We start from the raw sequence: 57,671 nt of genomic DNA, 5'->3' as shown, positions 1-57,671 counted from the left end.
TTGTATTTTAAAAAGGATATCTCGAAACGCTACGATGCATCGAATTTGGTTGAACCGGCCTCGGTCATCAAAGACCATAAAATGTTCCGCTTGTCGTGGGTCGTGCTCGCACTTCTCGTCATCGGATACTTCACAAGCGATATCGTCGGCATCCCGGTCTCTCTCGTCGCGGGGATTATCTCGTTGTTCTTCCTGATCATGGCGAACCGTTCACCGGCCGTGCCGACCCGGTCCGTTCTACGCGGGGCGCCTTGGGCAATCGTCTTCTTCTCGCTCGGGATGTATATCGTTGTCTACGGTCTGCAAAACGCGGGACTGACGCAAGTGCTCGCCAACTTCATCGACTGGTTCGCCGTGAACGCCTTCAGCGCTACGTTCGGGATGGGCTTCTTGGCCGCCATCTTATCATCGGTGATGAACAATATGCCGACCGTCATGATTGACGCGCTCGCCATCGATTTGACGAATACGACCGGTCAGATTCGGGAAGCACTCATCTATGCGAACGTCATCGGGTCCGATCTCGGTCCGAAAATCACACCGATTGGGTCACTCGCGACGTTGCTATGGCTCCACGTGCTCCGTACGAAAGGGCTTAAAATCGGTTGGGGTCAATACTTTAAAGTCGGGATCATCTTGACGATTCCAACGCTCGCCATTACCTTGCTTGGACTATACATCAGCCTACTACTTTACTAAGGAGTATTTAATATGAAATTGATCATCATCGGTTCAGTCGCCGCCGGTACATCGGTCGCGGCAAAAGCACGTCGTAACAACGAAGACGCACAGATTACGATTTACGACCGCGACTACGATATCTCGTACTCGGGTTGCGGCATTCCGTACTATGTCGGCGGTGAAGTCGAGTCGCGCGACGATTTGACGCCTCGCGATGCGGCATTCTTCAAGAAACGCTACAACATCGACGTCATGACACGTCATAACGTGACGGCAGTCGATGCCGACGCAAAGACGGTCACGGTCGAGAACCTTGAGACGGGTGAATCGTTCACGGACAGCTATGATTCGTTGGTCCTCGCGACAGGTGCCTCGAGCATCATCCCGCCGATTCCGGGTGTCGATTCGGACAACGTGTTCCCAATCCGTAACATTCAGAATGCGGAAGCGACACGTAACTTCGTCGATGCGACGAACCCGAAACATGCAACGATCATCGGCGCCGGATTCATCGGTCTTGAGATGGCCGAGCAGCTCAAACTACGTGGCGTCGATGTCACCGTCATCGAGCGTTTCCCACAAGTGATGCCGCCGCTTGACAAAGACATGGCGTGCCGCGTCGAGGATCACCTCGAGAAGAACGGCATTGAGCTCATGCTCGGTGAGACAGTGACCGAACTCGTCGGTGATGGTCATGTCGAACGTGTTGTCACGGGGAGTGGCAAGACGATTGATACGGACCTCGTCATCCTCTCCGTCGGTGTCCGTCCGAACACGGAACTCGCGAAGTCGATTGGTGTCACAATTGGCGAGACGGGTGCAATCGCCATCAATGAGCGGATGGAGACAAACGTGAAGAACGTCTATGCGGCCGGCGACGTCGCCGAAAGTTTCTCGCTCGTCACGGGCAAACCGATTTGGCGTCCACTCGGTTCGACGGCGAACAAGATGGGTCGTGCCCTTGGGGACCTCATCACAGGAGGCGACCTTGAACACCGTGGCATCCTCGGCACAGGCATCTTCAAAGTGTTCGGCCAAGCCGTCGCCCAGACCGGTCTATCGGAACGTGAGGCCCGCGAGCTCGGATACGACATCGAAGTGCTCCATAACACGAAACCGGATAAGCCGGCCTATATGGGCGGAAAAGACATGACGATTAAAGCAATCGGCGACCGGGCGACACGTCAATTGCTCGGCGTTCAAATCGTCGGGTTCGAAGGTGTCGACAAGCGCATCGACGTATTCGTCACGGCCATCACGTTCAAGGCGAAAGTCGATGATTTGTTCCATCTCGATCTCGCGTACGCGCCGCCGTTCTCGACGACGAAAGACCCGGTCATGTACACGGGCATGGTGCTCGCGAACAGTATGGACAAAGCGGCCCGCCTCATCACACCAGCCGAACTGCAGAAGCGGATCGATGCGGGTGAAGACATGCAGATTATCGATACGCGTAAAGCGGCACAGTTCGAGAAAGCATGTGTCGACTGTGCGGTCAACATCCCGCTCGGTAACTTGCGCGAAGCCGCCAAGGACATGGACAAAGACAAGCCGACCGTCGTGTACTGCAATGGCGGGGTGACGGGGAACGCGGCCCAAAACGTGCTCCGTAACCTCGGTTTCACCGACGTCTACAACTTGTCAGGCGGAAACAAGAATTATCAATTATTCAAAAAATACGGGAACTAACACAGACGGCGTCCGACCATTCGGACGCCGTTTTTTGGTATGCTGAATCATGAGGTGAATCAGATGAACTATAAGCTGTTACATGAGAAGTTCGAACGGAGAAAGCAGTGGCTCATCTTTGAGAAGGAGGAGGTCGTCCGTCGGGTGATGGTCCGCTATAAGGCGCGCGTCATCCCAAAAGCAGACATCATGGACTTGGTTAACGATGATCAGTTGTCGTATGACCATATCTTTTGTTGCTTAACGATTGATGACCCGCGTATGATTGATAAAATCTTTACGGAAAAGGAAAAAAAGGACCATCGCTGGGAACGAGACGATAACGCACGACGTGGGATGGTGTACAAACATAAGGACGAGGCGCATCGACGATACAATCAGTTGATCCTCGACGAGATGGAAGGGCGCCGACTCGACATCATATTCGAAAGTAAGGATGGAAAGTTCGTGACAGGTTTTCTGACGAGGGATATGTCAACACAAGTTGTCTCTTATATCTATGCACATACCGGCGCAGCAAAATTCACCGGGCTCATCCCGCGCTCGTTGTGGTCGCCGGATGTGACAGACGAAGAGTTCAAGTTGAGCTATCGTTGGTACTTAGAGGCGTTGGAAGAGTGGAACAAGTTATAAGGGAATGCCGAGACGACCTACGAACAGGTCGTCTTTTTTGCCATCACATTCCAGTCCAAGGCAAGAGATAGGAGTCATTCCCTATTGTTTAAAAAAACATTGTATTCCGAAAAGGAAACGTTTACAATTTTTTGTGTAAGCGTTTTCCTAAAATTGTGCTACAAGGAGGGACCCACATGATTAACAAACGATGGAAACAGGCATGGGCAGTTGTGCTAACGTTTGCACTAGTGTTCTCAATGTTTCCGATGTCATCGTCCGCTCTCGATAAGGGGAAGTCGACGCTCGTCGTCGTTCACTATCAAGAGGCGCCGGACAATCAAACAGATTGGAACTTATGGCTTTGGGCGAATAACCCAGATTATTTCCCGAATAAAGCCTTCGCCTTCAACGGCGAGGACGATTTCGGCAAGGTGGCGGCCTACGAATTCCCGGTCGATTCACCTGAGAAGCTCGGTCTCATCGTCCGTACGGACAACTGGGAGAAAGATAAAGGGTCGGAGAACGACCGCTTCATCACGAGCGATATGATTAAAGACGGCGTTGCCGAAGTGTGGATCAAGTCAGGGGACTCAAAGATCTATACGTCGAACCCGGACGGGGAAACGGCAGCGACGGACGTGGATATGAAAGTTCATTACTTCCGTTACGACAATACATACACGGACTGGGGTCTTTGGACATGGCCAGACGGTAGTGACGGTCAAAGCATCAACTTTGATGAGACGGACGCATTCGGTGGTGTCGCGAACGTGAAGTTCGCCAACCCGGACGCGAAGAAGCTCATCGGACTCGTCACGAAAAAAGGCGAATGGGCCGAAAAAGATGGCGAAGACCGTTTCGCGCTCAGTACGGCGAAAGAGATTTGGCTCGTCGAAGGGGATTCGACGATATACTACTCAGAGCCGGAAATCGATCGCTCACCGAAAATCATCTCATTCGAGGCGGACACGTTCCGTCAAGCGGAGCTCACGCTCAACCGCGTCATCGATGAGAAGTTCTTGAGTGAATTGACGGTCGAAGGTGCGACCGTCGAATCGGTTGAGAAGTCAGGCGACAAATCGGTCACGGTCCGTTTCAAGGCCGACATCGACTTGGCGGCGGTCATCACGGCGAAGCATCCAACGTTCGGAGACAAAGTGCTCCAAGCGGGCGACGTGCTCCGATCACCGGAGTTCGATGCGAAGTACGCTTACGACGGCAAACTCGGCGTGACGTACAAGCAGTCGAAAACACAGTTCGTCCTCTGGGCCCCGACGGCTCAAGACGTGAAACTCGAACTATGGAACATGCCGAAAACACGTCCAGCTTCAGATAAAGATTTGAAGAAAACGATTTCGATGAAACGTGGCGAGCGCGGCACATGGGTCGCAAACGTCCGCGGCGACTTGGACGGCATCGGCTACACGTACAACGTCAAGCACGCATCAGGTAGCGTCCGCGCGGTCGATCCTTACGCGACGGCGGTCGGTGTGAACGGGGACCAAGGGGTCGTCGTCGACTTGAACGAGACGAAACCGAAACGTTGGAACGCGATGAAGCCAAAATTGGCGAAACGGACAGATGCCATCATCTATGAGACGCACGTCCGCGACTTGTCGATTTTCGACGTCACGTCAGACAAGTACGACTCAGGCATCAAAAACAAAGGCAAATATCTCGGCGTCGTCGAGCCAGGCACACGCCTTCTCGTCAACGGCAAGAAGACGGCGACGAAGACGGGTCTCGACCATATGAAAGACCTCGGTGTCACGCACGTCCAGTTCATTCCGGTGTACGACTATAACACGGCCTCGGTCGATGAGACGAAACCGGATGCTTCGTACAACTGGGGCTATGACCCGAAAAACTATAACGCGCCGGAAGGCTCGTACTCGACGAATCCATATGACGCCAAAGTCCGGATTCGCGAGATGAAACAAATGATTCAAGGGCTCCATGACAACAACTTGCGCGCCGTCATGGACGTCGTCTATAACCACATGTTCGATGCGCAAGCCTCGAACTTGCACAAAATCGTTCCAGGTTACTACTACCGCTACACAGAAGGCGGCGACTTCGCGAACGGAACGGGCGTCGGCAACGACACCGCGTCGGAACGCAAGATGATGCAGAAGCTCATCGTCGACTCGGTCGTCTATTGGGCGCAAGAGTACCATTGGGATGGGTTCCGTTTCGACCTCATGGGCATTCATGACGTCAAGACGATGAACCAAGTCCGTTCGGCGTTGAACAAGGTCGATCCATCGATTCTCGTCTTCGGCGAAGGATGGGACCTCAGCACGCCGCTCGACCCGGCGAAAAAAGCGAACCAAAAGAACGCCTATAAGATGCCAGGCGTCGCGCACTTCAACGACAACATCCGCGACGGGCTGAAAGGCAGTGTCTTCATCGACACGGACAACGGCTTTATCAACGGAAAAGCCGGCCTTGAGAACCGCATCAAGACATTTATCGTCGGCGAGATTGACTATAGCGCCGACATCAAAGGCTTTACGAAAGAACCGACGCAAGCAATCACGTACGTCGAGGCGCACGACAACCACACGCTTTGGGACAAGCTCGAACTCACAAACGCGAAAACGTCGGAAGCAACGCGTACGAAAATGCACCGTCTCGCGTCAAGCATCCTCTTGACGAGCCAAGGGACAACGTTCATCCATGCCGGTCAAGAGTTCATGCGGACGAAAGAAGGCGACCACAACTCGTACAAATCGCCGGACCGCATCAACCAAATGGACTGGAAACGGGCCGCTGACCGCAAGGCGGACGTCCAGTACATGAAGGGCTTGATCGAAATGCGTAAAGACAACCCAGGTCTTCGCATGACAAAAGCAGCGGACGTTAAGAAAAACTTGAAATTCTATAAAGCCGAAGCGAACGTCATCAGCTATTCAATCGATGACAAAGCGCCAGGCCAAAAGAAAGACTTGTTTGTCACGCACAACGCCAACGGCAAGACGGTCAAAGTGAAATTGCCAAGCGGGCAATGGAACCTCATCGTCGATGGGAAACAAGCGGGCACGAAGGCGATTAAACGCGTCTCGGGCACGGTCGATGTACCAGCTTACAGCTCGGTCGTCGTGAAACAACGTTAAGTAGTTCACCAGAGGTCAAACGACCTCTGGTTTTTTTATATGTCCATCCGGTTCGATGTGCGATTCCGAAAAATCATTCCCATGCTTGTTCAATCGAACAGCCCGCACATCGTCCTGCTTTTTTATCGCGTCCGGGTAGAAAACGGGTGTGGTTTCCCTTAAGATGGGAGGGACAGAACGAAAGAGGAGATACATGAGATGGACATTCAGGCAGCCCGAGACTTTTTCTCACAACTAAAAGGCGATCAGACGGACCGGCTCGATGAGATTGCGAAAGAAATCGACCGTACGGGAACGTATACGCTCACGACCGACGAGTTGACCGAGGGCGCGAAACTCGCCTGGCGGAACTCAAACCGATGCATCGGCCGTCTGTTTTGGCAGACGCTCACCGTCCGGGATGCCCGTGACGCGGAGACGTTCGACGATGTGTTCGAGGCACTTGTCGACCATCTGCGCTATGCAACGAACAGCGGGAAAATCCGCTCGACGATGACGGTGCTCCCGAACGAGTTCCGTCTCTTGAACACGCAACTCATCCGGTATGCGGCATATGAGACAGAAGACGGCATCATCGGCGATCCGCTGTCCTTGACAATGACGCGTCAGGCCGAACGACTCGGTTGGAGCGGGGCCAGGACTGCGTTTGACATCTTGCCGTTGCTCATCACGGATGGGCGTGACGTTCGGCTCTATGAATTGCCGGACGATGCGGTACTCGAGGTCGACATTCAGCACGAGGCGTACGACTTGTTCGACGGACGGCCGATTAAATGGCACGCCGTTCCGGCCATCGCCGACATGGAACTGGAAATTGGCGGGCTGCGCTTCACCTCGGTCCCGTTCAACGGTTGGTATATGGAGACCGAGATCGGGGCACGCAACTTGGCAGATACGGACCGTTATAACTTATTACCGCTCGTCGGCGCGTCGCTCGGGTTCGACACGTCGAAAGAGCGGACGCTTTGGCGCGACCGGGCGCTCGTCGAATTGAATGTTGCCGTCTTGCAGTCGTTCGAGCGGGCCGGGGTGACAATCGTCGACCACCACACGGCGGCAAAACAGTTCAAACGGTTCGAGAAGAACGAGCAGGACGCAGGACGCGACGTGACCGGGAAATGGAGCTGGCTCATCCCGCCGCTGTCACCAGCCGCGACGCACGTGTTCCATCGCCATTATGATGACAAAATTGTGACGCCGAACTTGTTCGCACGTTCGGGTTGTCCGTTTTCGGCGTTTCAACCGAAGGCAAAAGAGGAATCTAAAGCCTAGAACCGAAACGAGAGGATGATGAACGTGGCAGTCCCAATTTGGAAACGTGCCGTTGCCAGTCAGATTGACCAACTCATTTTTCAAACGCCTGCGAAACTCGTCGAGAAGACGATTCGGAAAAAGTTGTTTCCTGGAAAAGAAGTGAAACGTTACTATTTACCGACGCTCGTGACGATGGCCGGGGAAGTGTACTTCCTACTCAACAAAAATGGCCAGACAATTGGCGACCAAGTCGTGGGGATTAAAGTCATCAGTCAAGACGGGCGACCGCTCTCGCTCGAACAAGTCGTAAAGCGGACGTTGTATAAAGACGTCGTCTATCCGGCGACACTCGGTCTGCCGTTGTTAAAAGCGTTACAACAAATCAAGTCGGGCAAAGACATGGAATTGCCGCACGATGAGTTTGCCCATACGAAACTGATTTCGACACGATGAGTCGAAGCCGAAGACAGCGCGACGATGAGTCGAGCTGTCTTTTTTCGTCTGAATCAGTCGGAAAGGAACGAATCCAAAAAATAAGGTATAATGAGAAAGGAAAAAATTGAACGACCATTGGAGGATTTTTGTTATGACCAAAATCGCATGGATTACCGATAGTATGGCCAATTTCTCGAAGGAAGAGGCGGCCCGTCTCGGTGTCGATATCGTCCCGATTCAACTGATTGTCGACGGCAGCGGCTACAGCGAAGTGGACTTGTCGATCGAAGACTTGCACCGCTATATGATTGATCAAAAGAAGGAGGCGAAGACGTCTCAGCCAATCTTCGGCGACTTCATCGCCCGCTATGAGCGCTTGAAAGAGGAAGGGTATGACTGCGCGATCGCCGTCCACTGCTCGAATGGCTTGAGTTCGACGGTGAAAAACTCGAGTGCAGCGGCCGAAGCGGCTGGCTTCAAAGTATATACGGTCGATTCGCACGCAGCGCTCGAAGCGCAACAAGAACTCGTCCGTCTCGGTCTCGCCGCCGAGGCGGAAGGCAAGTCGGTCGAAGAGATTGTCGCCTTGCTCGAAGCGTGGCGCGACAAGAAAAACTTCTTCATGATTATCGGCAACATGGAAACGATGCGCCGCGGCGGCCGTGTCTCGTCAGGCGAGATGTTTCTCGCCAATATCTTGAACATCAAACCGATCATCACGCTCGATGAGACGGGGAAAGTCATCCCGTTCAAAAAAGCACGGTCTCTCAAGAAAGCATACGCCGAGATGGTGACCGAGCTCGAACGCCGTCACGCCGCGAACGGCATTCACAACAACCGTGTCTTCGTCCAGACGGCACTCGCGCCGGAGATGCAAGACAACATCGTCGCGCTCATTCAAGCGAAATTGCCAGACATTGAAATCGTCAAGACGCGTTTCTGTCCGTCGATTGCCGTCCACGCAGGTTTTGAGACGGTCGGGATTCTCTGGCTCAACGCTTAATTAGAAGAGGAGGAAGTCCGATGGAAGCTGTCACCACGCTCACGGCGTTACAGGACCGGATTGCAGGCTCGGACCAATTGCTCGTCTACGTCTCGCATCCGACCTGTAGCGTCTGCCACTCGCTCAAACCGCAAGTCGAAGAGATGTTGACGGAGTTTCCCGATATCGAGGCGATTGCCATCGATTCGGACGAGGTACCGGAAATTGCCGGCGCCTACTCGATTTTCACCGTACCGGTCGTCCTGTTTTTCCTTGACGGCAGAGAAACGCTCCGCCGGGCCCGATTCGTCCCAATCGGCGAACTGACCCATCAACTCGAACGTCTCCAAGAGATGCGCAGCTAAGTCCACAGACACGGGTCTGTGGATTTTTTGATTGTCGGAGCCGGACACGGGGAATCAGGACAGTAGTTGCGTCACTTTTTGGATGAAGAAATGGGGATACGCAGATGAAGCTGATACGTCACTCTGAATGGGCCGACACGAAGCTCACACTACATCTGTTGTCGCAAATTTTAGGGAAAATCAAACTCGGGCTCGCCCCGCAAGAACCACAATGGGCCCACGTCACGTTGCCGCTCACCGTGAATGGGTTTTCGACCGGGCCGCTCTGGAGCGGGGAGACGTTGTTCGAGGTGGACATCGATGTTGCGGCCAGAATCATCACGGTGCACGTCGAATCAAATCGGACGATGTTTCCGCTTGAGGACGGGAAATCGCTCAAAACGTATTACTCCGAAATCATCGGTACGCTTCAAGCGTCCGGCGTTCGACTCGAACTCAATCCGAAGACGCAGGAGATGCGAGAATTGCGATATCTGGACCGAGATGAGGCGCCGCTTGCTTACGATGCCGATGCCGCGCAGAAAGGAGTGCGATTGTTCCAATATGCCGCGCGGGAACAAGCGGCATTTCTCGCCCCGCTCCGATGCCGAAAAGTGAAACCGGCCTTGTTTTGGGGCACGTTCGACGTCTCGTCAATCATCGTCTACGGGGAGTCCGAGCCGTTCCCGGAAGACAAACTGATTGAGAAAGCGGCGTTCGATGAGCACATGATCGAGTTCGGGTTTTGGCTCGGCGACGACTCCGTCGATGGGCCGATGTTCTTCATCTTGCCGTCTCCGTTCCAATACACCGAGCTTGACTCGGAACGGCTACAACCGACGGACGCCTACTACGACGCCAAGATGAGCGAATGTTTTTTATCGTTGGAGAAGGCAGGGCGGTCAAGTGACGTCCGAGCGTTCTTCCGGACCTCGTTCGAATTGTTGAGTGAACAACTCGTATGGGAAGGGTGCGCGCATTACTTCTTGTCGCTCGATATGCCGCCGCAACCAAAACAAGAGCCCACAGACGAACGTCTGTGAGCTCTTGTTTAGTTCAATCGATTATCTTGTTTATGCTTCAGTTGTCTGTGGCACGAGATAAATCAAACCGAACGGGTTATGGAGCAAGTTGTCGATGGACGTGCGCTCGTCTTCGCCCATCTCGACCGTGAACGTCTTGCCGTCCTCGAACGTGAAGCTGTCACCGTCTCCGAACATCGAACCACCCGAGATGAGGTGGAAGTTGAACGAGTGGACGACGTGAATCGCATCTTCCATCTCGAGCGTGGCCGGTACGGCGACGTCGGCATGACCGAACGCTTTCATGCCCCACGAGACGTAAGCGTCTTCTTCTTCTGTGATGGCCGTCAACAGCGAGTAGTCGAGGGCGAGATCTTCTTCTTTCGACTCCTGCCACTCGTCTTTCGAATAGGCGACACCCGCCGTCTCAACCATGACGCCGAGGCCGCCGGCGTTCAAGATGGCGTTGGCCGCACGGCGCGCTGCCGCGATGTCTGACACGTCGTTGACGTCGACAATCAAATAGACGATGTGCGTATGACGGGCGAGCCCTTTCGCGATTTTCGGCGTGAAGCCACCTGAACTGGCATGAATCATCGCCTCGGCGAGGGCTGGGTCGCGCTCAACGACTTCGACCGTGAACGCTTTTCCGGTCTCGTCTTCTAACAACAACAGGCCGGCCATTGTGTAGCCTTCACTATGTAAACTGATTTGTTCGTTGACTGCCTCGGCCGATGACCAGTTTCCTGGGATAGCGAGCAATACTTGTGTACGGTTCATAAGAATCATCCTCTTCTTCTAATAGTCAGGCCCCTCACAGGGAGAGGCCCGGTCTCTTCTCTTATTATGCCCTATTTGGCGACAAATTATTCTTGATACGTCTTTAATACTTCTTGTAATGGGATTTGATCGATTTTACGACGGCTGACGAACGTGCTCGCGAAGAAGAGGAGGGTGACCGCCCCGAGCGTGTAAACGACATACACCCATTCAAATTCGAGCGGTAGGACGAGGCCGTAGTCTTCCGCGAATACGACGATGATGACCCGCAAGACGATGAGGGCAATCGGGATGCTGAGCAATGCCGAGACGAGCGCGTACATGAAGTAACTGTTCAAAATCATCGATCGGACCTCGCGGCGGTCATAGCCCATCACTTTCAACAGCGAGATGACGTAATAGTTTTTCTCGACCGTGAGCGCAGTCAAGACGAACAGGATACTGAAGGCAATCAAGGCAGAGCCAGCAATCATGACGTTCATCATCAAGTTCATATACTCGTTAATCGAGGTGGATTGGTCGATTAAGCTGTCGCGCGACAAAATCGTCGCATAGTCGGTCTCGTCCGGTCGCTCGGTCGCATAGATGCCGTTGAACAGTTTATCTGTCTCCCCGTCGGTCAGCTGGTCGCTCAAACTCGTGCGTGACAAATAGATGGTGTCACCCATATATTCGTCAGCAATCTCGCGAATCGGATACGACAGCATCTCGTCGTCAAGTTCGATGTCGAGCGTGTCCCCGGTCTCGAGTCCCAGCTTCAAGGCGAGCGAGGCACTGACGATGATGCTGTCTGCTTCCGGCGACAATCTATCTCCGTTCTCGTCTTCGAGACGGTAGAGCGTGTTCGCTTCATCGAGCCCTTTCAACGTAACGAGCTTGTCTTCGACAAAGGCGAACGGATAGGTGAGGAACGGTTCTTGACCGTCACGAAGTTCGGGTTGTGTGGTCGTGAACGCCTCGTACGCATAGTCGGCCTCGCCAATCTCTCCGACCGTCATCCGATCGACGGCGCCGTTCATCATGAGAGCGAACACGATGAGGAGCGTCGAGAACAGGATGCCGAGGAAAAAGATGATGAAACTGCCCGTGCTTTTGACGGCGTACAAATATTTGAACTTCGTCTTGCCGCGGGCGTTGCGGAGCAGGCGGCTGACGAACCGGCTGAGACGATTGAGCGACAAGTTGTCTCGTGGCGAAAGTAAGGCGAGCGCGCTCTCACCCATGAGTTTATAAATGACGGCCCCGGCAACGAGTGCGAAAAAGAGAAGCGGGGCGAAGACCGCCGTGAGAAAAACAAATGGGCTTTGGGCGATGGTGATGGACGGCAAGAGATAAAAGTCCAGATATAAGTCTTTGAGCGGGTCGGCGAAATAGAGGCCGAGGAAATACCCGGCGATGAGCATGATGGTCGCGAAAGCTAAAATGAGCATGAGATACGGCGTCGCAATTTGCCGACGGCTATAGCCGATCGCTTTCAAGAGACCGATTTGGCCACGTTCAGACTCGAGCATGTTCGAAATCAGAATGCCGACGATGATGACGGCAATCGAGACGATGAAGAGGCTCAAACCGAGTGCCATCGCCTTTCCGGAAGAAATTTCACTATAGATGGCCCCGCTGCGCATGATATTCTCCGTCTCCATGACCGAGATGACGAATGGGAGCTCGACGTCCGTCACTACCGTCCCATCGGTGACACCGGCCAGACGGAACGATTCGTTCCCGTTCATCGCCTCATAGGCCGAATCTGTCATGAGCAGGAGCGTCTGTGTGCCTGGGTCGAGATTGAAGAAATTGTCGTCGAATAGCGGCAACGTGTAGTCCGGGAACAGGACGAACCCGGTCACCGTGAACGGTTCACCGAGATCAATCGTGTCACCGATTTTGATTCCGTTCTTTTCAGCCGATTTCGTATTGATGGCGACCTCATCGTCCGAGCTCGGACGACGACCTGACTCGAGATAGGACAGGTTGATGGCGTCCGCATCCTTTACAACGAGCCCGCGATGTTCGCGGTCATCGAACGTGTAATTGAATAGCTTCGTGGAGCGAAGCTCGAGCGTCACGTCGCCCAACTCGCGCTCGACGGCGTCGAGGCGTGCCACCATCAAGTCATCGAACGCTTCCGCGTCGGCTTGTTTCAAGTCGGCGAGCGTGTACTTCCCGGAGGCGAGAAAGGCAGCCAACTCGGGCGCAGCCGCCTCTTCTTCGGTGACGCGGTTGAGCATCTCGACGGCAAAGTCTTCTTGATTCGATGACGCAAGATATTCCTCGGTCGGGACTTCGATGCCGCTGATGCCGTAAAACATCATCGTGTACGTGAGCGAGCTCATAACGATAATGACGGCGATGGCGAGAAGTTGCATCCATTTTCCGGCGAGCGTCTTCCATACATTTTTATAAAGCATCTGTCTCACCCCCAGTGGATGTCACGAGCAGATTGTTTGATCGGGTTGTGCGTCAATTCAATAATTCGACCCGAGTTCATTTTGATGACGTCATCGGCCATCTCGCTGATGCCGGGGTTGTGCGTGATGACGACGACGGTCTTGTCATACTCCTTGTTCAACCGTTCAAGTAGTTCGAGCACCCGTTTCGAGTTGTCCTCGTCGAGCGCCCCGGTCGGTTCGTCACAGAAGACGATGGACGGGTTTTTGGCGAGGCTGCGGGCGACCGAGACGCGCTGTTGTTCGCCGCCGGACAGTTGATACGGATATTTGTCGCGGGCGGCCGTCAGTCCGACCTGCTCAAGCAACTCATCGATCGGGAGCGGGTTGTCAGATAAATCGGCCCCGATTTGAATGTTTTCATAGACGGTCAGATTTTGGAGAAGATTATACTGTTGAAAGATAAAGCCGAGATGGTCGCGCCGAAACGCGGTCATTTGTTCCGGTGACAACTTGGTCAGGACGGTATCACCGAACGTAATCGTCCCGGACGTCACCGTGTCGAGTCCGCTGATGACGTTCAACAGCGTGCTCTTGCCGCTCCCGCTCGGTCCCAAGATCACGACGAACGCGCCGTCCTGAATCGTCAACGCGATGTCTTTCAGCGCAGCCGTCTCGACATCCCCGGTCTTATAGATTTTATTGACGTGCTCGATGTGAATCATGCCAATTCCTCCTTTGTCCGATGCTATCTTTTACCCGTTTCAAGCGCAATCTGGACGGGAATATGTGAAACTTCAAGGGAAATCAATTTTTGAAAAAATAGTGAAACCGCTTCACCTGTGATAAAATAATATTACCAGGTACTAATTTTGATTGAAGGAGAGCCTTAACATGAAAATTGCTTATATCACGGACAGCACCGTCGTCCTTCCAGATTCGATTCAGCACCACCCGGATATTCACATCGTCCCGCTCTACGTCGTCAAAGGTGATCAACCGTATAAAGATGGGGTCGAGGTCGATGCCAAGACCGTTTACGAATGGATTGATGCGGGCGAGCGCGTCTCGACGAGCCAACCGGCCATTGGCGACTTCGTCACATTGTATGAAGGAATTAAAGACCAATATGACATGGGCATCGCCGTCCACTTGTCATCCGACTTGAGCGGCACGTATTCGGCATCGGTCCAAGGTGCAGAGATCGCTGAGTTCAAATTGCTCGCGATTGACTCGCGGGCCGGGATCTATACGATGGGACTTATGCTCGAAGAGTTGATTGAACGGGTCGAACGCGGTGACGCGCTCGAGGACGTCGAAGCGAATATGAAACAACGTGTCGAGGATGTCCGCATCGAGTTGATTTTGCAAAACTTGACGCAGATGCAAAAGGGCGGACGTATCTCGAAGTCGAAAGCGCTCATCGGCAACATGTTGCAGTTGAAACCGGTGCTCCGCTTCGAAGACGGGCTCATCGTCCCGTATCAGACGGTTCGAACCTACAAAAAGGCGCAGGCGCAACTGTTCGAAGCGCTCCGTCAAGCCATCGATTCGGGCAAGTGCACGGACGTCTCGATCTTCCACGGGAATGTGCCCGAGCTGGCCGAGTCGTGGAAACGGGAACTCGGTGACAAAGCCAAGATTCGGGTCGATACGCTCGCACCGCTTCTCGGGGCGCACACAGGGTCGGGCTCGATCGGCATCTCATTTTTAAAAGCGAAGTGACCACAAGATTGTGACGAAAGTCGCGGTCTTTTTTTTTATTGTCAAAACTTTCAAACGACGGCTGGAATCTTCAACCAAGAACCTTCATACTGTGTAAGAATGATAACGGAAAAGGAAAGGGGGGAGACGATGCGATTTCGGAAGTACCTCGTCAGGAGCTGGTTCTCGTGGTCGATCGTCTTCATGGGGATTCTCGCCTATATGTGGCTCGGGATCGGGACGTTCGATTGGTCGTTGTTTTGGTTCATCTTTACACTCGGCGCCCTGTTCGTCATGAACCCGCTCAAGCGGCGGCACTTGCACTTCACGTTCCATGAGATGTTCGTCTTTATGACGTTCTTCTTGTACGGTCTGCTCCCGGCCCTGCTGATGGGGCAACTCTTGTTGCTAACGTTCCAGGCCCGGACGTTCACAAACAAAGTTGGACGGCGACGGTTTTTACATTTCTATCCGCTCAACACGTTGATTGAGGCGATGCTGCTCGTCTTTCCAGGTCTCGTCTATTTGCGTCTTGGCGGAGAGATTGGACCGAACGTCCATCTGCTCGAACAAGGTACGGCGTTACTCGGCTTCTTCGCCGTCTTGTTCCTCGTCCTAGGATTCAGCTTCCTCTTATCACGGTTCTTGATCGGTGAACGGATTCCTCTCCCGATCATGTGGCGTCTGCTCCGGTTCGACTGGCTCGTCATCTCGCTCGAGCTGTTGTTCACGATGGTCGCGATTGAGGCGTTCCAATTGTTCGGCTATACCGGCCTGATGGCGACGTTCCTCATCTTGTCGCTCCTCAAGATGGGTCTGTCCAAAGCGACCGAGACCGAGGAGACGCAATCGAAAATCGACCAAGTCGAACGTTTGAAAGAACAGCTCTACCGGGTCGATAACGAGCAACTGCTCATCGAGAAGTTTTGGAACGGGTTAAGGGAAGTCGTCGAACTCGAGCGCGGCTGGCTGCAAGTCAATCGAACCGGCGACCGCACGTTCTACGATGTCAGCGGACGAAAGTCGAAACCGATTGGCGACGCCTTTACGCTCGAACGGCATCGCGATGCGGAAGAACCATATTTCGTATACGATTCGCTCCATGAGTGGCATCCCGACCTGCAAGCGCACCAGACCGAGCTGCATCATTCAGCCCTCGTCATCCAGCCGGTGTCGAGCACAACGAACGCCGTCAGCTGCATGATTTCGACGACGGCGAACGGCGCATATGAAGAAGCGATTGCCGTCGAAATTCATCGTCTGTTGAAAACCTTGTCCTGGTCACTCGAACGGATTGACGAGCGGAACCGGCTCCAGCATGAGAGCCTGACCGACCCGATGACGGGGTTGCCGAACCAACGGGCGCTCAAGCGTTGGACGAAGGCGCGGTTGAACGATATCGCGTCGTATCCGTTGTCCGTGTTCTTGGTCGACTTGGATCACTTCAAGTCGATTAACGACACGTATGGTCATGCGTTCGGAGATGAAGTGCTCATCGAGGCCGGGGCGCTGTTCAGTCGTCTCGTCCGGAGCGGGGATCTCGTCACTCGTTACGGCGGCGAGGAGTTCGTCTTCGTCTTCCCGCGCATGAACGAGGCGGCCGCCCTCGTGACAGGGGAGAAGATTCGCCAAGCGCTTCGCGTCCATCCATTCGGCTCCGAAGGGATTCGGGTCCAAGTGACGGCGAGTATCGGCATCGAGACAATTCATGAGTATGAGGACCTCGATACGTTGTTACGCAATGCCGACCGGGCCATGTACGTCGGTGCGAAATTCAACGGCCGGGACCGTGTCGCCCATTATCGCGACACGTCGACGGAACGGATTCAATGATAAAAAGGAGAATCTCAATCATCGAGATTCTCCTTTACTTCTGTTCCGCCATGACTAGACTCGAACAGACATGAAGCTTAACCAGTTTCTATCATTTGAGATTTGTCTGTAACGCAGGTGATATGTGTTCGGATTTGCTAACCAAGGCCGGCGCCCGAACTCCTAGGGGAGAGCGATGCAAGGGTGACCCCGTAAAGCGCGGCACGCGCTGCGGAGGCATCCGCAGCGCCCCAGGAACGGAGGGTGCCGGCTGAGGTGGAAATCCTCTATACTCAAGCAATCAATTGTTATCACAATAAAGGAGGACACCGGATACCCGGCGTCCTCCTTATGAATGAAAGATTATAATTTCTGATTGAAAATTTCTGACTCGACCGCGTGAATCGCAGCTGACCATGAACCGTAGCGATGAAGAATCGCTTTTGTGGATGGTTTGTTGTTCCGTTTTGCCCATTCGCGATACGCTTCGAATGAAAGAGAGAAACCCATCTCGTGAATCGCTTCACGGAGTGCGGTGGAGAGCTCGGATTTCGAGTACGTCACACTCGCTTCAAGTCCGGCTTCGGCGCAGGCGTCATGCCACGAACCGAACGTCTTGACGATATGGTAATGGCTTGGTGCCTTCGGATGAAGTTTGCGCCATTCCTGATACTTTTTGAGCGTGATAATCGATCCCATGTCGCGTGAGTAGAGGGCGAGTGTCTCAATGATATCTTCACGCGTGTACTTTGGCATCTTGTCCGGGAGATCGACAGTCGCCTCGCCGTGCCATTCGTAGCCGGCGATGGCAAGCGCCTCGGCCCATGACCCGAATTGTCGGATAATCGACTCGGGAGACGGCCAGCTTTGTTCCATCGCGAAGCGACGATATACAGAGCGTCGTGGACGTTCCTTCAACAAGTCGCCGAGCAGCCGAATGCAGTGAATCATCCTCTGCTGTTCGGTGGACAAGTGGTGGGATTTAGTGGATAACGTTTGACTCAATGATGGTTCCTCCTTCCATGGACTCATATCTGAACCGATAAAGATGACGAAGTTGCTTCTACAATCATACTATCGGCCAGTTTTTATAATTTATAAGTGCATTGCTCAAGTTTTTTTAAACTGATTTTATGAACTGTTAGGTCTAAAGTCCTGTTAGCACTTTGAAAAAATGGTAACAGTTCTATTACAAATTTAATATTAAATGGATTCAATTGTAAACAAAAAGTTTTATCGTGGCTAATATGTAATAATCTGTACGAAAAAAGTACCCAACTGGCCAATGGGGTCATCACCGTCGCGCCAGTTGAGTACTCTTCTATAATAAATTTAATTTTCAGACTAATCAAATGAAAGTTTTGAAAATAACGATTTTTTTTGAAAGGGTGGTCAGTGAAACGGACGGTCTGCTAAAATAATGGAATTGATGTAAAAAAGAAAAGAGGATAATACGATATGACAATATGGTTATTTTATCTGCTGCTCGGCTTGATTCAAGGGTTCACCGAGCCGATTCCAATCTCATCGAGCGGTCACTTGGTCATCTTCCAAGAGCTGTTTGATATTCAATTACCAGGACTCTCGTTCGAGATTTTCGTGAACTTTGCTTCATTACTCGCTGTTTTGACGATTTATCGGCAGGATGTCATCCGTCTCATCGTCAGTCTGTGGACGTTCTTGTTTAAAAAGGACCGCAGTGACGAGACGATGGTCGACGTCAAGTTCATTGGTCTCTTGCTCGTCGCCACGGTCCCAGCCGGTGTGCTCGGCGTCCTGTTCGGCGATTGGATTGGCGAGAAGCTCAGTGGCGTCGCCACGGTCGGTTATACGCTCATCTTGACCGGGGTCGCGCTCTGGTTCATCCGGAATATGCGAGGGAATAAAGGAGACAGCGGCATCACGCTCCGCGACGCCATCTTGATCGGTCTCGCCCAAGCGGTCGCGCTCATCCCAGGCATCAGCCGTTCCGGGGCGACAATCGTCATGGCGATGTTGCTCGGCATCAAGCAAGAGTCGGCGCTTCGTTTCTCGTTCTTCCTTTTCATCCCGATCAGTCTCGGGGTGACGATTTTAGATGGACCGGAGTTGTTCACGAATCCAGAGACACGTGATTTGTTCGGACCGCTCATCTTGGCGTTCATCGCCTCGTATGCGCTCACGGCCATCTCGCTCAAGTGGTTCCAACACATCATGGCGAAAGGCGAGCTCAAATACTTCTCGTTATATTGCTGGATTGTCGGACTCCTCGTCGTTTTATTCTTGGCTTGATTTACAGGGCGCTGCTCATACGAGCGGCGCTTTTTTTGCGCATTTCGTTTTGCCATCCATTTATTTTTGCGCTAAAGTGGAAACGTACAAACAAATATTCCTTCGGGGTCGGGTGAAAGTCCCAACCGGCGGTGATGGGCGCGAGCCTTAAGTCCGTGACCCGGGCGCACGTGTGCGAACGGTGGATCTAGTGCGATTCTAGAGCCGACAGTATAGTCTGGATGGGAGAAGGAAACATGACAGGTCCATGCGACCTGTAGTTCGTCGTACGTTTTTCTGTAAAGAAAACGCTTATTTGGCTTGCCCAAATGACGATGAACGGCTCCCACCGAGACCTTGAGGATCATTCCTTGAGGTCTTTTTGTTTGTACGAAACAAGGAGGGAGATTATGCAACAGTACATGCAACAAGCCATCCAATTGGCCAAATCCGCCTCATCGACCGGCGTCAATCCGCGTGTCGGAGCCGTCATCGTCAAGGACGGTCGGGTCGTCGGGTTCGGCGCCCACTTGAAGGCGGGGGAAGCGCACGCCGAAGTGCACGCCATCCGCATGGCCGGGGCCGCGGCCTATGGCGCGACGATGTACGTCACGCTCGAACCGTGCTCGCATCATGGCAAGACACCGCCGTGTGCCGATTTAGTCGTGGAGTCGGGCATCAAGCGGATCGTCATCGCGATGAGCGATCCGAACCCGCTCGTGGCGGGACAGGGCATCGCTCGATTGAAAGCGGCCGGGATTGAAGTCGAGGTCGGACTGCTCGAGCGTGAGGCACGAGCGCTCAATGTGGCGTTCTTGCGTTCGCTCGAGACGAGACGGCCTTACGTCGTCTTGAAGACCGCGACGAGTCTTGACGGCAAAGTCGCCCTCGATACTGGTGACAGCAAGTGGGTGACCGGGACCGAAGCGAGACGGGACGTCCATGAACTGCGGTCGACGGTCGATGCGATCTTGACCGGTGTCGGCACCGTGCTCGCCGATGATCCGGCGCTCACCGTCCGGCTCGACCGCGAGACGACGCAACCGCTCCGGGTCGTGCTCGACCGGGAGTTGCGGACGCCGCTCTCGAGTCAGCTCGTCCGGACGGCGAACGATGTGCCGGTATTGCTCTACACGACGTCTGACGATGTATCGAAACGGGACGCGTTTATCGAGCGTGGCGTCGAACTCGCGGCGTACACGTCGCTCGACGCTTTCCTGCAAGACGTCTACGCACGCGGCATCGGTCGCCTGCTCGTCGAAGCGGGACCGACGCTCGTCACCTCGCTCTTGGACGGACAGTTCGTCGACGAGTGGGTCATGTATCAGTCGCCACGCGTGTTCGGTGGCAAGGGTGGTTTCTACCGCTCGCATCATGACGGTCCGCTCGATGTGATCGAGCGGTATGACGTGCAATCGGTCGAGACGGTCGGCACCGACATCAAGCTCATCATGCGAAAGGAGGAGTCCGATGTTCACGGGAATCGTTGAAGAAATCGGCAGTGTGAAAGCAGTGAAACGGAACGGGCCATCCCTCCGGCTCACGCTTGCCGGGAAGGTCGTGCTTGAGGATGTGAAACTCGGTGACAGCATCTCTGTCAACGGTATCTGTCTCACGGTGACGACGTTCGACCGTGACAGTTTCTCGGTCGACGTCATGCCGGAGACGCTCAAGGCGTCGAGTCTCGACGGGGTCCGCCCCGGCACGAGCGTCAACTTGGAGCGGGCCATGCCCGCGAACGGACGCTTCGGCGGTCACTTCGTCTCGGGTCACGTCGACGGCGTCGGGCGCATCGTCAAAAAACGGTCGCTCGCGAACGCCGTCTATGTCGACATCAGCTGTGAGCCATCGCTCCTCCGCTATATCGTCCCGAAAGGTTCGATTTCGGTCGACGGGACGAGCTTGACGGTGTTTGACGTGACGGAACGCGGATTCACGTTGTCGCTCATCCCGCACACGTACAGTGAGACGGTGCTCGGGATGAAGCAGGCCGGGGACGCGGTCAATTTGGAATGTGACATGTTGGCTAAATATATGGAAAAACTCGTAAGTCAAAAACCGATGACGCTTGAATCGCTCGCGTCACAAGGATATGGGAAGGCGGGATGGTAATGTTCCATACAATCAAAGAAGCAGTCGAAGACTTGAAGAAGGGACGCCCCATCATCGTTGTCGATGACGAGGACCGGGAGAACGAAGGGGACTTCGTCGTGCTCGCGGACAAAATGACAGCAGAGACGATGAACTTCCTCATCACGGAAGGGAAAGGGCTTGTCTGCGCTTCTCTCGCCGAGGAAGTGGCCGTCCGGCTCGACTTGCAGCCGATGGTCACGAACAGTACCGACCCGCACGGCACGGCATTTACGGTCAGTGTCGACCACGTCGATTCGACGACGGGCATCTCGGCGGGCGAACGGGCCCATACGGTGCGCGAACTCGCGAACATCAACGCCCGTCCGGCCGATTTCCAACGTCCGGGACATATCTTCCCGCTCATCGCCAAAAAAGGCGGCGTCTCGGTCCGGCGCGGACATACGGAAGCGTCGGTCGATTTGGCGCGCCTCGCCGGCAGTGAACCGGTCGCCGTCATCTGTGAGATTATCCGCCCGGACGGCGAGATGGCCCGGGTGCCGGACCTTGAACGCGTCGCGGAAGCGCATGATTTAAAATTCATCACGATTGAGGCGCTCGTCCGTTATATGGAGACGGACCTCGTCGAACGAGAGGCGGATGTATCGCTCCCCTCGGTGAAAGGGGACTTCCGATTGATTGGTTATCGGAACGTCCTCGATCGGGAAGAACACGTCGCGCTCGTCAAAGGTGAGCTCGAATACGCACCGCTCGTCCGGATTCATTCCGAATGTCTGACCGGCGACGTGTTCGGCTCGTATCGTTGCGACTGCGGGCCGCAACTCGATACCGCGATGGCGAAAGTGGAGGCCGAAGGCGGTGTCATCTTGTATATGCGTCAAGAAGGGCGCGGCATCGGTCTGCTCAACAAGTTGAAGGCGTACGAGTTACAGGAACAAGGGCTTGATACGGTCGAGGCGAACGTTGCCCTCGGTCTGCACGCTGATTTACGCGATTATCGGGTCAGCGCAGCCATGTTGCGTGACCTCGGCATCACGAACGTCCGGCTCATGACGAACAACCCAGAAAAAGTCGACGCCTTGGAAGCGTGCGGCCTCACGGTCATCGAACGGGTCCCGATTCTTGTCGGCGCCCATGCCGCGAACGAGCAGTATAGATTGACGAAACAACAAAAAATGAACCACTTTGGAGGAGAAGAATCATGATGCATACAATCGAAGGAAACTTGGTCGGAAAAGGCTTGAAAGTCGGAATCGTCGTCGGAAGGTTCAATGATCTCATCACGATGCGTTTGCTCGACGGGGCGAAGGATGCGTTGAAGCGCCACGGCGTCGAACAAGACGACGTTGAACTCGCGTTCGTCCCGGGAGCGTTCGAACTTCCGCTCGTCGCGAAGAAGATGGCGATGAGCAAGAAGTATGACGCCGTCATCACACTCGGTGCCGTCATCCGCGGCGCGACACCACACTTCGACTACGTCTGCAGCGAAGCAGCGAAAGGTGTCGCCCAGGCGAGTTACCAGTCAGAAGTACCGGTCATTTTCGGCGTCTTGACGACAGAGACGATTGAGCAAGCAATCGAGCGGGCCGGAACGAAAGCTGGGAACAAAGGCTGGGAAGCGGCAACGGCGGCCATCGAGATGGCGAACTTAATGAAACAATTTTAAAAAAGAACGACTGTCGCTCCTCAGGCTGTTGAAGAACCAAGTCGCATATCGCAATTTGGTTCTTCTTTTTTATGTGTGTGAAGGGATTGAGGAGCTCTGTCTGACATTAACTGAAAGAAATGCTATGGAGACGGTCGTGTCAGGATGATAGATTGGCGCTTCCCGTCATTTGCCCGCAATCGAACGTGAAGCGAAGTCTGTGAAACTCGTTTTTAGTTATTTATACCCAGTTTAAAATAGTTAAAAAGACTCAAAATCTCTGTTGGATAACCGATACTTATATATATGAGAATGATGGAGGGGTTTGGATGAGGCACGTCATTACGGCACTGGAAAATGAGTTGCGGAAGCAAGAAGAATTGCATCATTTAGTGTCTTTGTTACTCAATCGTTTTTTAACTACATCGTTGGACGATTTCTCGGAGCGGGTGAATCATTCTTTGGAAGAACTAGGGCGTTACTTTCAAGCGGATCGGGTGTATGTATTTGATTATGATTTCGAAAAGAAACTTTGTCACAATACATTTGAGTGGTGTGCACCAGGCGTCTCGTCCGAGTTGGATAATTTACAGAACGTCCCGTTAGATGCGCTTCCTGAATGGGTGAATACCCATATGAAAGGCGAATCGATGTACATTCCTCAAGTCGAAGCATTACCCGTTGAAAGTGGGATCCGACAAATTCTCGAGCCTCAACAGGTTCAAAGTCTTCTCGCGGTTCCGATGATGAGCGGGAATTACTGTCATGGCTTCGTTGGATTCGATTCTGTCATGCAAGAACGAACGTATTCGAAACATGAACAAAACGTACTAAAAGATTTTAGCAATGCACTTCTCGGGGCAGTCGAACGTCACCGGGTTGAAGCGCAACGTGAAATGATTCACCAGCAATTGATTGTCGCGAAGCAAGAAGCGGAACGGGCCAACATTGCCAAAAGTGAATTTCTCTCCAATATGAGCCATGAAATTCGAACCCCGTTAAATGTGATTCTTGGATTTTCCCATTTACTCAAACAAGAAGGATTAGATCAAAAAAATAAACGACGTGTCGAAGACATTCTCCAAAATGGCGAACATTTACTGATGCTCATTAATGAAATTTTAGATATGTCAAAAATCGAATCGGGATATGTACAGATCGTGAAACAAACCATCTCACTTCCTGTCATGATCGAGGATCTTTATCGTATGTTCGAAATGATGGCGTATCAAAAAGGTATCGAGCTATTGGTTGAAGTGGACCAATGTGTTCCAAATCAAATCGGGAGTGACCCGACGAAAGTGAAACAAATCTTAATCAATCTCATTCATAATGCGTTGAAGTTTACGGACCGAGGAAGGATCCGAATCAAGGTCTCGGCTTCCGCCAGTCAACTTTGTTTCATCATCACAGATACCGGTCGGGGAATCGAAGGGCAAGAACTGGAGCTACTGTTCGAACCGTTCTATCAAAAAAAGTATACCGACCAACAGCAGGGCACCGGTTTAGGGCTTCCAATCAGCAAGCAATACGCTACATTGCTTGGAGGCGATCTTCAAGTGGAGAGTAGCGTTGGACACGGTAGTCGGTTTACATTCACTCTCCCGCTCGAACAGAATGAGAGAGTGGAGACCGTCAATTCAGAGTCGGAGACATGGACGGACGTTCGATTTTCAAACATGCACGTCCTAGTCGTCGAGGATACGCCAGCCCAACAAGATATTTTACAAGAACTACTCGAAGCGGTTGGCTGCAAAGTCAGTTTGACTTCTTTAGGCAACGTTGCGCTCGAAAAAGTTCGAACAGAGCGCTACGATATGATCTTATTGGACGTTCGGTTGCCTGATCTAGATGGAATCGAAGTAGCTACTCGACTCAAATCGCATGCTAATTGTCCACCAATCATTATCATATCGGCCAACGCGTTCGACGAAGATCGCCAAAAAGCCTTTGCGTCAGGCGCAAGTGCGTTCATTTCGAAGCCATTTCATCCAAACCTATTGTTCGAGGTCATGCATCGGCACCGAAATACCATCATCGTGGATTCACAAGCGATGTTGTCCGACGTGTACACAGCCATTCAAGAAGGGGATGTGGAAACGATTGAACACTTGGTGAGCGATTACCGGATGGAGACACCTCATTTACAACCGATATGGGAAGCGATTGATCAATTTGATTACGAGCTCGCAAATCGTCTGCTTCATCAAGCGTTAAGGGGGGAAGCTGATGTGTGAAGCCAAAAAACGAATCGTGTTTGTAGTCGATGACACACCGGCCAATTTACGGCTGTTATACGACATTTTACATCAGGCCGATTACCACGTACGTGTTTACCCGAACGGTAAATTGATGTTACAGGCGATGGAGCGAGTGCAACCCGACTTGATTTTATTGGACATCATGATGCCTGATATGAACGGATATGAAGTCTGTGAGATTCTTCGGAGACGATATAATCCAAATATCCCTGTCATTTTTCTAAGTGCGCTGACCGAGTCGTATGATAAAGTGCGTGCTTTTGAAGTGGGAGGGCAAGATTACATTACGAAACCGATTCACCCAGAAGAAGTATTGCTACGTCTGAACGCTCAATTAAAACATGTGAATGAACGCGAACGATTCTCGTACAATCTAGAAGAAAAAGACAAACAGTTACACGAGTATCAGGAGGGGCTAGTCAAGACGTTACTCCGCTTATCTGGTTTGCGCGATAACGATACCGGTAATCATATTGAAAGAGTACAAGCGCTCGCGACAAGTTTGGCGGAGCTTCTTTTAACGGAATCGAGTGCACAAGTTAATCCAATGTTCGTCGAAGCGATTCGTCTGGCAGCACCGCTACATGACGTTGGAAAGATTTCCGTCCCGGATTCGATCTTGTTAAAACAAGGTAGGCTTACTGAAGAGGAATGGCAACTCATGAAAGAACATGTTCGAGTTGGGGGCGAAGTGCTTGGAGAGCTCCATCGGCAATTTCCGGAAAATCCCTTTACCCAGATGGCGATGGACATCGCGCTCTATCATCACGAGAGATGGGATGGGCAAGGTTATGTCCATGGTCTATCTGAAGAAGCAATTCCGCTTGCGGCGCGAATTGTAAGCATCGTCGATGTATATGATGCGTTACGAACTATGCGGCCATATAAACCCGCTTATTCACATGTAGAGACATTGAAAATCATGGGTCAAATGGAAGGTGCGTTCGATCCTCACTTGTTCAATCTGTTTTTGAATCACGATCTGCTTTTCTCCACTGTGTTTGATTCCATTTACGAGGCGGGGCAGGTAGAGCGTAACGCTCAGACTCCGTTTACCATTTGATTGAGGCAAGAAGCGCGACGGCTTCGTCCTTCATAGATCCCCTATTCCAGACAAAAGCCCGGCTCAGATGAGCCGGGCTTTTGGATTAGAACGTCTCAGACGTCGTTTTTGCTTGCATGTGGAGCTGGATATAATCCGGTCCGCCTGCTTTCGAGTCTGTCCCTGACATGTTGAACCCGCCGAACGGCTGATAGCCGACGATGGCGCCTGTGCAACCACGGTTGAAGTACAAGTTCCCAACGTGGAAGTTCTGACGCGCGTACTCTTGGTTCGAGCGGTCACGCGTGAGGACGGCACCCGTCAAACCGTATTCCGTGTTGTTGGCGATGTCAATCGCTTCTTTGAAGTCTTTCGCTTTCGTGAAGGCGACGATCGGTCCAAAGATTTCTTCTTGCATGAGGCGTGCTTTCGGTGCGACGTCAGCGACGACCGTCGGCTCGATGAAGTAACCTGTCGAGTCGTCAGCTTTACCGCCGGCAACGATTTTGCCTTCTTCTTTGGCGACGTCGAAGTACGACGTGATCTTCTTGAACGCGGCCGCATCGATGACCGGTCCCATGAAGTGTTCGTTTTGCTCCGTGTTGCCGACCGAGAGTTCGTTCGTCAATTCGACGACGCGATCAAGTACTGTGTCATAGACGCTGTCGACGATGACGGCGCGCGAACATGCCGAACATTTTTGACCAGAGAAGCCGAACGCCGATTTGACGATTGACTGGGCCGCGAGTTCGAGGTCCGCTGATTCGTCGACGACGATCGTATCTTTTCCGCCCATCTCTGCGATGACGCGTTTGAGCCAGATTTGGCCGTCGTTCAATTTCGAGGCACGCTCGTTGATGCGCAAGCCGACGTCACGTGAACCTGTGAAGCTGATGAAGCGAGTCTTTGGATGGTCGACGAGATAGTCACCGACTTCTGCGCCTGGTCCTGGGATGAAGTTGAGGACACCTTTCGGAAGACCTGCTTCTTCCATGACCTCGACGAATTTCGCAGCGACGATCGGTGTCGTCGATGCTGGTTTCAAGAGGATCGTGTTACCGGCAACGATGGCCGCAACGGCCGTCCCTGCCATGATTGCGAACGGGAAGTTCCAAGGGCTGATGACGATCCCAACCCCGAGTGGGATGTAGTCATAGCGGTTATATTCGCCCGGGCGGCTCTCGACTTTCTTGCCTGGTTTGAGCTCGAGCATTTGACGTGCATAGTACTCCATGAAATCGATGGCTTCCGCTGTATCCGCGTCCGCTTCGTTCCAAGGCTTGCCTGCCTCTTTGACGAGGTAAGCCGAGAACTCGTGCTTGCGCTTGCGGACGATGTTCGCCGCTTTGAACAAGACGTCGGCACGGACGGCCGGGTCGACATGGCGCCATGAGTCGAACGCTGTGAGTGCTTCTTGCATCGCACGCTCCGCGAGCTCTTGGTTCGCTTTCGAGACGTGACCGATGACTTCTTCTTTATTGGCCGGGTTGTAAGACGTGATTTTGCCTTCCGTCGTAACTTTCTCCCCACCGATTACGAGCGGATAGTCTTTTCCGAGCTCACCGTTGACTTTCTCGATCGCCGCTTGGATAGCTGCGGCGTTCTCTTTGTTTGTAAAGTCTGTGAATGGTTCATGTTTGTATGGAATCATTCTCGTTCCCCCTTAAAAGTGATCGTATATTGAAGCGCTTACGTCTGTATTGTATCGAAAAACCTAGTGAAATCCTAGTGAAACAATTTTCCAGAAAAGCGTGTCGTTTTCGCTCGAAATCGAGTCGTGGTAGGATGAGGGTACAGGACGACTTGCGAAGGGAATGATTGAATGTACAAGTGGATGATGCCGCTCGCGCTGACCGTATTGCTCGCGGGATGCGGGACGGCGGACGAAGCACCGACGGAACAGGCAGCCGAAGAGACGAAAGCGCCGCTCCCGGAAGAGGTCGAGACGTTGTATACGTCATACCAACAAGCGCTCGAAAGCGGGGATGCGGAAGCTCTCGCCGACATCGACTATGCGGGCGAATTGACCGACATTCCGGCGACTGGTGCTGAGATGCGTGATCTCACGCCGGGCGATATGTACGAGAGCTGGGTGAACGAGGACGGGGACGTCGCGTTCATCGTCCACGAGATGGAGGATGCGGACGGCAACGAACTGCCGAACCGACTGTCGAAAGTCGCCATCAAAGACGGTGAGGACTGGAAACTCGTCGTCACCCCGGCCCTCATCCCGGCCGATGTGATTGGGGAGGTCGGCGACATGTTGACCGGCATCGAGGCGAATGAGTATGGCGTGAACGCAGAGGCAAACGCGCGTCTCGCCGAAGTGCCGGAAGACGAGGCCGGCCCGATTTATGACCAAGTGAACGCCCAGACCGACTACGTCGCGCTCGAGGCCGACAATAACGTCTTCTTGCTCATGGCGGAGACGCTCACCGTGCCGGAGAATCAAGACACGATGGCCGACTACTTCGAGGCGTACCGGACGTGGTATACCGACAATGAGGCAGCACTTAAAAAGGCCGCTGCAACAGAAGACCCGGTCGAGTATCTCGAGTCGCTCGAACCGCTCAAACAAAAATTAGAACAAGCGATCGATGGGTATGACGAGAACCTCGTCGACCCGTCGTTCGGATAAGGAGGAAATCATATGTTAGCACCGACATTCACATTACCGAACCAAAACGGGGACATGGTCTCGCTCGAGGACTATCGTGGACAGAAAGTCGTTCTTTATTTCTATCCGAAGGACGCGACGCCGGGTTGTACGACCGAGGCGTGTGACTTCCGCGACGCGACACCGCGACTGAACGGGGCCGTCGTCATCGGTATCTCGGCTGACAGCCAGAAGAAGCACCAAAACTTTATCGCCAAACACGAGCTCCCGTTCGATTTGCTCGTTGATGATACGCATGAGGTGTCGGAACTATACGGCGTCTGGCAATTGAAAAAGAATTACGGGAAAGAGTACTACGGCATCGTCCGTTCGACGTTCCTCATCAACGAGGACGGCTATATCGAACAGGAATGGCGTAGTGTGAAAGTGAACGGGCACGTCGACGAGGTCGTCGCGGCGCTCACAAAATGAGGCAGGACGGCTTCCCTATGGGGGCCGTTTTTTTGTGCGTCTCGCATTACAAATTTATTTCAACTACTAAAATCGGAATCGAGGTGTTTCAATAGGTTAGAGAGGTATATTACGAAAGTATTACGCTGATATCAGATGTTTGGCTCATTTGGCAACTTGACGAAGTTGAGAATGTTCTGAAAAATATGAAGGAACGGTGAACATGAGATATACATAGGGGGCATAAGCGTATGCAGCAATTTGAATCATGGGTGACGAGTCTATCCAACCTCGTCTGGGGACCACATCTCCTCATTTTACTGATTGGGACGGGCGTCTATTTGACGTTCCGGCTCGGCTTCATCCAAGTGACGCGGCTCGGGTTCGGGTTGAAAGAAGCATTTCTCCCGAAACCGAAAACGGGAGCGGAAGCGGAAAAACAGAAAACGCAACGCGGGGACATCTCGCACTTCCAGGCGCTCATGACAGCGCTCGCGGCCACGGTCGGGACCGGGAACATGGTCGGTGTCGCGACGGCGGTCGTCCTGGGGGGACCGGGCGCCATCGTCTGGATGTGGCTTTCTGGTTTCATCGGGATGGCGACGAAGTACGCCGAGGCGATTCTCGCCGTCAAATATCGTGTCGTCGATGAGCGGGGCGAGATTGCCGGTGGACCGATGTATTACTTGGAGCACGGCTTAAAGAAGAAGTGGCTCGGTATGACGTTTGCCTTGTTCGCGGCGATCGCCGCGTTCGGTATCGGCAACGGCGTCCAGACGAACTCGATCAGTATGGCGCTCAACACGTCATTCGGGATTCCGATGCTCGTAACGGGCATCGTGCTCATGGTGCTGACAGGATTCGTCATCCTCGGTGGCGTCAAATCGATCGGCAAAGTCGTCGGCGTATTCGTGCCGGTCATGATTATCGGATATGTCGGCGGGGGTCTCGTCATTCTCGTCATGAACTTCGAGTTGATTCCGTCGGCATTCGCGACCATCTTCTCGAGCACGTTCAGCGCGGAAGCCATCGGCGGCGGGGCGCTCGGTGCCGCCATCCGTTATGGGGTCGCACGCGGCGTATTCTCGAACGAGGCCGGCCTCGGCTCGGCACCAATCGCAGCCGCTGCCGCGAAGACCGATTTCCCGGGACGGCAAGCGCTCGTCTCGATGACGCAAGTATTGATTGATACGCTCATCGTCTGTTCGATCACAGGCTTGACGATCGTCATGAGCGGTCAGTATACGAGCGGGCTGCAAGGCATCGAGTTGACGCAAGCGTCATTCGCATACTTCCTCGGTCCAATCGGGGAAATCATTGTCACGGTGTCACTTGTTTTCTTCGCCTTCTCGACGGTCATCGGTTGGTGTTACTACGGGGAGCGCTCGGTCTATTACTTGCTCGGTGAACGGTCGATCGTCCCGTATCGTGTCGTCTATATCCTCGTCGCCGGACTCGGCGCGATGACGACGAACTTGAATCTGATTTGGGCCATCTCGGACGTTTTCAACGGACTGATGGCGATTCCGAACTTGATTGGTCTCTTGTTCTTGTCGGGTGTCGTCGTCGCCGAGACGAAGCGTTTCGAGCTCGAACGGCAAAAAGAACTGCGGCAAGCCGCTTAACCAAAAGGAAGCATCCTCATGCGAGGACGCTTCCTTTTGTCATACTTTGAATTGACCGATCAACGCGTTCAACTCATCCATCTTCTGTTGGGATGCCTCGGTGGCGCGGTTCAACTCGCTGAAGCGGTCGACCGACATCGTCACTTTCTCGGCGATCTCCTGTGTGCCGAGCGCGCCGTTGTTAACCGTGACGGCCACATCTTGGATGACCCCGATCATATTCGACGTCAATTGCTCGAGTTCGACGGCGGCGACGGCGAACTCTGAGGCGGTCGCTTCGAACCGGCCGGCGTCTTCGCTATAATGCTCGGCCGCCTCTTCGAGCTGGTCGTAATCCTTCAACACGTTCGTATCGAGGAAATGGAGCATCTCGCTCGACGTGTCGTTCAAATGGTCGACGGAGTGGAGCACGGTCGTCGAGATGGCTTGAATCCGTTCGACGGTCGTCCGGCTCGTCTCGGCCAGTTTCCGAATCTCATCGGCGACGACGGCGAACCCGCGTCCCGCCTCACCGGCCCGAGCGGCTTCGATCGAAGCGTTCAACGACAAAAGGTTCGTCTGGGCGGCGATGTCTAAAATGTCGTTCGTGAGCGTCGCGATTTCCCGGACGGCTTTGGCGTCTTGCATTGCCTTCTCCAAATTGACACGTGTCGACGAGAGGACGTGGAGTGCTGATGCTTTCGCCTCGACGGCATGGTCGCGCAGGGCGACGGCGCGGGCATCGACTTGCTCGGCCTCGGCTTTGCGCTCGGCAGCCATCGTCACGATGTTGTGGAGCGTCCGTTCCATGTCAGAAGCCGACGCGTTCATCTCTTGGGCGCTCGCGGCTGTCTGTTGCATCCCGGCCGTCAAATCTTCGGTCGTGGCGGCCGTCGTCGTCATGTATGTGTCGAGCTCACGCAGTTCGTCATACATGCGTGCCGACTGTTCGGTCACCCCGTGAGACACACCGTTCACTTGTAAAATCAATTGCCGGAGATTGGCGAGGAACTGGTTGAAGTCGCGGGCGAGTCCCGAGAACTCGTCACGGCGCTTCACCGGGATAGCCGTCGTCAAGTCGCCTTGGCTCGTGGCCAGCTCCCGCATCTTCACTTTGAACTCTTTGAGCGGCTCGAAAATCGAGCGGAAGATGAACAGCATCATGAGCACCGTGAAGACGATTGCCGCGGCCATGATGATGATGAGCGTGAGCTGGACTTGCTCGAACAATGCCTGACCAGCTTCCGTGTCAGACCGAATCTCATCGCGGTTCAAGTTGACGAGCAGACCGAGCGTGTTCGAGAGGGCGTCGGCGGCCGGTGTCGCCGTATCCCGGATATAGGTGTCGGCCGCGGCTTGACCGTCCGCGTTCGAGATGCGGATGAGCTCCTCGATATTCGTTTTAAATGTCGTCCATTGATCTGTCGCTTGATCGAACAGCTCCTGATCGGCTTTCGTGATGATCGTCGACTCATAACCGCTCATCTGTTGCTCGAGAATCGTGATGCCCGTGTCGAGGTTCGTTTCGACATTTTGCTTCGTCACCTCGTCCTCAACCAAGGCGTGGCGCATCATCTGTTGACGAATCTCGAGCAGCTGTTTATCGACGAGATGGATTTGATCCATCCCTGGAACCCACGAGACGTTCATATCTTGCTGGGCGGCCTTGGACGCGTTCAACGCATAAAACGAGTAGCCGCTCACCCCGAGCAGCAACACGAGCAAGACGGTGAAGGCGACGATCAGTTTGTTACGAATTGACATAGGAATCCCCCTCGAAAAAATGATGCTTCCTCCTAAGCATAATGAGATTGGAGGGCGGACCGAATAGGGGTTTTGGGAAACGAGTCAATAGTGTGGGCGGATTCCCTAACTTTTCAAAAAATCGTTCCTCCTTGGAGAGATGGGATTTTCTTTTTTGTCTTATAAAAAAGTGGTATGATAATGGACGATGTATTGAAAACTGTTGGAGGTGGAACCTTTGGCTCGAATCACAGAAGCTGAAGTTCGGCACGTTGCCGGACTCGCCCGACTTGCGATCACAGAAGATGAAGTGACGCACTTCACGGAGCAATTGACAAAAATCCTCGAGTTCGCCGAGCAACTCGATGAACTCGATACGACGGGCGTCATTCCGACGACCCATGCCCTAGATTTGAAAAACGTACTACGCAAAGACGAGGTTCGTCCTTCACTTCCACGCGAGGAAGTCGAACGGATGGCACCTGATTGGGAGAACGGCCAAGTCCGTGTCCCAGCGGTCTTTGAATAAGGAGGCCCTTCATGAGTTTATTTGATCACGGTGTAGCCAAGCTGCATACGCTTATAAAAGAAGGCGAAGTCACGGTATCCGACCTCGTCAAAGAATCATTTGACCGCATCGAGGCGACCGACGAGAAAATCGGTGCCTTCTTGACGCTCAACGAAGACGCGTTCGAACAGGCGAAACGGATGGACGAGCTCGCTAAGACCTCGGACAACCCGCTCTTCGGTTTGCCGATCGGCGTCAAAGACAACATCGTCACGAAAGGGACACGCACGACGTGTGCCTCGAAGTTCCTCGAGAACTTCGTCCCGGCCCATGACGCGACGGTCGTCGAGCGTCTCCATGACGCCGGTGCCGTCACAATCGGGAAGTTGAACATGGACGAGTTCGCGATGGGTTCATCGAACGAGAACTCGGCGTTCAAAGTCGTCCGTAACCCGTGGGACCCGACGCGCGTACCAGGCGGTTCGTCAGGCGGTTCAGCGGCAACGGTCGCGGCCGGCCAAGTCCTGTTTAGCCTCGGCTCGGATACAGGTGGCTCGATTCGTCAACCGGCGGCCTATTGTGGCGTCGTCGGGATGAAACCGACGTACGGTCTCGTCTCACGTTACGGGCTCGTCGCATTCGCCTCGTCGCTCGACCAAATCGGTCCGCTCACACGTACGGTCGAAGATAACGCCTACTTGTTGAACGCGATTGCCGGTCATTGCGACATGGACTCGACGTCAGCAACGGTCGACCTTCCGGATTACACGAAATCTCTTCACGGCGACATCAAAGGCATGAAGCTCGCGCTTCCAAAAGAGTTCATGGCCGAAGGCGTGTCAGACGGTGTCCGCAAACAGATTGAAGAAGCGGTCGAGACGCTCAAGTCGCTAGGTGCGACGGTCGAGGAGGTCTCGCTTCCGACGGTGAAATATGCGCTCCCGACATACTACTTGCTCGCGTCATCAGAAGCGTCTTCGAACCTCGCCCGGTTTGACGGCATCCGTTACGGGCGCCGTGCCGAGGCTGATGCGCTCGAAGAAGTGTTCACGTATTCGCGCGAACAAGGTTTCGGGGAAGAAGTGAAACGCCGCATCATGCTCGGGACGTACGCACTCAGCTCGGGTTATTACGATGCGTTCTATAAGAAATCGCAACAGGTCCGCACGCTCATGAAGCAAGACTTCGCGAACGTGTTCGCCGACTACGATGCGATTATCGGACCGACTGCGCCGACGGTCGCGTTCAAACTCGGTGACCAGCTCGAAGATCCGCTCACGATGTATGCCAACGATATTATGACGATTCCGGTCAACTTGGCGGGTATCCCGGCCATCTCGGTACCGGCTGGCTTGTCAGAAGGCCTCCCGGTCGGTTTACAGATCATCGGGAACCATTTCAGTGAACCAACACTCTACCGCGTGGCCCATGCTTTTGAACAAGCAAACGGCGGTTTCAAGATGCCACAGCTCTAAGGAGGACGTACGATGAACTTTGAAACGATCATCGGGATCGAGGTGCACGCCGAGCTGAGCACGAAGTCGAAGATTTGGTGTGGCTGCTCGCGCACATACGGTGCCGAAACGAATACACAGACGTGTCCGATTTGTCTCGGACACCCGGGCGTCTTGCCTAAATTGAACGAAGAGGCGGTCAATCTCGCCATCAAGGCCGCGATGGCACTCAACTGCGAAATCGCGACCGACACGAAATTCGACCGCAAGAACTATTTCTATCCGGATACGCCGAAAGCGTATCAAATCTCGCAGTTCGACCAGCCAATCGGCTTCAACGGTCACGTCGACGTCGAAGTCGACGGTGAGATGAAGCGGTTCCGCATCGAACGCGTCCATCTCGAGGAAGATGCCGGGAAGATGAACCACACGGGCGAGAAACACTCGGTCGTCGACTTCAACCGGACTGGGTCACCCCTCATCGAGATCGTCAGTGAGGCTGACATGCGTTCACCGAAAGATGCTGTCGCGTACCTCGAGCGCTTGAAAGAAGTGCTCTCGTTCGCGGGCGTCTCGGACGTCAAGATGGAAGAAGGGTCGCTTCGTTGCGACTGTAACATCTCGGTCCGTCCGTTCGGTCAAGAGCCGTTCGGAACGAAGACGGAGCTCAAAAACTTGAACTCGTTCTCGAACGTCTTGAAGGCGCTCGAGTATGAGGAAGACCGTCACCGCAAATTGCTCATCACGGGCGGCATCATGCGTCAAGAGACGCTCCGTTTTGACGAGGCGGCGAAGAAGACGATTCTTATGCGTGTCAAAGAAGGAGCGGCCGATTACCGCTACTTCCCAGAGCCGGACCTCGTCCGTCTCGAAATCGATGAGGAATGGAAAGAACGCATCCGCGCCACGCTTCCGGAACTTCCGGTCGCACGTCGCGAACGTTATATGAATAACTATGGCCTGTCGGCGTATGACGCCAAGGCGCTCACGTCGACGCGGGAGTTCTCGGACTTCTTCGAAGCGACGACGGCAGCCGGTGCCGAACCGAAAGCGGCCGCGAACTGGCTCATGGGCGAAGTGCTCGGTCACTTGAACAAATCGGACGATACGATCGAGACGATGAAATTGACGCCGAGCTCGCTCGCGGAGTTGATTCGTTTGATTGGAGAAGGTACAATTTCTTCGAAGATTGCCAAACGCGTGTTCACAGCCATGATCGAAGAAGGCGCCGAGCCGAAGGCGTACGTCGAAGCGAACGGTCTCGCCCAAATCTCGGACGAGAACTTGCTCCGCGGCTACATCCTCGACTTGTTCGAAGCGCATCCGCAGATGATTGAAGACTTTAAGAACGGGAAAGACCGTGCCAAAGGCTTTATCATCGGGCAGATCATGAAGCAGACGAAAGGGATGGCGAACCCGGCACTCCTCGATGGCTTGTTCCACGAAGAGATTGCCAAACGCTAAACAAGCGGCGAGGCACTTGTGTCTCGCTTTTCGCTCGACTTGAGCATGGGGAGAGAACATTATGCAACGAAAACGCGCACGGGTCATCTATAACCCGACATCTGGAAAAGAAGTGATCAAACGGGAACTCCCGTACATTTTGAACCGCCTCGAAGATGCGGGTTATGAGACGTCGACGTACGCGACGAAAGCAATCGGCGACGCGACGCTCGAAGCCGTTCGAGCCGCGGAGGCCGAGTTCGACTTGATTATCGCGGCTGGTGGGGACGGGACGCTGAACGAGGTTATCTCGGGACTCGCCCCGCTCGACACGCGTCCGACGATCGGGCTCATCCCAGTCGGAACGACGAACGACTTTGCCCGAGCGATGCGGATTCCGCTCAACGTCGTCGGTGCCCTCGACGTCATCTGTGACGGATTCGAGATGCCGGTCGACCTCGGTGAGATTGAAGGGGAGACAGGGGATATCCACTACTTCATCAATATCGCCGGTGGCGGCATCATGACGGAGCTGTCGTACGAGGTGCCGTCGAAACTGAAGACGGCGCTCGGTCAGCTCGCCTATTACGTCAAAGGGATGGAGAAACTTCCACTCATCAAGCCGACGTATATCGAGCTCGAGCACGACGAGGGCACGTTCAGTGGCGAGGTCATGATTTTCCTCACGTCGAACTCGAACTCGGTCGGTGGCTTCGAGAAGATTTCACCACACGCCTCACTGAACGACGGACTGTTCGACTTGTTCATCTTGCGCAAGTGTAACTTGTTCGAGTTCATCCACGTCGTCCGTTTGTTGCTCCGTGGCGAGCACTTGTCGAGTCCGCTCGTCGAGCACGTCAAGACGGGACGCGTCAAGATGAAGACGACGACGGAACGGATGAGTCTCAATATCGACGGCGAATACGGCGGCGAATGCACGGGCGAGATGCGAAACTTGTTCCGTCACTTGACGGTGCTCGCACCGAACGCGCGCATCCGTGAGATGGAAGACTTGAACGCCCAGTATGAACGCGAACAGATGATCAAACAGCTGTTCAACGTGTCAAACGAGAAAGCAGAATGATTCGGCTCGGCGTGGCGCACACGCCGAGCTTTTCGTTCGCTTGGAACGGGTATGAACCAATACACACTATTTTTTGAATCGGGAAAGGAGAGACTCATGTTACCAGTCCAAAAAAATGACCGTCTCGACGTCCACATCCACGACCTCACGCATGAAGGCGCGGGCGTGGCACGCGTCGACGGTTATACGTTGTTCGTCCCGAACGCACTTCCGGGAGAGACCGTGGAAATCGTCGTGACGAAGACGAATAAACAGTACGGGTTCGCCCGCTTGCTCGATGTGAAAGAAGCGAGTGCGGACCGCGTCGAGCCACCGTGCCCGATTTTCTATCAGTGCGGGGGCTGTCAGCTCCAACACTTCAGTTACGACGGCCAGCTCCGTCAAAAACGGGACCGTGTCGTCGATGCGTTGAAGCGACTTGGCCAATTCGATGTGCCTGTCCACGAGACAATCGGCATGCCGGAACCATGGCGTTACCGCAACAAGGCACAAGTGCCGTTCAAAGACGAGGCCGGTCGCCTCGTCGCCGGTTTCTATCGTCCACGTTCGCACGATATCGTCGAGATGAAGGAATGTCTCATCCAAGACGAACGCAACGATGAGGCCGTCCAAGTCGTCCGTGACGTGCTCGCGGCGCACGGTGTGCCGGCGTACGATGAGAAGACCGGGCGCGGCGTCATCCGCCACGTCATGGCCCGTTACGGCTACCATTCGGGTGAATTGATGATCGTCCTGATCACGAAGACGACGAAAATAAAAGGCGTGAACGAGATTGTCGCCGACATCTTGAAACGTCTGCCGGACGTGACGTCGATCATGCAAAACATCAACCCGGACAAGACGAACGTCATCTTGGGTTCGACAAACAAATTGTTGTATGGCCATGAGACGATTGAGGACAAAATAGGTGGACTCACGTTCACGATTTCCCCGCACTCGTTCTTCCAAGTCAACCCGGTCCAGACGGAGAAGTTATACGGCAAGGCGCTCGAATACGCGCAACTCACCGGGACCGAACAAGTCGTCGACGCCTATTGCGGCATCGGGACGATCAGTCTGTTTCTCGCCCGGAAAGCGGCGCACGTGTATGGCGTCGAAGTCGTGCCGGAAGCGATTGAGGACGCGAAACAGAACGCGCTCGTCAATGAAATCGACAACGTGACGTACGCGTGCGGCGCGGCAGAAGATGTGTTGCCGCAGTGGAAGCAGGATGGCATCAATCCTGACGTCATCGTCGTCGACCCGCCGCGTAAAGGCTGTGCCGAGTCGTTCCTTGAGACGATGGTCGAGATGGCACCGAAGCGGATTGTTTACGTATCGTGTAACGTCGCGACGCAGGCACGCGATATGCGTTATCTCGCTGATCGCGGCTACCGACTCGTCGAAGTCACACCGGTTGACATGTTCCCGCATACGGCGCATGTGGAGACGGTGGCGTGGTTGGAGAAAAGTAGTTAAGGGGGACACTTATATGGCAGACAAAGGTGAGAATTTAGTTTCAGAATACTTTAGTCATTTAGGATTAGACGCTAGAAAAATTAGTGAGGAAGAAGTAAAAACACCGGACTTTGAAGTTTACAATAAAGATGGTAAACTCCTATTTTATGCTGAAGAAAAAACTATTGACGAAAGTGACTTCTTAAACGATGCAAAGTCAGGGGAAGTTATCTGTGTTCCTGATTCATCATTTAATACTTTGCAAAAAAAGTTTCGAACATCCGTACAGCAGTTTAGGAGTGTCAATGAACACCATCTTATACCAAATGTATTAGTGTTCGTGAATCAGAGTACGGATGTTAATTTTAATGATTTAATAATTGCTCTTACTGGAAAAGGTATTGATACAGATGGTGAATTCGTAGCCATTAGACCAGTTGGTAGAGTCAAAGCTGATCATCAATTTGTTGATTTATGTTTATGGTTTGATAAAGATGAACTAACAAACGGCGCTTACGTATCATGTCACACGCGACATACAGAATTCTTAGAAAATATTAATTTTGTCGAAATAGATTAGTTTTAAAGAAAGGAATAAAGTGTTATGAAAGAAAACTTCTGGCGCGACCTGCCGCGTCCATTCTTTATACTTGCCCCGATGGAAGACGTGACCGATGTCGTCTTCCGCCACGTCGTCGCCCATGCCGGACGCCCGGACGTGTTCTTCACCGAGTTCGCCAACTCGGACAGCTACTGTCATCCGGAAGGGAAAGGCAGCCTGCGTGGACGTTTGACGTTCACCGAGGACGAACAGCCGATGGTCGCCCACATTTGGGGTGACAACCCGGATTACTTCCGTGAGATGAGCATCGGCATGGCCGAGATGGGCTATAAAGGCCTCGACATCAATATGGGTTGCCCGGTCCCGAACGTGGCCAAGCGTGGGAAAGGGAGCGGACTCATCCTCCGTCCTGACGTCGCAGCCGAACTCATTCAAGCGGCGAAAGCGGGCGGCATCCCGGTCAGCGTCAAGACGCGTCTCGGTTTCGCGAAGCTCGACGAGTGGCGCGACTGGTTGACGCATCTCTTGAAGCAAGACATCGCCAACTTGTCGATTCACTTGCGGACACGCAACGAGATGAGTAAAGTCGATGCGCACTGGGAGATGATTCCGGATATCGTCAAACTGCGTGATGAGATTGCACCGGATACGCTCATCACGATCAACGGCGACATCCTTGACCGTCAAATGGGATTAGAACTCGTCGAGAAATATGGCGTCGACGGCGTCATGATTGGCCGTGGGATTTTCAAGAACCCGTTCGCGTTCGAGAAAGAGCCGCGTGAGCATTCGATGGAAGAGTACCTCGACTTGCTTCGTCTCCAACTCGATTTGCAAGACAAGTTCCAAGAAGAGGTGCCGCGTTCGATTTCGAACTTGCACCGCTTCTTCAAGATTTACGTGAAAGGGTTCCGCGGGGCGAGTGACCTCCGTGTGAAGCTCATGGACACGAAATCGACAGACGAAGTGCGGGCCCATCTTGACGCGTTCGTTGAGAATTATCATAAAGAAGAAGCGACGCTTGCCGAGGCGGCGTCGACAGTCGAATAAGGAATGATGGGATTCAGCAGATGCTGGGTCCCTTTCTTATGTGGCGATAGTGAATCGAAACTTTTGATCCACTTGGTTCGTAAGAAGGGATGGGAGGGATGAACATGAACGAGTGGCGCGAATCAGCAGTCGGTCTTGGCCTTGTGTTTGGAACGGCTGGCGGGCTGATCGTCTCATTATTATTCGATTTTCCGTCCATGTATGGCATCGTCATCGGTTCGATTATCGGCTATTGGATTGGGCTCTTCATCTCCATCCGTGCGATGAAACGATGACGCCCCATTGATCAAAACAGGAGGAGGTTCTTACATGAGTGAATTTCAATTTATAACGAGCGACCACCCATTAAAAGAAGTCGAAAATCCGTACATCAAGTTCTTATCGATCAACGAAGCCATCAAAAAAGGTGTCATCTTGCCCGAGATGCTCACAGACGATGAGGACCTCGACCGTGACGAAAAAATTTTGATGAACGTCGAAGCAGAAGAACACCTTGATGAGATTGAAATCAAGTGCGACCTGTATTATGAACAAGAAAATGTCGAGGCGTATTCGTCAAAACCACACGTCGTGGAATTGCGTTGGCGTTATACGGATGCGAGAGCCGAACAGCTCGTCGCGTATATAACCGACCACTTGAAGACAGCGGATGAAGTCGAAATTTGGAAAGTGTGGGTCGATGAACAGACGGAACCGAGCGTCAATACGATCACGTGCGACGAGTTGACGATGGATGCGCTGCGATTTTTAGGGGAAGTCGGGTTCGAACGACCGGAGTGCCTTCGGGTGACAAAAGCATAATCTGACCGAACGAGTCGTCTCGTTCGGTTTTTGTTTTGTCTCCACACTTGAAAAAGACTGCTATATTATGAGAAGAAGAGTCAGGAGGGAATACCATGCATATTCTAATCGTCGAAGACGACCGGACGATCGCTTCCGGTCTCCAATATTCACTCGAGCAAGAACAATTCACGACGACGTTGTGCCACAACGTGGCCGACGCCACACGTTTGATCGAACAGCAGTTACATACGATCGACCTGTGTCTATTCGACTTGTCGCTGCCAGATGGGAGCGGCTATGACTTATGCCGGCTCGTGAAACAAAAACAGGACATACCTGTCATCTTTTTGACAGCGTTCGATGATGAAGTGAACGTCGTCATGGGACTCGATATGGGAGCGGACGACTACATCACGAAACCGTTCCGGGTCCGTGAACTCATCTCGCGGATTCACTCGGTGTTGCGCCGCTACCATAAACAGGTCAGCTCGCCCATTTTGACAATCGGGGCGGTTGAAATCAATACCCAAGACGCCAAAGTCAAAAAAGATGGAAGCGAGATCCTGTTGACGGCGCTTGAATATCGCCTATTGCTCATCTTCGGCAGACATACAGGACAAGTGTTGTCCCGAGCGCAACTACTCGACCAAATTTGGGACATGGGCGGGGACTTCGTGAACGACAATACGTTAACCGTCTACATCAAACGATTACGCGAGAAACTCGAAGATGACCCGCAACGGCCGACGTTGATTAAGACGGTTCGCGGGATTGGCTATAAGGTGGAACGCTGACATGTTGCGCAATCGAGAAATCCGTATCTATTTAGTCAGTCTGCTGCTGTTGATTGGGGTGGCTTCTATCGTCGCATCTTTGTTCCTATCGATGGGGGCCGTCATTCTCGTCCTCCTTTTGTCGGTCGCGTTCTTGATCGTGACATATCGGTTCACGACGTGGCGCTATCGGGAAATCAATCAGCTGTCGAGTTACCTGCAAGAGATCAGCAACGGCAATTATAAACTCGATGTCCGCGACAACCGTGAAGGCGAGCTCAGTCTGTTGAAGAGTCAAATTTATAAAGTGACGAAGATGCTGTCCGAGCAAGGGACGCATCTTGAAGAGGACAAGCAGAAGTTGACGGATGCCATCTCCGACATTTCTCATCAATTGAAGACGCCGCTCACCTCGATGACCGTCATGGCGGACTTGCTCAGTGACCCGAGGCTGTCAGATGACAAGCGGCAAGAGTTCACGCATAACGTACAGGTGCAGCTCGAGCGGATGGAATGGCTCGTCTCGTCACTGCTCAAGCTGTCTAAAATCGATGCCGGGACGATTCATTTCAAGCAGGAACCGGTATCTGTCCCCGCGCTCATTCAAGCCGTGACAGAACCGATGCTTGTGCCGATCGATATTAAAATGCAACGGCTCCAGATTACGGGTGAGCGTGACGTCGCGTTCGAAGGCGATATGAAGTGGACGACCGAGGCGCTCATCAACATCTTGAAGAACTGCGTAGAACATACACCGGAACAAGGCGAGTTGTTCATCGACTTTAGTGAGAACACACTGTATACGGAAATCATCATCCGCGACACGGGGAGCGGAATCGCCAAACAAGACGTCCCGTACATCTTCCAGCGTTTTTATAAAGGCATGAATGCGAGCGACGACAGCGTCGGCATCGGGCTCGCCATGGCCCACAGCATCATCACGAGCCAGCAAGGGGAATTGACCGTCCGCAGTGAACGTGGAGCCGGGACCGCGTTTCAAGTTCGATTCTACAAATCCATCGTCTAAGTGACGAAACAGTCACTTTTGAGTCACGGACGTGTCACACTCGCTCGGTACACTCAAAGTAGATCAAGTACTGGAGGGTGCAACCATGAACATATTAGAAGTACAACACTTATCAAAAGTATACGGGAAAGACGAGATGGAAGTGCGGGCGCTCGATGACGTGTCGTTCACCGTCAAAAAAGGCGAGTTCGTCTGCATCGTCGGACCGTCGGGCTCGGGGAAGTCGACGTTGTTGCATTTGCTCGGCGGTGTCGACGTCCCGACAAGTGGACAGGTGTTGATCGACAACACCGATATTTACAAGTTGGATGAGACACAGCTCGCCATCTTCCGCCGTCGTCAAATCGGTTTGATTTATCAATTTTATAACTTGATTCCGATTTTGACGGTCGAGGAGAACATCACGTTACCGATGTTATTGGACGAGCAAAAAGTTGACGCCGCTCATTTGGAGCGCATCATCGGCATTCTTGGATTGTCGAACCGGCTGACGCATTTGCCGAACCAACTGTCTGGTGGGCAGCAACAACGCGTCTCTATCGGCCGGGCACTCATCAGCAACCCGGCCATCATCCTGGCCGACGAGCCGACAGGGAACTTGGACAGTCAAAACAGTGAAGAAATCATGAGCCTTCTCAAACTGTTCAACAAGAAGTTCAATCAGACGCTCATCATCATCACCCACGACGAACGGATCGCCTTACAGGCCGACCGCATCATCTCGATTGAGGATGGGAAGATTGCGAAGAACGAGGTCGTCCGCGCATGAACATCATCAATAAAATGACGCTTCGGCACTTGCGCGAGAACAAGCGGCGCTCGCTCGTCACCATCATCGGGGTCATCATCTCGGTGGCGATGATTACGGCTGTGACGACACTCGGTTCGTCGTTCCTGGACTTGATGATTCGCCAAGACATCGCGGAGAACGGGGAGTGGCACGTCAAATATGTCAACACGAACGAAGACCAGATCGAGGCAATCCGGAATGACGCGGCCACGAAGGACGTCATCCTGTCGAGTGACGGCTATGCGGAATTAAAAGAATCACAGAATGCCTATAAACCGTACTTATACGTCCGCAACTATAATACTTCGGGGTTGAAGAATTTTCCCGTCGACTTGACGGAGGGACGCTTGCCGAACAAAGAAGGCGAAGTCGTCATTTCTGAAGCTATCCGTCAAAACGCACAAGTCACGTACAACATCGGTGACGAGTTGACGCTCGAGATCGGCGAGCGCATGGACGAATCGTCAGGTCGCGTGTTGACGCAAAGCGATGGCTTGATGCGTGACGGGGAGACGATGCTTGAACAGTTGAACATCGAGGAGACAGTGACGTTGACCGTCGTCGGCACGATGACGCGCCCAGCCTGGGAGCCCACGTGGTCGCCGGGTTACACGGTCGTCGGATACATTGACGACAGAGCATTGAATGGTGCGACCGTCGATACGTTCGTCGCCTTGAACGACGTGAACGGTTCGATTTATGAAGATACGAAACAACTGATGCGCGAACAGAAAATTGAAGGGATTGCCTATAACGCGTCGTTGCTTCGCTATTATGGGGTGACCGATGATGACGGCTTGCGCAAGACGCTGTACGGGTTCGGTGGCATCATCATGGCGGTCATCGTCATCGGCTCGATTTCGCTCATCTATAATGCCTTTGCCATCAGCGTATCTGAGCGCTCACGCTACCTCGGGATGCTCGCGAGTGTCGGGGCGACGAAACGGCAAAAACGAAATTCGGTCTTCTTTGAAGGATTGATTATCGGAGGAATCAGCATCCCAATCGGTATCATTGCCGGGGTGGCCGGAATCGGGGTCACGTTCCTGTTCATCAATGCCTTTGCGGAGAAGGCGCTCAACGTGACGGAGAAGTTTGAGGTCGTCGTCACACCGCTCACACTCTTGTTGACGATACTCATTTCGAGCGTGACGATTTTCATCTCGTGTTATCTGCCGGCGCGCCGCGCTTCGAAGATTTCGGCGATTGACGCGATTCGGCAAACACAGGACGTGCGACTGACGTCGAAGAACGTGAAGACGTCAAAACTCGTGCGCCGCATCTTCGGGTTGGAAGCAGAGATTGGATTGAAAAACACGAAACGGAACCGGAAACGGTATTTGGCGACCGTGTTCTCACTCGTCATCAGTATTGTGCTGTTTTTAGTCGTCAGTTACTTCACGGACCGGCTCGAACAGTCGCTCGAGATGTCGCAAGGCACGTACGAGTTCGATATCCTCGTGAACGGGTCGAATCTCACGAAGGATGACTTACAGCGCTATGAGACGTTGGACAATGTGACGGGCGGGACGTACTTCGAGAACACGACCGTCCAGACGATGGTCGACGAAGCGCAATTACCGAGCGCAGTCACCGAAAATGAAGATTTGGCATCCACCTTCGTCGATGGGAAGTTCATGTATTACGTCTCCCTCTATCAATTAGATGACGACAGCTTCGATGCGTACTTGAAGCAGATCGGGGCATCCGCCAGCAACTTTGAAGACGGAGACGTCCCCGGCGCCGTCTTGATTGACGAAGTGTCGTATCAAGACGTGGACAAGAAAAAGTTTGTCAACTCGAAGACGATTGAGACAGAGATTGGTGATACGCTCGAACTCCGGGACGAGAACGCGACGGACGAGGCGGCACCGCTCAAAACGATCAAAATCGGAGCCATGACCGACGTCGCCCCGACCGGTGTAATGACGAGTTCACTCGGATGGCTCGATGTGATCGTCCGGGAAGGGACGTTCGAAGAGGATGCGATCGGTCAGTTGATGCAGCAGTCGAGCCCATCGATCGCCTTGAACACGAGTAATCCTGAGGCGACGCAGCAAGTCATTGAAGCGGAACAGAACATGGACCAATATATCTTCAACGTGTCGGAACAACGTGAACAACAAGAGCAAGTGTTGTTGCTGTTATCGATTTTCGTCTATGGGTTCATCGTCTTGATTTCGCTCATCTCGGTGGCGAACATCTTCAACACGATCTCGACGAGTGTCTCGCTCCGGCGCCGCGAGTTCGCGATGCTGCGATCGGTCGGCATGACACCGAAAGGGTTCAACAAGATGGTGTACTATGAGAGCATCTTCTACGGAATCAAGGCATTGGCGTATGGGGTGCCGGTCAGTGTGCTGATCATGTACCTCATTTATCGGGCGCAAATCAACACGTTCGAGGCACCGTTCACATTGCCGTGGGGCGACATCTTCTTCGTCACGGTCGTAATCTTCCTCATCGTCGGTTCTTCGATGCTATATGCCATCTCGAAAGTGAAGTCGGATAATATTATCGACCGATTGAAGCAAGAGAATAACTAATCGGAATGCATCGGGATTCAGTGTCTACTGGGTCCCTTTTTTTGTAAAATAAGAATGAAGAAAGAGGTGGAATAATGGACATCCGAGAATTGTTGAGTGGTGGGGATTTGCGCTCGGTCGGTCGCGTCGATGAGGTCGTCGAATTTGTTGGGAACGACCCGGGCCGATTCAGTGAATTGATGACCGGCTTGACCGATGCCCGTCCCATCGTCCGGATGCGGAGTGCGGACGCGATGGAGAAAGTGACACGCCGTCATCCGGAGCTGCTGCAAGCACATCAGGCGTCCTTGTTCGAGCAGCTACAGATCGCCACCCAACAACAAGTGAGGTGGCACTTGGCCCAACTCATGCCACGGATGACGTGGACAGAGGAAGAGGCGTCCGGCATCGTTCACGTACTCACCGGTTGGATTGACACCGAGTCGAGCGTCATCGTCAACGCCCTGCAGGCGATGTTTGATTTGAGCGCCGTGCATCCACGATTTCGGGACGAGCTGAAAGCATTGCTCGAGTCGCAACGCGAGACGGGAAGCCCGGCCGTGAAGAGCCGCTCCAAAAAACTTTTACAGAAGTTGTGACCGATGGATTTCATTTCCGGTCTATAAAGATGTAAGTACATCGAGAGGGGGATTCGATTGGACGATCAAGCGATTATCGATTTGTATTGGAGGCGTTCCGAGCGGGCGATTGAGGCGACGGCGCAAAAATACGGCGGCTATTGTCATACGATTTCCTATAACATTTTGCATAGCCGGGAGGACGCGGACGAGTGCGTCAATGACACGTACATGAAGGCGTGGCAAGCGATTCCACCGACGCGTCCAGTGCGCCTCGCTGCCTACTTGGCAAAGCTGGTCCGGAACGTCGCGCTCCACAAGTATGAGAAAGCGAACGCCAAGAAGCGTGGAGCGGGGCAAGTCCCGCTTATCGCGAGCGAGCTTGAGCACTGTCTCGCCGCCTCCGCTGCGACCGATTCGGAAGTCGTCGAGTTATTGAACGAATTTTTGGACCAGTTGTCGCAAGAGACCCGGCAGATTTTCATGGGGCGTTACTTTCACTTTCAGTCGATCAAGGATATCGCGAAGATGCGCCACGTGAGCGAGAGCAAGGTCAAAATGGTGCTGCTTCGGACACGGAACGACTTGAAGCAAATACTCGAAGCGGAAGGGGTGGCGCTATGAGGCTCACACGTTTGATGGGGGACGTCGATGACCGTTTCGTCGAGGAATCGATGGAAGTCGAGGGAAAGAAACGAAGACATTGGCGTTGGATGGGAGGTCTCATCGCTGTCGCTGCTGTTGCACTCTTTGCCGTGACATGGGACGGCTTCAAAGAGTTGATTCCGCTGTCGGACAGCTCGAGCAATATGTCGGTCGCGTATATCGATGAAAAGGACATCGATGTCGGGATGTCGTCGGCAAACCTGATTGAGATGAGTGAAGATGAACTGTTCTCGAAATGGGAGCCTGTCGTGGTGCGGGGCGTCGTCAAACAGATTGACCACATCGAGCTGGATTTCAACGGACAAGCGGAATATCAGTCGATCGTGACGATTGGCGTGACAGACGTCTATCGGGGCGAGGTTGAGCCCGGGAGTGAGATGAAAGTACTCACCGTTGCAGGCGTCGGTTCGAAAGTGCTTCAGTCAGATGCGGACGTCATATCTGAACTTCGCCTCGGCATGGAAGGGATTTTTATGCCGAGACGGCATGACACTTCCCACGTCTGGTCACAAAACGGGGCAACGCTTCAAGTTATGGATGTGAGTGATTACGGCTTTCCGGACGGTGAGCGATACATGTTCTTGAACACGGACGAAGGGCTCGTCTTCAGTCGTGATGCCTATCCGTCGCTACGAGGTGCTGAAACACTCGATGACGTAGAGGCGTTTATGATGGACCGGTTCCGTTAACGGGAAGGGATATATAGGAGAAGGGAGACTACGATGACAGAACAGAATTGGCGAGCGTCGGGTGTAGGACTCGGACTAGTGTTTGGAGCGGGGATTGGCATCATCAGTTCGCTCCTACTCGGATTTGAATTGGTGTACGGGATTGCGACAGGTGCAGCATTCGGCTATCTCATCGGACTGTTGATCTCGCTGACCGGAAAAACGTGACTTCATCGTAAAGGGGGGGAACACGCCATGAGGATAACGAAGAAAGACACACAGTGGATGACATCTAAAGGAGGGCATGGCATGCAGGACAAATCGTTCGAAATCCAATTCAAGGTAGGTGGCTTCGGGATTATGAACGAGTCTACCTTGACATTCTTTCCAGACGGGACGGCTGTCCGATACATTGACTGGCGGAGGGAAAGCCATAAAAGGCCGAAGGACACGTTCGTCACGTACGATGAAGTAGAAACGAAAGATATGTACACCGCTTTTTTAGCGTTAGGGACAGACAAGTGGCCGTCGACGTTTGAAGTAGAAGGCGACTTAATAATCCTTGACGGGACGCAGTGGAGTCTGATGATTACACAACCGGATGGCACCGTTCGGACGCATAGCGGCAGCAACGCCTATCCGCGCAAGTGGAAGGCCGTCACGAAACTATTCGGCATTTCTTAAACGATGAGGAGGAAATCGTATGGAACGCACGATCACCGTCAAAGGTACGGGAAAAGTATCGGCCAAGCCAGATTTGATTGTCGTGAGAATGGATTTGTCGTCAAGAGCCGTCCGCTATGAGGAGACGATGAACGGGGCGGTACTCGCCGTCACGCGGCTGCAAAAAGCAATCGAGCAGGCCGGTTTCGCGAAAACGGATTTAAAGACGACCGACTTCTCGATCGATACGGACTATGAGAGCTATCGGGATGAAGAAGGCAACTATAAATCACGATTCCGTGGTTATGTCTGTCAACAGAAGACGAAACTCGAGTTTCCGCTCGAGACGAAACAGTTGTCCGCGGTCATCGAACACGTCAGCAACTCACTAGCCGAACCGAAGCTGTCCATCTCGTTCACAATCAAGGATGCGGATACAGTTCAAGATGAACTGCTCGCGAGTGCGGCGACGAACGCGCGCCATCGGGCGGAACTGTTGGCAAAAGGAGCCGGGGCGTCGCTCGGCGATTTGCTTCAAATCGATTATACGTGGGGCGAGCTGCATCTTTATTCACCGACGCGTCTCACGCTCCATGACGAGGTGCTCTTCTCAGAGGCGGCGATGCCGGAACTCGAACCGGACGAAATCGACTTGAGCGACTCGGCGACGTTCGTCTGGGCGATTCGATGAGGCGTGTCATAGGATTAATGTTATTGTTGCTATCCGTCTCCTTGTCGGCCCAAGCCTTGTCATGGGCGTATGCGTTCGTCGTGTTGGATGGACGAGTGTATGAAGTGATGGATGTTGCCGTATTGGAGGGCGATTTGGGTGAGGTCGTCGGTGAGGTGAAGACGATGGCCGACGATATGGACGGGAGCTATTATGGGGATGCCTCGAACATGTATCCGATTGGGACGACCTATCGAGAAGTGAACGGGGAAGCGATGGAGGATGTGCTCGCGGTCGAGGACGAGTCGGGGTGGAAGCGGGCCGAATATCGGCATGACGCCCCATTCAGCATGCGTGACCATTTAGATAAGGTGGCATATGGGGCGCTCGCTGTTGGTGTTTTCATCTTTGTGGCTATACGTATGAAGAAAAGACATGAAAATTAAATGAATCCATGATGAGGTTCGGTTCATTAAGGGAACAGTCAACTGTAGACATATCGTGTTTTCGTGTAATGGAGGGATTCCCTATGAAAATCCTCATCATCTTTGATTCGATGTACGGGTGCACTGAAAAAGTCGCGTATGCCATCAAGGACGGGTTCAGCGACTTGCACCAAGTTGACATCATGCAAATCAGCCATGTCGGATACGGCGACCTCGCCAATCTCGATTTGTTCGTCGTCGGTTCACCGACACATGGCGGACGCGAGACCGAGGACGTGAAAACCTTTTTAGACGGCCTATCGGATCATGCGCTCCGGGGCATTCGGGCCGCGGCGTTCGATACGAGCATGGCTGAAGAGGACCAAGGCTTTTTTGTCGGAAAAATCGTCAAATGGTTCGGCCACGCGTCGACCCGAATCGAACGATTGCTGCTGGACAAGGGAGCGGAACCGGTGTTGAAAGAGTCGTTCATTGTCCTCGATAAAGAAGGGCCACTCAAAGACGGAGAGCTCGAGCGGGCAACCGAATGGGCTCGTCACTTGATGGACAAATAATCTGGCGTGTTCCTCACGGGACGCGTCTTTTTTGACGCAGAATTGTCCGAAGCATTCGCAAAACGGGTAAATATAAGGGTAGCTCTGTTGCGTGGAACGGAGGGAGAACAATGAAAAAATGGGAACGTGACGTCCTCATGGGTTGGATTGTCGTCTTATTGGTGCTCGTCGCGCATTATGTCATCACGGTGTCGCTCGGCAACACGTATTTTGCCGAATCGACGCTCAATCGGATGCTTTGGTTCAGTAGTTTCCCGGCCTTTTTAATTGCCTTTCTCGCAGCCCTCTTCCAAAAAACGAACACGCTCATGCTCGCCGTGCGTCGTGGAGTCATCTGGACGGCCGAACTTGTCGTCGGCTTCTCGCTCGTCGCCTGGTTTTTCCGGGCGTTCGAGACGCTGTTCGTGACTCCGGGCGCGTATTGGGTGTTCGGAGCGGTCCTACTCGCACCGCTCGTCTATTTGTTCGAGTTCCGCCGTCAGAACCGGGGCACGAAGGCCGGTGCCCACTAAGCGTTGAAAACGTCTCCTTAAGGGGGCGTTTTTAGTCTGGCCAGGAATGGGAATGGGATACAGAAGATTAGAATGGAGGGAGTCACTATGAGTCAGTATTTTTCATCATCATACGAAGAGTCGCGTGAGAAGTTTCTCGCCCTGCTCGACCGCGTCAAACCCTATTATCCGACGGCCCGCGTGATGTCCCACTCGATCGGCGAGGATACGATTGATGTCATCATCGGTGAACCTGCGGGATCACGCGAAGTGGTGCTTCTCATGACAATCGGGGAGCACGGCATCGAAGGGTACGCCGGTGCAGCCGTGACACACCAGTTCGTCGAGACGCAACTCGAAAACCTTCGGTACGAGTCGACCGGCATCTGTCTCATCCATGCCGTCAATCCGTGGGGAATGAAACACTTCCGCCGCGTCAATGAACATAACGTTGACTTGAACCGAAACTATGTCATCGACCGGGAGGCCCTCCCGCGTAACGTCAATAAAGAATATGAGGTCATGCGGCACTTGTTCGTCCCGGACGGCGTCATCGATGATTACCATGAGGCGCGCGAACACATCTACTCGTTCCTCGGATCTGGCATCAAGCTCGACGGGTTTGACGCGATGACCGAGGCGAAAGGAATGGGGCAGTATCAGTTCCCGAAAGGTGTCTATTACGGCGGCGAATCGGATGAGCCGTCCGCCATCTTCTTGAAAGAGGTGCAGCACGATTTGCTCGACCGCTACGACCGCGTCATCCATATGGACTGGCATACGGCGCTCGGTCCGACGAACGAAGTGACGATGGTCATCAGTGAACAGGACGGGCGTGACGTCGACGAACTGAAGCGGACATACGGATTGAAAAATATCCAGACGTATGACCCGGCCGACGTCCTCGGAGACTCGACGAACCATTTCTATTACGTAAGGGACACGCACTATCCGGACAAACAACTCGTCTCGGCGTTGTTCGAGTTCGGGACATTCGGGACGTCGACGAAAGCGACGATTCGCGAGTTCTTGACGATTATTCTCGAGAACCGGCTCTACTTTGAAGGTACGAAAGACCCGGAAGCCCGCAACGGCATTCGAAAAGAATTTATGGCCATGTTTTATCCGGAAGATGAGTCGTGGCGGACGTCCGTATTACGCGAAGGAGCGTCGGCGATTAAGCATGTCTTGAAAGCCGAATCGCTCTGGCGCGACAGTTGACAGGTTTCTACTTCGGTCAAACGGGAAAAAGTGGATTGTGGGCAAACACGCACGCCGCTCAACAATCCAACTGGGGGTTTTGACCAATGGGGAACTATATTACAGCACATGATGGAACGAGTATTTACGTGGAAGACGTCGGGGCAGGCGATGCCGTCGTCTTCTTGCACGGCTGGCCAGCGAACAACAACATGTTCGAGTATCAAAAGAATGCGTTGCTCGAAGCAGGCTACCGTTACGTCGGGATCGACTATCGTGGCTACGGCAAGTCGGATGCACCGGCGACAGGTTATGACTATGCGACGATGGCGTCAGACGTGCACATGGTCGTTGACGGTCTTGGCATCAAAGATTTCACGCTCGTCGGTTTCTCGATGGGTGGGGCGATTGCCATCCGTTATGCCGTCGATTTCCCGGATGACGGGTTGAAGAAACTTGTCCTGTCAGGTGCTGCGGCACCAGTGTTCACGCAACGTCCGGACTATCCTTACGGGATGACGCAAGCTGAGGTCGATGCGTTGATTGAGGACACGTTGAAAGACCGACCGAAGATGCTCGAAGGGTTCGGTGAGATTTTCTTCGAGAAAGAACATTCGAAACCGATGCAAAACTGGTTCCATCATCTGTCGCTCGTCGCGTCGAGTCACGGGACGATCGCTTCGGCGAAAGCACTCCGCGATGAAGATTTGCGTGAGGACTTGCCGAAAGTAAATGTCGAGACGCTCATCATCCATGGCGTGCACGACAAGATTTGTCCGTTCGAGTTCGCGCTCGAGATGGAAAAGGGCATCCCGAACTCGCGCATCGAGCGGTTCGAGGAGAGCGGTCACGGTACCGTCCTTGACGAGATGGACAAGTTCAACAAGACGTTGCTCGAATTTATTTGAGTGAGACAAGCCTAGGGAACGTTCCTAGGCTTTTTTTGATGGGGATCTGTTGCACGTTTGTTACGGTTTTTGAGGCTAGAATGACCTCCACTCGGGTATAGCTACAGTGAAGCCGTTTTGGATAATTCCGTTTAGATTGGTCAACCAAACATGTGAGACAAGAAGTTTGATTCACGGTCAAGATTGGCTTTGGAGAAGCTGTTCGGGGCCGTGCCTGTTTGTGTGTTCACAACAACTTCGGACGGATTGTTTGGAAACGCTTTATGGTAAAGAGAGAATAAGCCTCCTTGTGACAGAACAGATGCAGATTAGATGGTCATTTTGTGCTGACTAGACCCTAATACATGGTACAATGAAGAGGTGGATTTTTAGATTGAGGAGAGATTGTACATGAATATCGCTTTCTTTTTATATCCGAAAGAAGACGTCAAATATCTAGACCCGGAATCGACGGTGCGCCAAGCGCTCGAGAAGATGAAGCATCATCGCTTCACCTCGGTGCCGCTCGTATCCGAAAACGGCTTTTATGCCGGGACGATGACGGAAGGGGATTTACTCTGGGCACTCGCCGAACAGCTTCGCGGGGAAGAAGACTACGAAAAAGTGCTGCGGACAAGGTTGAAAGATATCAAGCAACGCGTACGGTATAAGCCGGTCGCCATCACGGCGCAAATCGAGGAGCTCGTCGATGCGATCACGGATCAAAACTTCGTGCCGGTCGTCGATGACGGGAAGTATTTCATCGGCATCATCCGACGTCGCGACATCATCGAGTACTACTCGACGAAGTTGCAACAGCTCGAGAATAAAGTGAACTGAACGAACGGACCAACCTGTGTGAAAGTAGGTTGGTTTTTGTATGGGAAAAACAGGGGCATGCTTTATACTTGTATATATAGAGTCAAGACATACAAGAAAGGAGTGACAATGGATGGCGATGCCCGATTTACATATGTTGCGTGAATCGCTCAAACCGGATTGTGCGAATTGTTTCGGTCTCTGTTGTGTGGCGTTCCACTACTTGAAATCTGAGGATTTCCCTATGGATAAACCCGCAGGACAGCCGTGTGTCCATTTGGCAGATTCGTATGCCTGCAACATCCATTCCGAACTGCGTGAGCGGGGCTTCAAAGGATGTACGGTGTACGACTGTCTCGGGGCCGGGCAGTTCGTGTCACAAGTGACGTTTCACGGACGAAGCTGGCGGGAGGACGATGTAGACGGCGCGCGTATGTTCGCGACGGTACCAATCATGAACCAAGTCCATGAGCTGTTGCTCTACATCACTGACATCCTGACCCGGGAGATCCCTGAGCACGATGCGCGGTTACTCGAGACGTTATTGGAAGAGCTACTGGCATTCCGTGAGTTGGCGCCTGAACAGTTGACCGGGACGGCGCTGATGGCATTTCGACAACAAGCCCGCCCGTTGTTCGTCCGACTCAGTCAGCACATACGTGTGGAAGGATTGAAACAGGACGACCTGAAGTTGACGTCACGACACGAACAAGACCGGGCCGATTTGATTGGTCGAAACTTGAGTCGACACGATGTCAGAGGCACGTGTTACCGGGGTGCCTTGTTGATTGGCGCTAACTTACGTGGGCAAGACCTGTCCTATGTCGACTTCATGGGCGCCGACGTACGAGATCTCGATGTGCGAGGAGCTGTATTAACCGACGGTCTGTTTTTGACACAGATGCAAGTGAACGCGATGAACGGGGACCGGCAGACGAGACTGGCACCCGTTTACACGCGACCGAGCCATTGGCTGTAATGCAAAAGACGACTTCCACTTAGGGAAAGTCGTCTTTTTGAGTACCTGAGTATTATGAAAGCGATGGGAAATGCGGGAGCACATATTCCCCGAGCTCCTCGATGACTTCGTCGGCCGGACGTTGCCCGTCGAACAAGGCGAAGAACAAATGATTGACGCCGATGGCCCGATACGCCTCGAGCAGTTTGATTAACTGATTGCGACCGACACGGAAGCCGAGCCGGATTGGAGTCGGCAGTTCGTCCGGGTCATGCGCCAAATCGAGATGCATCGGCATCGAGAACGGACGGAACCCTTTTCCATGCGTCTGACCTGATTCGCGCCAATCGTTCAGCACTTGTTGCTGGGCGAATGGGGCCTGCGGATAATACATCCACCCGTCCCCGTGTTTCCCGAGCCAGTCCATATCCTGCTGCGCGAACCCGGTGATCATCGTTGGGATGCGTTTTTTCGGACGGGGAACGAGCGTCGCCTCATGGACCTCGCCGTACGACGAATCGATGGTCGGATAGTTGTGGTAGAGGGCCTGCTCCATGATACGGAGCGACTCTTTGAACTGATCGCCCCTTGTCGCATGGTCGACCCCGAGTCCTTTGAAGTCGGCTCGACGGTCACCGGACGAGATGCCGAGAATCAAACGTTCCGGGAACAACGCTTCAATCGTCGCGACTTCTTTCGCCGAACGGAGCGGATGCCGGAGCGGCAAGACGAGGGCGGACGTGCCGAGGGCGATGCGTTTCGTCTGACCAAGCAAGTGCGTCCCGTAAATCAACATGTCGTAAATCTGACCGACTGCCGGGTCCAAGAAGTACGGGTCTTTCAGTAAGACGTCCCGAAGCCAGAGCGCCGTGAAGCCATAGTCATCTGCTTTTTGAACGAGCTCGACTTGACGCTCGAGCGTCGGGGTGCGCATCTTGAAATTTTCTAACGGGATGTGGAGGCCGAGCGTGAGCTCGCCCTCCCGATACATCCGATTGTAGCTTTTGTGATTATTGAACATAAGCTCCTCCTTATTTCGCTTCCAAACGACGTGAGACGGCGGTCAAGATGACAGCGAGGATGACCATGATGCCACCGACCCAAGGCGTATGCACGAGACCAATCGAGTCCGCGACGATTCCACCGATGGTCGCACCGAGCGCGATTCCGATATTGAAGGCGGCGATGTTGAGCGCCGACGCGACATCGACCGCAGCCGGTACATATTTTTCAGCGAGTTGCACAATATATAGCTGAAGTCCAGGTACGTTCATGAAAGCGAGCAATCCCATCAAGACGATGGCGATGAGTCCCGCGACTTTGAACGGAATCATGAACGACATGACGATCATGACAGCGGCGTGAACGATGAACATATAGAACAGCGCCTTGGCCGGGTCCTCATTGGCGAACTTCCCGCCTGCCCAGTTGCCGATGGCGACGGCGATCCCATAGACGAGTAGGACGATACTAATCAAGCTCGGACTGATGTTCGTCACGTCCTGCATGATTGGCGTCAAGTACGTGAAGGCGACGAACGTTCCGCCGTAACCGAGGGATGTGATCAAAAAGCCGAGCATGATACGGCTGTTCGTGAGCAATTTCTTCATGTCGGAGAACTTCGCGGGCGGCGACTGTTTCAAGTCTTTCGGAATCAAGAAGAAGCTGGCGATAATCGAGACGATCCCAAGTGCGGCGACGGCAAAGAACGTGGCGCGCCAGCCGAACGCTTGGCCGATGAACGTGCCGAGCGGGACGCCGGTAACGGTCGCGACTGTCAAGCCGGTAAACATGAGTGCGATGGCACTCGCTTTTTTATGCGGTGGCACGAGCTGTACGGCGATCGTCGCCCCGATGGAGAAGAAGACGCCGTGTGCGAACGCGGTGATGAACCGGGTAGCAATCAACAGTTCAAAGCTGGTCGACAAGGCGGATACCAAGTTCCCACCGATAAAGACGACCATGAGTGCCATGAGCAACGTCTTGCGATTCATCCGGTTCGTGAGCGCTGTCAAAATCGGCGCACCGACGGCGACGCCGATGGCATAACCGGAGATGATGAGACCGGCGAGCGTGATGCCGATGTTCAAGTCGCTGGCGATTGATGCAAGCAGGCCGACCGGGACAAACTCGGTCGTCCCGATGCCGAAGGCGCTGATGGCGAGGGCGAGCAGTGCCAACCCTCCGTTTTTCGGTGCCTGTTCGTCGACAGGTTGTGTGTACGGTTGATTCATGAGTAATTCCTCCTAAGAATGTTTGTTGAGACGAGGGCCCTTCGTCTCGAAGTAGCTCGAACATCTCAATCTTCTTTATTGTCCAGTACGGTCGAAAAAGACCCTTACTGTCTCAAGAAGCAGTTACCGGTGAGATGAGCTTGTATAACTGAGCTACAGTTGCTATCATAAGTCCATCGAATTCAATTGGGAAGTACGCACTTTCAAGTACGATAGGCACCGAAAAGTACCTATCCCGGTCCATAAGGAGGAACCATTATGCCATACAACATCCCGGTCGAGGCGACGCTTGACGTCATCGGCGGAAAGTGGAAAGTCGTCATCATGTGTCATTTGATTAAAGGGGAACGGCGCACGAGTGAATTGAAAAAGCTCATGCCGAACATCACGCAAAAAATGCTCACGCAACAGTTGCGCGAGCTCGAGGCGGACGGGGTCATCATCCGCACGGTGTATGAACAAGTACCGCCGAAAGTCGTCTATTCTCTGTCCGAATACGGCTGGTCGCTCCAACCGATTTTGGATGCGATGTGTGCCTGGGGAGAAGGGCATATTGAACAGAATGGGGAAGATGTTATCTCCTGACAAAACGGTTGCTCCTGACGAGCAGCCGTTTTTTGTTGTCTCATGTCGGGTACAGACACTAGAGACAAAGGAGGGGACAATATGGATATGAAGACATATCGATTTGAAGACGACGGTTCGATTCCGAACAATCCAAATTTTCCGGTGCTTTTATACCGAGGCGTGTTCGACGAGCCGGACGGCATGCAAGAGACGTTCGAACATAACGGCTGGGGGAACAGCTGGGTCAACGGGGTGTTCGATTACCACCACTACCACAGCAACACACATGAAGTGCTTGGCGTGAAATCGG

General features: G+C 53.2%; 57 protein-coding genes and 1 riboswitch (2 of these 58 running past the window's edge). Of the genes, 49 read left to right on the top strand and 8 right to left on the bottom strand.

Annotated elements, in window-relative coordinates:
• The 9 genes from KNP80_RS07985 to KNP80_RS07945 all read left to right on the top strand — a co-directional run.
• Positions 1–699, top strand: partial view of an arsenic transporter gene (locus KNP80_RS07985; protein WP_214718054.1) — the 3' portion only. Its footprint begins 588 nt before the window's first position; 699 of the gene's 1,287 nt are visible here — the last part of the coding sequence; the start codon falls outside the window, past its left edge; it ends in the stop codon at positions 697–699.
• Between the two features lie 12 nt (positions 700–711).
• Positions 712–2,370 (top strand): FAD-dependent oxidoreductase, encoded by a 1,659-nt coding sequence (locus KNP80_RS07980; RefSeq protein WP_214832129.1) that lies wholly within the window; start codon positions 712–714, stop codon positions 2,368–2,370.
• A 63-nt stretch (positions 2,371–2,433) separates the two neighbouring features.
• Entirely contained in the window at positions 2,434–3,003 is a 570-nt protein-coding gene (locus KNP80_RS07975; protein ID WP_214832128.1) for a hypothetical protein, read from the top strand.
• Positions 3,004–3,179: 176 nt separating this feature from the next.
• A complete protein-coding gene (pulA, locus tag KNP80_RS07970; RefSeq protein ID WP_214832127.1) occupies positions 3,180–6,101 on the top strand; it encodes a type I pullulanase in 2,922 nt (973 codons plus the stop codon).
• Positions 6,102–6,299: 198 nt separating this feature from the next.
• Positions 6,300–7,373: a nitric oxide synthase oxygenase gene (locus KNP80_RS07965; protein ID WP_214832126.1), complete on the top strand. Its 1,074-nt coding sequence runs from the start codon at positions 6,300–6,302 to the stop codon at positions 7,371–7,373.
• An 18-nt stretch (positions 7,374–7,391) separates the two neighbouring features.
• Complete coding sequence (locus tag KNP80_RS07960; RefSeq protein ID WP_251128828.1) at positions 7,392–7,808, top strand: RDD family protein; 417 nt, start codon at positions 7,392–7,394, stop codon at positions 7,806–7,808.
• A gap of 133 nt (positions 7,809–7,941) precedes the next feature.
• Positions 7,942–8,793: a DegV family protein gene (locus KNP80_RS07955; protein WP_214832123.1), complete on the top strand. Its 852-nt coding sequence runs from the start codon at positions 7,942–7,944 to the stop codon at positions 8,791–8,793.
• A 20-nt stretch (positions 8,794–8,813) separates the two neighbouring features.
• On the top strand, positions 8,814–9,137 hold the full coding sequence (locus KNP80_RS07950; RefSeq protein ID WP_214832121.1) for a thioredoxin family protein: 324 nt from the start codon (positions 8,814–8,816) through the stop codon (positions 9,135–9,137).
• Positions 9,138–9,241: 104 nt separating this feature from the next.
• Complete coding sequence (locus tag KNP80_RS07945; RefSeq protein ID WP_214832119.1) at positions 9,242–10,159, top strand: DUF5996 family protein; 918 nt, start codon at positions 9,242–9,244, stop codon at positions 10,157–10,159.
• Positions 10,160–10,189: 30 nt separating this feature from the next.
• Here KNP80_RS07945 and KNP80_RS07940 read toward each other — a convergent pair whose 3' ends face one another.
• The 3 genes from KNP80_RS07940 to KNP80_RS07930 all read right to left on the bottom strand — a co-directional run bounded on the left by KNP80_RS07940 (position 10,190) and on the right by KNP80_RS07930 (position 14,030).
• Positions 10,190–10,918, bottom strand: coding sequence for a DUF4261 domain-containing protein (locus KNP80_RS07940; RefSeq protein ID WP_251128827.1), 729 nt, complete (start codon positions 10,916–10,918; stop codon positions 10,190–10,192).
• Between the two features lie 86 nt (positions 10,919–11,004).
• Positions 11,005–13,326: an ABC transporter permease gene (locus KNP80_RS07935; RefSeq protein ID WP_214832118.1), complete on the bottom strand. Its 2,322-nt coding sequence runs from the start codon at positions 13,324–13,326 to the stop codon at positions 11,005–11,007.
• A gap of 5 nt (positions 13,327–13,331) precedes the next feature.
• Positions 13,332–14,030 (bottom strand): ABC transporter ATP-binding protein, encoded by a 699-nt coding sequence (locus KNP80_RS07930; RefSeq protein WP_214832117.1) that lies wholly within the window; start codon positions 14,028–14,030, stop codon positions 13,332–13,334.
• Between the two features lie 169 nt (positions 14,031–14,199).
• Between KNP80_RS07930 and KNP80_RS07925 the strand changes: the two genes are divergently transcribed.
• Positions 14,200–15,030 carry a DegV family protein gene (locus KNP80_RS07925; protein WP_214832116.1) on the top strand — a complete coding sequence of 277 codons (831 nt, stop codon included), beginning with the start codon at positions 14,200–14,202 and terminating at the stop codon, positions 15,028–15,030.
• A gap of 129 nt (positions 15,031–15,159) precedes the next feature.
• Positions 15,160–16,842: a GGDEF domain-containing protein gene (locus tag KNP80_RS07920; protein WP_214832115.1), complete on the top strand. Its 1,683-nt coding sequence runs from the start codon at positions 15,160–15,162 to the stop codon at positions 16,840–16,842.
• Between the two features lie 342 nt (positions 16,843–17,184).
• On the opposite strand, the gene KNP80_RS07915 is transcribed toward KNP80_RS07920, so the two are convergent.
• Positions 17,185–17,826: a homing endonuclease associated repeat-containing protein gene (locus KNP80_RS07915; protein ID WP_235045171.1), complete on the bottom strand. Its 642-nt coding sequence runs from the start codon at positions 17,824–17,826 to the stop codon at positions 17,185–17,187.
• Positions 17,827–18,279: 453 nt separating this feature from the next.
• Between KNP80_RS07915 and KNP80_RS07910 the strand changes: the two genes are divergently transcribed.
• From KNP80_RS07910 to KNP80_RS07880, 7 genes are all read left to right on the top strand, one after another.
• On the top strand, positions 18,280–19,092 hold the full coding sequence (locus KNP80_RS07910) for an undecaprenyl-diphosphate phosphatase (protein ID WP_214832114.1): 813 nt from the start codon (positions 18,280–18,282) through the stop codon (positions 19,090–19,092).
• Between the two features lie 94 nt (positions 19,093–19,186).
• Positions 19,187–19,329: riboswitch (FMN riboswitch) on the top strand.
• A 152-nt stretch (positions 19,330–19,481) separates the two neighbouring features.
• Entirely contained in the window at positions 19,482–20,561 is a 1,080-nt protein-coding gene (gene ribD / locus KNP80_RS07905) for a bifunctional diaminohydroxyphosphoribosylaminopyrimidine deaminase/5-amino-6-(5-phosphoribosylamino)uracil reductase RibD (RefSeq protein WP_214718027.1), read from the top strand.
• Positions 20,542–21,183: a riboflavin synthase gene (gene ribE / locus KNP80_RS07900; RefSeq protein ID WP_214832113.1), complete on the top strand. Its 642-nt coding sequence runs from the start codon at positions 20,542–20,544 to the stop codon at positions 21,181–21,183. The genes ribD and ribE overlap by 20 nt, the downstream gene beginning before the upstream one ends.
• A complete protein-coding gene (gene ribB / locus KNP80_RS07895; protein WP_214832111.1) occupies positions 21,183–22,367 on the top strand; it encodes a 3,4-dihydroxy-2-butanone-4-phosphate synthase in 1,185 nt (394 codons plus the stop codon). The genes ribE and ribB overlap by 1 nt, the downstream gene beginning before the upstream one ends.
• Entirely contained in the window at positions 22,364–22,828 is a 465-nt protein-coding gene (gene ribH, locus KNP80_RS07890) for a 6,7-dimethyl-8-ribityllumazine synthase (RefSeq protein WP_285800934.1), read from the top strand. The genes ribB and ribH overlap by 4 nt, the downstream gene beginning before the upstream one ends.
• Before the next feature lie 308 nt (positions 22,829–23,136).
• Entirely contained in the window at positions 23,137–25,044 is a 1,908-nt protein-coding gene (locus tag KNP80_RS07885) for a GAF domain-containing hybrid sensor histidine kinase/response regulator (RefSeq protein ID WP_214832109.1), read from the top strand.
• Complete coding sequence (locus tag KNP80_RS07880; RefSeq protein WP_214832107.1) at positions 25,037–26,131, top strand: HD-GYP domain-containing protein; 1,095 nt, start codon at positions 25,037–25,039, stop codon at positions 26,129–26,131. Before KNP80_RS07885 ends, KNP80_RS07880 begins: the two co-directional genes overlap by 8 nt.
• An 85-nt stretch (positions 26,132–26,216) precedes the next feature.
• Here KNP80_RS07880 and pruA read toward each other — a convergent pair whose 3' ends face one another.
• Positions 26,217–27,761 (bottom strand): L-glutamate gamma-semialdehyde dehydrogenase, encoded by a 1,545-nt coding sequence (pruA, locus tag KNP80_RS07875; RefSeq protein WP_021066482.1) that lies wholly within the window; start codon positions 27,759–27,761, stop codon positions 26,217–26,219.
• 171 nt (positions 27,762–27,932) lie between these two features.
• On the opposite strand from pruA, the gene KNP80_RS07870 reads away from it, so the two are divergent.
• The 3 genes from KNP80_RS07870 (at position 27,933) to KNP80_RS07860 (ending at position 30,802) form a co-directional block, all read left to right on the top strand.
• The gene (locus KNP80_RS07870; RefSeq protein WP_214751651.1) at positions 27,933–28,748 is read left to right on the top strand and encodes a nuclear transport factor 2 family protein; all 816 of its coding nucleotides are present in this window, start codon (positions 27,933–27,935) and stop codon (positions 28,746–28,748) included.
• A 12-nt stretch (positions 28,749–28,760) separates the two neighbouring features.
• Positions 28,761–29,198: a thioredoxin-dependent thiol peroxidase gene (gene bcp, locus KNP80_RS07865; protein ID WP_214718011.1), complete on the top strand. Its 438-nt coding sequence runs from the start codon at positions 28,761–28,763 to the stop codon at positions 29,196–29,198.
• A 230-nt stretch (positions 29,199–29,428) separates the two neighbouring features.
• Positions 29,429–30,802, top strand: a complete 1,374-nt coding sequence (locus KNP80_RS07860; protein WP_214718009.1) for an alanine/glycine:cation symporter family protein — start codon at positions 29,429–29,431, stop codon at positions 30,800–30,802.
• A gap of 39 nt (positions 30,803–30,841) precedes the next feature.
• On the opposite strand, the gene KNP80_RS07855 is transcribed toward KNP80_RS07860, so the two are convergent.
• Positions 30,842–32,545 carry a methyl-accepting chemotaxis protein gene (locus KNP80_RS07855; protein ID WP_214832105.1) on the bottom strand — a complete coding sequence of 568 codons (1,704 nt, stop codon included), beginning with the start codon at positions 32,543–32,545 and terminating at the stop codon, positions 30,842–30,844.
• Positions 32,546–32,762: 217 nt separating this feature from the next.
• Between KNP80_RS07855 and gatC the strand changes: the two genes are divergently transcribed.
• From gatC to KNP80_RS07725, 26 genes are all read left to right on the top strand, one after another.
• Positions 32,763–33,053 carry an Asp-tRNA(Asn)/Glu-tRNA(Gln) amidotransferase subunit GatC gene (gatC, locus tag KNP80_RS07850; RefSeq protein ID WP_021066487.1) on the top strand — a complete coding sequence of 97 codons (291 nt, stop codon included), beginning with the start codon at positions 32,763–32,765 and terminating at the stop codon, positions 33,051–33,053.
• 11 nt (positions 33,054–33,064) lie between these two features.
• Entirely contained in the window at positions 33,065–34,507 is a 1,443-nt protein-coding gene (gene gatA / locus KNP80_RS07845) for an Asp-tRNA(Asn)/Glu-tRNA(Gln) amidotransferase subunit GatA (RefSeq protein WP_029594953.1), read from the top strand.
• A 12-nt stretch (positions 34,508–34,519) separates the two neighbouring features.
• Positions 34,520–35,950: an Asp-tRNA(Asn)/Glu-tRNA(Gln) amidotransferase subunit GatB gene (gene gatB, locus KNP80_RS07840; protein WP_214718001.1), complete on the top strand. Its 1,431-nt coding sequence runs from the start codon at positions 34,520–34,522 to the stop codon at positions 35,948–35,950.
• A gap of 61 nt (positions 35,951–36,011) precedes the next feature.
• Entirely contained in the window at positions 36,012–37,013 is a 1,002-nt protein-coding gene (locus KNP80_RS07835; RefSeq protein WP_021066490.1) for a diacylglycerol kinase, read from the top strand.
• A gap of 96 nt (positions 37,014–37,109) precedes the next feature.
• A complete protein-coding gene (rlmD, locus tag KNP80_RS07830; RefSeq protein ID WP_214832104.1) occupies positions 37,110–38,471 on the top strand; it encodes a 23S rRNA (uracil(1939)-C(5))-methyltransferase RlmD in 1,362 nt (453 codons plus the stop codon).
• Positions 38,472–38,484: 13 nt separating this feature from the next.
• On the top strand, positions 38,485–39,030 hold the full coding sequence (locus KNP80_RS07825) for a hypothetical protein (RefSeq protein ID WP_214832103.1): 546 nt from the start codon (positions 38,485–38,487) through the stop codon (positions 39,028–39,030).
• 24 nt (positions 39,031–39,054) lie between these two features.
• Complete coding sequence (locus KNP80_RS07820; protein WP_214832102.1) at positions 39,055–40,062, top strand: tRNA dihydrouridine synthase; 1,008 nt, start codon at positions 39,055–39,057, stop codon at positions 40,060–40,062.
• A gap of 104 nt (positions 40,063–40,166) precedes the next feature.
• Entirely contained in the window at positions 40,167–40,337 is a 171-nt protein-coding gene (locus tag KNP80_RS07815) for a hypothetical protein (protein WP_214832101.1), read from the top strand.
• A gap of 34 nt (positions 40,338–40,371) precedes the next feature.
• Positions 40,372–40,863, top strand: a complete 492-nt coding sequence (locus tag KNP80_RS07810; protein ID WP_214832099.1) for a hypothetical protein — start codon at positions 40,372–40,374, stop codon at positions 40,861–40,863.
• 95 nt (positions 40,864–40,958) lie between these two features.
• Positions 40,959–41,639, top strand: a complete 681-nt coding sequence (locus tag KNP80_RS07805; protein ID WP_214832098.1) for a response regulator transcription factor — start codon at positions 40,959–40,961, stop codon at positions 41,637–41,639.
• 1 nt (position 41,640) lies between these two features.
• On the top strand, positions 41,641–42,645 hold the full coding sequence (locus tag KNP80_RS07800) for a sensor histidine kinase (RefSeq protein ID WP_214832097.1): 1,005 nt from the start codon (positions 41,641–41,643) through the stop codon (positions 42,643–42,645).
• A gap of 85 nt (positions 42,646–42,730) precedes the next feature.
• Positions 42,731–43,414, top strand: a complete 684-nt coding sequence (locus KNP80_RS07795; protein ID WP_214760367.1) for an ABC transporter ATP-binding protein — start codon at positions 42,731–42,733, stop codon at positions 43,412–43,414.
• Positions 43,411–45,981 (top strand): ABC transporter permease, encoded by a 2,571-nt coding sequence (locus KNP80_RS07790; RefSeq protein ID WP_214832096.1) that lies wholly within the window; start codon positions 43,411–43,413, stop codon positions 45,979–45,981. Before KNP80_RS07795 ends, KNP80_RS07790 begins: the two co-directional genes overlap by 4 nt.
• 74 nt (positions 45,982–46,055) lie before the next feature.
• The gene (locus KNP80_RS07785) at positions 46,056–46,559 is read left to right on the top strand and encodes a hypothetical protein (protein ID WP_214832095.1); all 504 of its coding nucleotides are present in this window, start codon (positions 46,056–46,058) and stop codon (positions 46,557–46,559) included.
• A gap of 57 nt (positions 46,560–46,616) precedes the next feature.
• The gene (locus tag KNP80_RS07780) at positions 46,617–47,162 is read left to right on the top strand and encodes an RNA polymerase sigma factor (protein WP_214832094.1); all 546 of its coding nucleotides are present in this window, start codon (positions 46,617–46,619) and stop codon (positions 47,160–47,162) included.
• On the top strand, positions 47,159–47,893 hold the full coding sequence (locus tag KNP80_RS07775; RefSeq protein ID WP_214832093.1) for a hypothetical protein: 735 nt from the start codon (positions 47,159–47,161) through the stop codon (positions 47,891–47,893). The genes KNP80_RS07780 and KNP80_RS07775 overlap by 4 nt, the downstream gene beginning before the upstream one ends.
• Before the next feature lie 33 nt (positions 47,894–47,926).
• On the top strand, positions 47,927–48,100 hold the full coding sequence (locus tag KNP80_RS07770) for a hypothetical protein (RefSeq protein ID WP_214832091.1): 174 nt from the start codon (positions 47,927–47,929) through the stop codon (positions 48,098–48,100).
• Between the two features lie 81 nt (positions 48,101–48,181).
• Positions 48,182–48,556, top strand: a complete 375-nt coding sequence (locus tag KNP80_RS07765; protein ID WP_214832090.1) for a hypothetical protein — start codon at positions 48,182–48,184, stop codon at positions 48,554–48,556.
• Between the two features lie 19 nt (positions 48,557–48,575).
• The gene (locus KNP80_RS07760) at positions 48,576–49,226 is read left to right on the top strand and encodes an SIMPL domain-containing protein (RefSeq protein ID WP_214832089.1); all 651 of its coding nucleotides are present in this window, start codon (positions 48,576–48,578) and stop codon (positions 49,224–49,226) included.
• Between the two features lie 17 nt (positions 49,227–49,243).
• Positions 49,244–49,651 (top strand): hypothetical protein, encoded by a 408-nt coding sequence (locus tag KNP80_RS07755; RefSeq protein ID WP_251128826.1) that lies wholly within the window; start codon positions 49,244–49,246, stop codon positions 49,649–49,651.
• An 83-nt stretch (positions 49,652–49,734) separates the two neighbouring features.
• Positions 49,735–50,205, top strand: coding sequence for a flavodoxin family protein (locus tag KNP80_RS07750; protein WP_251128825.1), 471 nt, complete (start codon positions 49,735–49,737; stop codon positions 50,203–50,205).
• A 110-nt stretch (positions 50,206–50,315) separates the two neighbouring features.
• Positions 50,316–50,717, top strand: a complete 402-nt coding sequence (locus KNP80_RS07745) for a hypothetical protein (RefSeq protein ID WP_214832086.1) — start codon at positions 50,316–50,318, stop codon at positions 50,715–50,717.
• A gap of 87 nt (positions 50,718–50,804) precedes the next feature.
• Positions 50,805–51,917, top strand: coding sequence for a M14 family metallopeptidase (locus KNP80_RS07740; RefSeq protein WP_214832085.1), 1,113 nt, complete (start codon positions 50,805–50,807; stop codon positions 51,915–51,917).
• 86 nt (positions 51,918–52,003) lie between these two features.
• Complete coding sequence (locus KNP80_RS07735) at positions 52,004–52,804, top strand: alpha/beta fold hydrolase (RefSeq protein ID WP_214832083.1); 801 nt, start codon at positions 52,004–52,006, stop codon at positions 52,802–52,804.
• A 390-nt stretch (positions 52,805–53,194) separates the two neighbouring features.
• The gene (locus KNP80_RS07730) at positions 53,195–53,623 is read left to right on the top strand and encodes a CBS domain-containing protein (protein ID WP_021066516.1); all 429 of its coding nucleotides are present in this window, start codon (positions 53,195–53,197) and stop codon (positions 53,621–53,623) included.
• A gap of 112 nt (positions 53,624–53,735) precedes the next feature.
• Positions 53,736–54,581: a pentapeptide repeat-containing protein gene (locus tag KNP80_RS07725; protein ID WP_214834440.1), complete on the top strand. Its 846-nt coding sequence runs from the start codon at positions 53,736–53,738 to the stop codon at positions 54,579–54,581.
• Between the two features lie 52 nt (positions 54,582–54,633).
• Here KNP80_RS07725 and KNP80_RS07720 read toward each other — a convergent pair whose 3' ends face one another.
• Both KNP80_RS07720 and KNP80_RS07715 read right to left on the bottom strand, forming a co-directional pair.
• Positions 54,634–55,581 (bottom strand): LLM class oxidoreductase, encoded by a 948-nt coding sequence (locus KNP80_RS07720; protein ID WP_214832079.1) that lies wholly within the window; start codon positions 55,579–55,581, stop codon positions 54,634–54,636.
• Between the two features lie 10 nt (positions 55,582–55,591).
• Positions 55,592–56,794 (bottom strand): MFS transporter, encoded by a 1,203-nt coding sequence (locus tag KNP80_RS07715; protein WP_214832077.1) that lies wholly within the window; start codon positions 56,792–56,794, stop codon positions 55,592–55,594.
• Positions 56,795–57,049: 255 nt separating this feature from the next.
• On the opposite strand from KNP80_RS07715, the gene KNP80_RS07710 reads away from it, so the two are divergent.
• On the top strand, positions 57,050–57,379 hold the full coding sequence (locus KNP80_RS07710; RefSeq protein WP_214832270.1) for a winged helix-turn-helix transcriptional regulator: 330 nt from the start codon (positions 57,050–57,052) through the stop codon (positions 57,377–57,379).
• A gap of 81 nt (positions 57,380–57,460) precedes the next feature.
• Positions 57,461–57,671 carry the beginning of a cupin domain-containing protein gene (locus KNP80_RS07705; protein ID WP_214801147.1) on the top strand. 293 nt of this gene lie beyond the right edge of the window, so only the first 211 of its 504 coding nucleotides appear in the window; it begins with the start codon at positions 57,461–57,463; its stop codon lies off the right edge, out of view.

It is taken from the genome of Exiguobacterium sp. E4787 (assembly GCF_018618375.1).
Lineage (GTDB): Bacteria > Bacillota > Bacilli > Exiguobacteriales > Exiguobacteriaceae > Exiguobacterium > Exiguobacterium chiriqhucha.
The sequence above is the reverse complement of the archived record's forward strand: the minus strand, read 5'-3'. Positions and strand labels throughout refer to the sequence as shown.

Excerpts from the sequence above, each read along its gene's own strand:
- KNP80_RS07980 (WP_214832129.1), top strand. The coding sequence starts at position 712 with ATGAAATTGATCATCATCGGTTCAGTCGCCGCCGGTACATCGGTCGCG.
- KNP80_RS07975 (WP_214832128.1), top strand. The coding sequence starts at position 2,434 with ATGAACTATAAGCTGTTACATGAGAAGTTCGAACGGAGAAAGCAGTGG.
- pulA (WP_214832127.1), top strand. The coding sequence starts at position 3,180 with ATGATTAACAAACGATGGAAACAGGCATGGGCAGTTGTGCTAACGTTT.
- KNP80_RS07965 (WP_214832126.1), top strand. The coding sequence starts at position 6,300 with ATGGACATTCAGGCAGCCCGAGACTTTTTCTCACAACTAAAAGGCGAT.
- KNP80_RS07960 (WP_251128828.1), top strand. The coding sequence starts at position 7,392 with ATGAACGTGGCAGTCCCAATTTGGAAACGTGCCGTTGCCAGTCAGATT.
- KNP80_RS07955 (WP_214832123.1), top strand. The coding sequence starts at position 7,942 with ATGACCAAAATCGCATGGATTACCGATAGTATGGCCAATTTCTCGAAG.
- KNP80_RS07950 (WP_214832121.1), top strand. The coding sequence starts at position 8,814 with ATGGAAGCTGTCACCACGCTCACGGCGTTACAGGACCGGATTGCAGGC.
- KNP80_RS07945 (WP_214832119.1), top strand. The coding sequence starts at position 9,242 with ATGAAGCTGATACGTCACTCTGAATGGGCCGACACGAAGCTCACACTA.
- KNP80_RS07940 (WP_251128827.1), bottom strand. The coding sequence starts at position 10,918 with ATGAACCGTACACAAGTATTGCTCGCTATCCCAGGAAACTGGTCATCG.
- KNP80_RS07935 (WP_214832118.1), bottom strand. The coding sequence starts at position 13,326 with ATGCTTTATAAAAATGTATGGAAGACGCTCGCCGGAAAATGGATGCAA.
- KNP80_RS07930 (WP_214832117.1), bottom strand. The coding sequence starts at position 14,030 with ATGATTCACATCGAGCACGTCAATAAAATCTATAAGACCGGGGATGTC.
- KNP80_RS07925 (WP_214832116.1), top strand. The coding sequence starts at position 14,200 with ATGAAAATTGCTTATATCACGGACAGCACCGTCGTCCTTCCAGATTCG.
- KNP80_RS07920 (WP_214832115.1), top strand. The coding sequence starts at position 15,160 with ATGCGATTTCGGAAGTACCTCGTCAGGAGCTGGTTCTCGTGGTCGATC.
- KNP80_RS07910 (WP_214832114.1), top strand. The coding sequence starts at position 18,280 with ATGACAATATGGTTATTTTATCTGCTGCTCGGCTTGATTCAAGGGTTC.
- ribD (WP_214718027.1), top strand. The coding sequence starts at position 19,482 with ATGCAACAGTACATGCAACAAGCCATCCAATTGGCCAAATCCGCCTCA.
- ribE (WP_214832113.1), top strand. The coding sequence starts at position 20,542 with ATGTTCACGGGAATCGTTGAAGAAATCGGCAGTGTGAAAGCAGTGAAA.
- ribB (WP_214832111.1), top strand. The coding sequence starts at position 21,183 with ATGTTCCATACAATCAAAGAAGCAGTCGAAGACTTGAAGAAGGGACGC.
- ribH (WP_285800934.1), top strand. The coding sequence starts at position 22,364 with ATGATGCATACAATCGAAGGAAACTTGGTCGGAAAAGGCTTGAAAGTC.
- KNP80_RS07885 (WP_214832109.1), top strand. The coding sequence starts at position 23,137 with ATGAGGCACGTCATTACGGCACTGGAAAATGAGTTGCGGAAGCAAGAA.
- KNP80_RS07880 (WP_214832107.1), top strand. The coding sequence starts at position 25,037 with ATGTGTGAAGCCAAAAAACGAATCGTGTTTGTAGTCGATGACACACCG.
- pruA (WP_021066482.1), bottom strand. The coding sequence starts at position 27,761 with ATGATTCCATACAAACATGAACCATTCACAGACTTTACAAACAAAGAG.
- KNP80_RS07870 (WP_214751651.1), top strand. The coding sequence starts at position 27,933 with ATGTACAAGTGGATGATGCCGCTCGCGCTGACCGTATTGCTCGCGGGA.
- bcp (WP_214718011.1), top strand. The coding sequence starts at position 28,761 with ATGTTAGCACCGACATTCACATTACCGAACCAAAACGGGGACATGGTC.
- KNP80_RS07860 (WP_214718009.1), top strand. The coding sequence starts at position 29,429 with ATGCAGCAATTTGAATCATGGGTGACGAGTCTATCCAACCTCGTCTGG.
- KNP80_RS07855 (WP_214832105.1), bottom strand. The coding sequence starts at position 32,545 with ATGTCAATTCGTAACAAACTGATCGTCGCCTTCACCGTCTTGCTCGTG.
- gatA (WP_029594953.1), top strand. The coding sequence starts at position 33,065 with ATGAGTTTATTTGATCACGGTGTAGCCAAGCTGCATACGCTTATAAAA.
- gatB (WP_214718001.1), top strand. The coding sequence starts at position 34,520 with ATGAACTTTGAAACGATCATCGGGATCGAGGTGCACGCCGAGCTGAGC.
- KNP80_RS07835 (WP_021066490.1), top strand. The coding sequence starts at position 36,012 with ATGCAACGAAAACGCGCACGGGTCATCTATAACCCGACATCTGGAAAA.
- rlmD (WP_214832104.1), top strand. The coding sequence starts at position 37,110 with ATGTTACCAGTCCAAAAAAATGACCGTCTCGACGTCCACATCCACGAC.
- KNP80_RS07825 (WP_214832103.1), top strand. The coding sequence starts at position 38,485 with ATGGCAGACAAAGGTGAGAATTTAGTTTCAGAATACTTTAGTCATTTA.
- KNP80_RS07820 (WP_214832102.1), top strand. The coding sequence starts at position 39,055 with ATGAAAGAAAACTTCTGGCGCGACCTGCCGCGTCCATTCTTTATACTT.
- KNP80_RS07815 (WP_214832101.1), top strand. The coding sequence starts at position 40,167 with ATGAACGAGTGGCGCGAATCAGCAGTCGGTCTTGGCCTTGTGTTTGGA.
- KNP80_RS07810 (WP_214832099.1), top strand. The coding sequence starts at position 40,372 with ATGAGTGAATTTCAATTTATAACGAGCGACCACCCATTAAAAGAAGTC.
- KNP80_RS07805 (WP_214832098.1), top strand. The coding sequence starts at position 40,959 with ATGCATATTCTAATCGTCGAAGACGACCGGACGATCGCTTCCGGTCTC.
- KNP80_RS07800 (WP_214832097.1), top strand. The coding sequence starts at position 41,641 with ATGTTGCGCAATCGAGAAATCCGTATCTATTTAGTCAGTCTGCTGCTG.
- KNP80_RS07795 (WP_214760367.1), top strand. The coding sequence starts at position 42,731 with ATGAACATATTAGAAGTACAACACTTATCAAAAGTATACGGGAAAGAC.
- KNP80_RS07790 (WP_214832096.1), top strand. The coding sequence starts at position 43,411 with ATGAACATCATCAATAAAATGACGCTTCGGCACTTGCGCGAGAACAAG.
- KNP80_RS07785 (WP_214832095.1), top strand. The coding sequence starts at position 46,056 with ATGGACATCCGAGAATTGTTGAGTGGTGGGGATTTGCGCTCGGTCGGT.
- KNP80_RS07775 (WP_214832093.1), top strand. The coding sequence starts at position 47,159 with ATGAGGCTCACACGTTTGATGGGGGACGTCGATGACCGTTTCGTCGAG.
- KNP80_RS07770 (WP_214832091.1), top strand. The coding sequence starts at position 47,927 with ATGACAGAACAGAATTGGCGAGCGTCGGGTGTAGGACTCGGACTAGTG.
- KNP80_RS07765 (WP_214832090.1), top strand. The coding sequence starts at position 48,182 with ATGCAGGACAAATCGTTCGAAATCCAATTCAAGGTAGGTGGCTTCGGG.
- KNP80_RS07760 (WP_214832089.1), top strand. The coding sequence starts at position 48,576 with ATGGAACGCACGATCACCGTCAAAGGTACGGGAAAAGTATCGGCCAAG.
- KNP80_RS07755 (WP_251128826.1), top strand. The coding sequence starts at position 49,244 with ATGTTATTGTTGCTATCCGTCTCCTTGTCGGCCCAAGCCTTGTCATGG.
- KNP80_RS07750 (WP_251128825.1), top strand. The coding sequence starts at position 49,735 with ATGAAAATCCTCATCATCTTTGATTCGATGTACGGGTGCACTGAAAAA.
- KNP80_RS07745 (WP_214832086.1), top strand. The coding sequence starts at position 50,316 with ATGAAAAAATGGGAACGTGACGTCCTCATGGGTTGGATTGTCGTCTTA.
- KNP80_RS07740 (WP_214832085.1), top strand. The coding sequence starts at position 50,805 with ATGAGTCAGTATTTTTCATCATCATACGAAGAGTCGCGTGAGAAGTTT.
- KNP80_RS07735 (WP_214832083.1), top strand. The coding sequence starts at position 52,004 with ATGGGGAACTATATTACAGCACATGATGGAACGAGTATTTACGTGGAA.
- KNP80_RS07730 (WP_021066516.1), top strand. The coding sequence starts at position 53,195 with ATGAATATCGCTTTCTTTTTATATCCGAAAGAAGACGTCAAATATCTA.
- KNP80_RS07725 (WP_214834440.1), top strand. The coding sequence starts at position 53,736 with ATGGCGATGCCCGATTTACATATGTTGCGTGAATCGCTCAAACCGGAT.
- KNP80_RS07720 (WP_214832079.1), bottom strand. The coding sequence starts at position 55,581 with ATGTTCAATAATCACAAAAGCTACAATCGGATGTATCGGGAGGGCGAG.
- KNP80_RS07715 (WP_214832077.1), bottom strand. The coding sequence starts at position 56,794 with ATGAATCAACCGTACACACAACCTGTCGACGAACAGGCACCGAAAAAC.